General features: G+C 49.6%; 54 protein-coding genes (2 of these 54 cut by a window edge). 28 read left to right on the top strand and 26 right to left on the bottom strand.

The genetic code is table 11. From position 1 onward, the window contains the following. Positions 1-893, top strand: partial view of a GNAT family N-acetyltransferase gene (locus F566_RS0130480; RefSeq protein WP_020410855.1) — the 3' portion only. It extends 295 nt beyond the left edge of the window; the window shows 893 of its 1188 coding nt (coding positions 296-1188); its start codon lies beyond the left edge, outside the window; the stop codon is at positions 891-893. Between the two features lie 126 nt (positions 894-1019). Here the strand turns inward: F566_RS0130480 and F566_RS0130470 are convergent, their stop codons facing one another. Continuing rightward, positions 1020-1526 (bottom strand): DUF6639 family protein, encoded by a 507-nt coding sequence (locus F566_RS0130470; protein WP_020410853.1) that lies wholly within the window; start codon positions 1524-1526, stop codon positions 1020-1022. Between the two features lie 214 nt (positions 1527-1740). Between F566_RS0130470 and F566_RS0130460 the strand changes: the two genes are divergently transcribed. Next, on the top strand, positions 1741-3213 hold the full coding sequence (locus tag F566_RS0130460; protein WP_020410851.1) for a glutamate-cysteine ligase family protein: 1473 nt from the start codon (positions 1741-1743) through the stop codon (positions 3211-3213). Between the two features lie 65 nt (positions 3214-3278). Beyond that, the gene (locus tag F566_RS0130455; RefSeq protein ID WP_020410850.1) at positions 3279-4301 is read left to right on the top strand and encodes a M14 family metallopeptidase; all 1023 of its coding nucleotides are present in this window, start codon (positions 3279-3281) and stop codon (positions 4299-4301) included. On the opposite strand, the gene F566_RS0130450 is transcribed toward F566_RS0130455, so the two are convergent. Continuing rightward, a complete protein-coding gene (locus tag F566_RS0130450; protein WP_020410849.1) occupies positions 4276-5178 on the bottom strand; it encodes a LysR family transcriptional regulator in 903 nt (300 codons plus the stop codon). The two genes, F566_RS0130455 and F566_RS0130450, sit on opposite strands and share 26 nt — an antisense overlap. Before the next feature lie 109 nt (positions 5179-5287). Here F566_RS0130450 and F566_RS0130445 point away from each other — a divergent pair, with 109 nt between their 5' ends. Next, positions 5288-5926, top strand: coding sequence for an NAD(P)-dependent oxidoreductase (locus F566_RS0130445; protein ID WP_020410848.1), 639 nt, complete (start codon positions 5288-5290; stop codon positions 5924-5926). Between the two features lie 467 nt (positions 5927-6393). Continuing rightward, positions 6394-7212 carry a substrate-binding periplasmic protein gene (locus F566_RS0130440; RefSeq protein WP_245555335.1) on the top strand — a complete coding sequence of 273 codons (819 nt, stop codon included), beginning with the start codon at positions 6394-6396 and terminating at the stop codon, positions 7210-7212. Positions 7213-7276: 64 nt separating this feature from the next. Here F566_RS0130440 and F566_RS0130435 read toward each other — a convergent pair whose 3' ends face one another. The 3 genes from F566_RS0130435 to F566_RS0130425 all read right to left on the bottom strand — a co-directional run bounded on the left by F566_RS0130435 (position 7277) and on the right by F566_RS0130425 (position 12362). After that, positions 7277-9883 carry an ExeM/NucH family extracellular endonuclease gene (locus tag F566_RS0130435; protein WP_020410846.1) on the bottom strand — a complete coding sequence of 869 codons (2607 nt, stop codon included), beginning with the start codon at positions 9881-9883 and terminating at the stop codon, positions 7277-7279. A 308-nt stretch (positions 9884-10191) separates the two neighbouring features. Next, positions 10192-11229, bottom strand: a complete 1038-nt coding sequence (locus tag F566_RS0130430) for an ABC transporter substrate-binding protein (protein WP_020410845.1) — start codon at positions 11227-11229, stop codon at positions 10192-10194. A 218-nt stretch (positions 11230-11447) separates the two neighbouring features. After that, complete coding sequence (locus tag F566_RS0130425; RefSeq protein WP_033417113.1) at positions 11448-12362, bottom strand: histone deacetylase family protein; 915 nt, start codon at positions 12360-12362, stop codon at positions 11448-11450. Between the two features lie 142 nt (positions 12363-12504). Here F566_RS0130425 and trxC point away from each other — a divergent pair, with 142 nt between their 5' ends. Next, positions 12505-12975, top strand: a complete 471-nt coding sequence (gene trxC, locus F566_RS0130420) for a thioredoxin TrxC (RefSeq protein ID WP_020410843.1) — start codon at positions 12505-12507, stop codon at positions 12973-12975. Positions 12976-13008: 33 nt separating this feature from the next. Here trxC and F566_RS35940 read toward each other — a convergent pair whose 3' ends face one another. Continuing rightward, positions 13009-13512 carry a DUF3429 domain-containing protein gene (locus F566_RS35940; RefSeq protein ID WP_026180433.1) on the bottom strand — a complete coding sequence of 168 codons (504 nt, stop codon included), beginning with the start codon at positions 13510-13512 and terminating at the stop codon, positions 13009-13011. A gap of 179 nt (positions 13513-13691) precedes the next feature. On the opposite strand from F566_RS35940, the gene F566_RS0130410 reads away from it, so the two are divergent. From F566_RS0130410 to F566_RS0130375, 8 genes are all read left to right on the top strand, one after another. After that, positions 13692-16010, top strand: a complete 2319-nt coding sequence (locus F566_RS0130410; protein WP_020410841.1) for a thioredoxin domain-containing protein — start codon at positions 13692-13694, stop codon at positions 16008-16010. A 78-nt stretch (positions 16011-16088) separates the two neighbouring features. Continuing rightward, positions 16089-17069 (top strand): zinc transporter ZntB, encoded by a 981-nt coding sequence (locus F566_RS0130405; protein ID WP_020410840.1) that lies wholly within the window; start codon positions 16089-16091, stop codon positions 17067-17069. 232 nt (positions 17070-17301) lie between these two features. Beyond that, a complete protein-coding gene (locus F566_RS0130400; RefSeq protein ID WP_020410839.1) occupies positions 17302-17808 on the top strand; it encodes a TRAP transporter small permease subunit in 507 nt (168 codons plus the stop codon). Continuing rightward, positions 17808-19139 carry a TRAP transporter large permease gene (locus F566_RS0130395; RefSeq protein WP_020410838.1) on the top strand — a complete coding sequence of 444 codons (1332 nt, stop codon included), beginning with the start codon at positions 17808-17810 and terminating at the stop codon, positions 19137-19139. Before F566_RS0130400 ends, F566_RS0130395 begins: the two co-directional genes overlap by 1 nt. Before the next feature lie 283 nt (positions 19140-19422). Continuing rightward, positions 19423-20481: a TRAP transporter substrate-binding protein gene (locus tag F566_RS0130390; protein ID WP_020410837.1), complete on the top strand. Its 1059-nt coding sequence runs from the start codon at positions 19423-19425 to the stop codon at positions 20479-20481. A 546-nt stretch (positions 20482-21027) separates the two neighbouring features. Further along, positions 21028-21321: a hypothetical protein gene (locus F566_RS0130385; protein ID WP_020410836.1), complete on the top strand. Its 294-nt coding sequence runs from the start codon at positions 21028-21030 to the stop codon at positions 21319-21321. Between the two features lie 33 nt (positions 21322-21354). Next, positions 21355-21720: a RidA family protein gene (locus F566_RS0130380; RefSeq protein ID WP_020410835.1), complete on the top strand. Its 366-nt coding sequence runs from the start codon at positions 21355-21357 to the stop codon at positions 21718-21720. Between the two features lie 117 nt (positions 21721-21837). After that, positions 21838-22908, top strand: coding sequence for a 2-dehydropantoate 2-reductase (locus F566_RS0130375; protein WP_020410834.1), 1071 nt, complete (start codon positions 21838-21840; stop codon positions 22906-22908). A gap of 53 nt (positions 22909-22961) precedes the next feature. On the opposite strand, the gene norR is transcribed toward F566_RS0130375, so the two are convergent. Further along, positions 22962-24503 (bottom strand): nitric oxide reductase transcriptional regulator NorR, encoded by a 1542-nt coding sequence (gene norR, locus F566_RS0130370; protein WP_020410833.1) that lies wholly within the window; start codon positions 24501-24503, stop codon positions 22962-22964. A 165-nt stretch (positions 24504-24668) separates the two neighbouring features. Between norR and ytfE the strand changes: the two genes are divergently transcribed. Further along, complete coding sequence (ytfE, locus tag F566_RS0130360; RefSeq protein WP_020410831.1) at positions 24669-25349, top strand: iron-sulfur cluster repair protein YtfE; 681 nt, start codon at positions 24669-24671, stop codon at positions 25347-25349. Continuing rightward, positions 25336-27615, top strand: coding sequence for a nitric-oxide reductase large subunit (locus F566_RS0130355; RefSeq protein WP_020410830.1), 2280 nt, complete (start codon positions 25336-25338; stop codon positions 27613-27615). Before ytfE ends, F566_RS0130355 begins: the two co-directional genes overlap by 14 nt. 245 nt (positions 27616-27860) lie before the next feature. On the opposite strand, the gene F566_RS37215 is transcribed toward F566_RS0130355, so the two are convergent. Then, complete coding sequence (locus F566_RS37215; protein ID WP_020410829.1) at positions 27861-28133, bottom strand: hypothetical protein; 273 nt, start codon at positions 28131-28133, stop codon at positions 27861-27863. A 48-nt stretch (positions 28134-28181) separates the two neighbouring features. On the opposite strand from F566_RS37215, the gene F566_RS0130345 reads away from it, so the two are divergent. Continuing rightward, positions 28182-29405 (top strand): alpha/beta fold hydrolase, encoded by a 1224-nt coding sequence (locus F566_RS0130345; protein WP_020410828.1) that lies wholly within the window; start codon positions 28182-28184, stop codon positions 29403-29405. A gap of 33 nt (positions 29406-29438) precedes the next feature. Here F566_RS0130345 and F566_RS0130340 read toward each other — a convergent pair whose 3' ends face one another. The 8 genes from F566_RS0130340 to F566_RS0130305 all read right to left on the bottom strand — a co-directional run bounded on the left by F566_RS0130340 (position 29439) and on the right by F566_RS0130305 (position 39383). Continuing rightward, positions 29439-29834, bottom strand: a complete 396-nt coding sequence (locus F566_RS0130340; protein WP_020410827.1) for a hypothetical protein — start codon at positions 29832-29834, stop codon at positions 29439-29441. Next, positions 29835-33011 (bottom strand): DUF4781 domain-containing protein, encoded by a 3177-nt coding sequence (locus F566_RS0130335; protein ID WP_020410826.1) that lies wholly within the window; start codon positions 33009-33011, stop codon positions 29835-29837. A 136-nt stretch (positions 33012-33147) separates the two neighbouring features. Continuing rightward, the gene (locus tag F566_RS0130330; RefSeq protein WP_020410825.1) at positions 33148-33513 is read right to left on the bottom strand and encodes a glyoxalase superfamily protein; all 366 of its coding nucleotides are present in this window, start codon (positions 33511-33513) and stop codon (positions 33148-33150) included. Between the two features lie 65 nt (positions 33514-33578). Then, positions 33579-36632 (bottom strand): efflux RND transporter permease subunit, encoded by a 3054-nt coding sequence (locus F566_RS0130325; protein ID WP_020410824.1) that lies wholly within the window; start codon positions 36630-36632, stop codon positions 33579-33581. Then, a complete protein-coding gene (locus F566_RS0130320; RefSeq protein WP_020410823.1) occupies positions 36629-37711 on the bottom strand; it encodes an efflux RND transporter periplasmic adaptor subunit in 1083 nt (360 codons plus the stop codon). Before F566_RS0130320 ends, F566_RS0130325 begins: the two co-directional genes overlap by 4 nt. A gap of 132 nt (positions 37712-37843) precedes the next feature. After that, the gene (locus F566_RS0130315; protein WP_020410822.1) at positions 37844-38422 is read right to left on the bottom strand and encodes a class I SAM-dependent DNA methyltransferase; all 579 of its coding nucleotides are present in this window, start codon (positions 38420-38422) and stop codon (positions 37844-37846) included. A gap of 230 nt (positions 38423-38652) precedes the next feature. Further along, positions 38653-39039 (bottom strand): YciI family protein, encoded by a 387-nt coding sequence (locus F566_RS0130310; RefSeq protein WP_026180431.1) that lies wholly within the window; start codon positions 39037-39039, stop codon positions 38653-38655. A gap of 77 nt (positions 39040-39116) precedes the next feature. Then, positions 39117-39383, bottom strand: a complete 267-nt coding sequence (locus F566_RS0130305; RefSeq protein WP_020410820.1) for a DksA/TraR family C4-type zinc finger protein — start codon at positions 39381-39383, stop codon at positions 39117-39119. A 345-nt stretch (positions 39384-39728) separates the two neighbouring features. Between F566_RS0130305 and F566_RS0130300 the strand changes: the two genes are divergently transcribed. The 3 genes from F566_RS0130300 to F566_RS0130290 are packed head-to-tail and all read left to right on the top strand — an operon-like array spanning position 39729 to position 40821. Beyond that, positions 39729-40064, top strand: coding sequence for an HYD1 signature containing ADP-ribosyltransferase family protein (locus F566_RS0130300; protein WP_020410819.1), 336 nt, complete (start codon positions 39729-39731; stop codon positions 40062-40064). Positions 40065-40072: 8 nt separating this feature from the next. Next, positions 40073-40351 (top strand): DUF6881 domain-containing protein, encoded by a 279-nt coding sequence (locus F566_RS0130295; protein ID WP_020410818.1) that lies wholly within the window; start codon positions 40073-40075, stop codon positions 40349-40351. Beyond that, a complete protein-coding gene (locus tag F566_RS0130290; RefSeq protein ID WP_211210729.1) occupies positions 40330-40821 on the top strand; it encodes a macro domain-containing protein in 492 nt (163 codons plus the stop codon). Before F566_RS0130295 ends, F566_RS0130290 begins: the two co-directional genes overlap by 22 nt. A 103-nt stretch (positions 40822-40924) precedes the next feature. Here the strand turns inward: F566_RS0130290 and F566_RS0130285 are convergent, their stop codons facing one another. Genes F566_RS0130285 through F566_RS0130270 form a run of 4 tightly spaced genes read right to left on the bottom strand, consistent with a single transcriptional unit; the run spans position 40925 to position 42850 of the window. Then, positions 40925-41239 (bottom strand): DUF2834 domain-containing protein, encoded by a 315-nt coding sequence (locus F566_RS0130285; protein WP_020410816.1) that lies wholly within the window; start codon positions 41237-41239, stop codon positions 40925-40927. Between the two features lie 47 nt (positions 41240-41286). Further along, a complete protein-coding gene (locus F566_RS0130280) occupies positions 41287-41865 on the bottom strand; it encodes a VIT1/CCC1 transporter family protein (protein WP_020410815.1) in 579 nt (192 codons plus the stop codon). A gap of 5 nt (positions 41866-41870) precedes the next feature. After that, positions 41871-42155 carry a DUF211 domain-containing protein gene (locus F566_RS0130275; protein ID WP_026180429.1) on the bottom strand — a complete coding sequence of 95 codons (285 nt, stop codon included), beginning with the start codon at positions 42153-42155 and terminating at the stop codon, positions 41871-41873. An 8-nt stretch (positions 42156-42163) separates the two neighbouring features. Then, complete coding sequence (locus F566_RS0130270) at positions 42164-42850, bottom strand: DUF4336 domain-containing protein (RefSeq protein WP_020410813.1); 687 nt, start codon at positions 42848-42850, stop codon at positions 42164-42166. A 209-nt stretch (positions 42851-43059) separates the two neighbouring features. Between F566_RS0130270 and F566_RS0130265 the strand changes: the two genes are divergently transcribed. Further along, positions 43060-44586 (top strand): S41 family peptidase, encoded by a 1527-nt coding sequence (locus F566_RS0130265; RefSeq protein ID WP_020410812.1) that lies wholly within the window; start codon positions 43060-43062, stop codon positions 44584-44586. Between the two features lie 109 nt (positions 44587-44695). On the opposite strand, the gene nagA is transcribed toward F566_RS0130265, so the two are convergent. Genes nagA through nagB form a run of 3 tightly spaced genes read right to left on the bottom strand, consistent with a single transcriptional unit; the run spans position 44696 to position 47489 of the window. Next, complete coding sequence (nagA, locus tag F566_RS0130260) at positions 44696-45829, bottom strand: N-acetylglucosamine-6-phosphate deacetylase (protein WP_020410811.1); 1134 nt, start codon at positions 45827-45829, stop codon at positions 44696-44698. Next, positions 45829-46707 carry a glucosamine kinase nucleotide-binding domain-containing protein gene (locus F566_RS0130255; protein ID WP_020410810.1) on the bottom strand — a complete coding sequence of 293 codons (879 nt, stop codon included), beginning with the start codon at positions 46705-46707 and terminating at the stop codon, positions 45829-45831. Before F566_RS0130255 ends, nagA begins: the two co-directional genes overlap by 1 nt. Further along, entirely contained in the window at positions 46704-47489 is a 786-nt protein-coding gene (gene nagB / locus F566_RS0130250) for a glucosamine-6-phosphate deaminase (protein ID WP_020410809.1), read from the bottom strand. The genes F566_RS0130255 and nagB overlap by 4 nt, the downstream gene beginning before the upstream one ends. A gap of 319 nt (positions 47490-47808) precedes the next feature. Here nagB and F566_RS0130245 point away from each other — a divergent pair, with 319 nt between their 5' ends. The 6 genes from F566_RS0130245 to F566_RS0130215 all read left to right on the top strand — a co-directional run bounded on the left by F566_RS0130245 (position 47809) and on the right by F566_RS0130215 (position 54467). Further along, positions 47809-49083, top strand: a complete 1275-nt coding sequence (locus tag F566_RS0130245; protein ID WP_026180427.1) for an ABC transporter substrate-binding protein — start codon at positions 47809-47811, stop codon at positions 49081-49083. Positions 49084-49326: 243 nt separating this feature from the next. Then, on the top strand, positions 49327-50286 hold the full coding sequence (locus F566_RS0130240; protein WP_020410807.1) for a carbohydrate ABC transporter permease: 960 nt from the start codon (positions 49327-49329) through the stop codon (positions 50284-50286). 13 nt (positions 50287-50299) lie between these two features. Further along, a complete protein-coding gene (locus F566_RS0130235; protein ID WP_020410806.1) occupies positions 50300-51184 on the top strand; it encodes a carbohydrate ABC transporter permease in 885 nt (294 codons plus the stop codon). Positions 51185-51317: 133 nt separating this feature from the next. Beyond that, on the top strand, positions 51318-52463 hold the full coding sequence (locus F566_RS0130225; RefSeq protein WP_020410804.1) for an ABC transporter ATP-binding protein: 1146 nt from the start codon (positions 51318-51320) through the stop codon (positions 52461-52463). Between the two features lie 92 nt (positions 52464-52555). Further along, positions 52556-53368 carry a GntR family transcriptional regulator gene (locus F566_RS0130220; protein WP_020410803.1) on the top strand — a complete coding sequence of 271 codons (813 nt, stop codon included), beginning with the start codon at positions 52556-52558 and terminating at the stop codon, positions 53366-53368. An 88-nt stretch (positions 53369-53456) separates the two neighbouring features. Further along, a complete protein-coding gene (locus F566_RS0130215; protein ID WP_020410802.1) occupies positions 53457-54467 on the top strand; it encodes a CobW family GTP-binding protein in 1011 nt (336 codons plus the stop codon). Between the two features lie 34 nt (positions 54468-54501). On the opposite strand, the gene F566_RS0130210 is transcribed toward F566_RS0130215, so the two are convergent. From F566_RS0130210 to F566_RS0130200, 3 genes are all read right to left on the bottom strand, one after another. After that, positions 54502-55365: a DUF2971 domain-containing protein gene (locus F566_RS0130210; RefSeq protein ID WP_020410801.1), complete on the bottom strand. Its 864-nt coding sequence runs from the start codon at positions 55363-55365 to the stop codon at positions 54502-54504. 144 nt (positions 55366-55509) lie between these two features. Next, entirely contained in the window at positions 55510-55974 is a 465-nt protein-coding gene (locus F566_RS0130205) for a VOC family protein (RefSeq protein WP_245555333.1), read from the bottom strand. A gap of 129 nt (positions 55975-56103) precedes the next feature. Then, positions 56104-57012 (bottom strand): AraC family transcriptional regulator, encoded by a 909-nt coding sequence (locus F566_RS0130200; RefSeq protein ID WP_020410799.1) that lies wholly within the window; start codon positions 57010-57012, stop codon positions 56104-56106. A 261-nt stretch (positions 57013-57273) separates the two neighbouring features. Between F566_RS0130200 and F566_RS0130195 the strand changes: the two genes are divergently transcribed. Beyond that, positions 57274-57671, top strand: partial view of an aldo/keto reductase gene (locus tag F566_RS0130195; protein WP_020410798.1) — the beginning only. Its footprint extends 595 nt past the window's final position; only the first 398 of its 993 coding nucleotides appear in the window; the start codon lies at positions 57274-57276; its stop codon lies off the right edge, out of view.

The raw sequence follows: 57671 nt of genomic DNA, 5'->3' as shown, positions 1-57671 counted from the left end.
ATGGACTGGAATACTACCCAAAACTACTGTCTGCCATCCCTTTCACTCCTTCAGTCGGGCCCCGCCTTCTGTTAGCTGACAACCTGCCCCCAGAGGATGCCTACAAAAACATTGTGGCCGCAATCCAGAAGGAGCTGGTGGATAAAGGACTTTCCGGCTGGCATCTGCTGTTCCCCGACACTCAAAGCAAAGGTCTTGAAAATGCTCATCCCCAATTACTGCGTCGGCAGGGCACACAATTTCACTGGCATAATCGGGATTACAAAAGCTTCGAGGATTTTCTAGGCCAGCTGACTTCCCGTAAGCGTAAGAATATCCGCAAGGAAAGGCGTAGAGTCAGCGAGGCAGGCGTCAGTCTGCATTGGTATGAAGGTAAAGACATCAGTGACCAGATACTGAAAGACTTCTACCCGTTTTACCAGATGACTTATTACAAGCGTGGACAGAATCCCTATCTGACTCCCCAGTTCTTTAAGCTACTGCGGGAGCAAATGCCTGAGAACATGCTGATTCTGATGGCGGAATATTCAGGCAGACCAGTCGCAGGGTCGCTGTTTTTCAAAGATGACAACACGCTATATGGTCGTTACTGGGGTTGTGTCGAAGACTTTGACCAGCTTCACTTTGAGTGCTGCTATTATCAGGGGATTGACTACGCAATTGAGCATCACCTCAGGATGTTTGATGCCGGTGCTCAGGGTGAACACAAGATACTGCGCGGTTTTGAACCAGTTCCCACCTACTCACTTCACTGGATTCAACATCCACAATTCAGACATGCCATTGCAGACTTTCTGCGCCAGGAAAAAGAGGGCGTGGAGGCATACATGGCCGACGCCAGTACCATTCTTCCCTACCGGCAAACGGATTCCGGAGAGGACAATGATCATTAGGGCGCATAAACATAAAACCACTTGTTGTTAAGCAATATCTCAACAAAGGCTTCCGGTTCCAGCATTTGCACAAAGTGCAGGTATGACTTTACTGCGAATTTAGCTGGCGACATGGCCACGTATGCTTCACTGATCGGATTCCCAGGCATTCACCCCGGATTCACCAATGATCTGCTGGCGGCGTTGTGAAGGTAAGACAGCCATTTGGGTGACATGGGCAAGATATTCCTGGGCCGCATTGGCCAGGCGGGAATGAGGACTGTTCTGGTGAAATACCGCGTGGGCAATTTCATGGGCCACCGCTCCGCGATAGTGAACAGGATCAAATTCCTGGCCATACATGGCCGGCACTGATTCCAGATGCAGGATAGCCTCCAGAGACATCAAGCTGACGATTCCCGTTTCCCGGTTATAACTGCCAAACGCGGTATAGCCATAATGTTCCAAAGACTGTTCCGTTAACTCAATCGCTATCACTTTTTTGGGCACCAGCCCATACGCGGCCAGAAATGTCAGGGCTTCAGACGCCGCACCACAGATCACCTCTTGGTGATGAATTTCATTGGCGCGAATTTCTACGGGGCTGTATGGGCAAACCCATGTGGCCCCCTTCACATGCAGGGAAAGGAGCATGATTATTGGAATCAGTCCCGCTAGGGGTCTGGGGAAATTCAGCAAGACACCACCAGTGAAGGTTTACTTCAATTCAAAAGTGAATACGTGTCATGAGATACTTCAGATGCTTATGACGAAATACTTCTCAAATCCTGCATGTTGTGCCTTAATGAAATAGCAAAGAAATATTTGTACCCGGACAACCTTTCCGCAGGCAATTACGGAGACTGGCATGGGACAGTCTATTGAAAAAACCCAGTTTACCGAGCAGGATTTTGCCAGGTTTCGGGATAGACTTGATAACGAGTTGTCTCAGTTACGAAAGCTATTGGACACTCCGGGGTTTGGGGTGGGGCAACCCAGCTTTGGAGCGGAGCTGGAACTCTATGCCATTGACCAACAGGCACATCCGGTGTGTTGCAATAAAGACATACTGGAAGAGTTTCAACACCCTCAGCTAACGCTGGAACTGAATAAATTCAATCTGGAATACAACCTGGCTCCGGTCGCCGCCGCAGGTACCCCATTTTCGACCCTTCAGACCGAAATGGAAACCATTCTGCAACGACTCACCAAAGTGGCCGAAAATCATCAGGCAACGATTCTGCCAATCGGCATTCTACCCACCCTCAAAACCGGGGATATCGGCCTGCATGCAATGACCGATGAGCCCCGCTATCATGTGCTTGCCAAAGCTCTGCGAGACAAGCGCGGCAGCGACTTTCATATTCGTATCGCCGGCATTGAAAAACTTAATCTGCACTGGAGCGATGTCACCCTGGAAGGCGCCAACACCTCTTTCCAGTTCCATTACCGTGTAGATCCGGTAGATTTTCGTGATGCCTTCAATGCTGCCCAATTGGTTACTCCTCTGGGTCTTGCACTGGCGGCCAACTCTCCGGTATTTCTGGGAAAACGCTTGTGGCACGAAACGCGGGTGGCACTGTTCAAGCAGTCCATTGATTGCCGGATGGAAGACCCTCTATCCATGCGCTTGCCCGCCAGAGTGCTGTTCGGACATGGCTGGGTGCGGGAAGATGTTCATGAGTTGTTTTCCGAATCGATCTATTTGTTTGAGCCATTATTTCCCCTTTGCGACGAAGAGCCACCGGAAACTGTCCCTCCCCAGCTTGCCGGCCTGCGCCTGCATCAGGGGAGCATCTGGAGCTGGAACAGACCCATCTACGATCCCAGCGCCGGCGGACACCTCCGCATTGAGCTGAGGTCCCTCCCTGCCGGACCAACACCGATAGACATGCTTTCCACATCCGCGATGCTGATCGGCCTGATAGAAGCTATCAAGCCATTCATCAACAGTATATTACCGGGCATCCCTTTCCGTTATGCTGAACACAACTTCTATCGTGCTGCAAAAGACGGCCTGAATGCCAAACTGTTCTGGCCGAATATCGACGCCAACAGACTGGAAGAACGACCGGTAGTGGAAATTCTGGAAGAACTGCTACCTCTTGCCGCAACCGGACTGAAAAAGCTGAAGGTCTCTGCCAAAGAAATCGACCATTATCTCAAGGTGGCAGAAAACACTCTCAGCCATCGCCAGAACGGAGCCATCTGGCAATTGGATGGCATCAGGGCACTCGAGGGAAAACTGGGTCTTGATAACGCGCTGATCAGGCTGGTGCAGATCTACCAGGACAACTATCTGCAGGGAACACCTATCAGTCACTGGCCAAAGGTGAAGTAAGAGGAGTAAATTAGATTCAGGACACAGCCACTGAACATTGAATAAACTGGAATCACTCCACAGGTATGGACCTTCAAATCATAGAGCAAGTCGATCCCAGCGTGCTGCAAGGTTCTGTCGAACAGTTCCTCGAATATCTGGGGCATCCTTCTATTATTCGCCTGCAAGGGGCGGATAGCTCACGACGCCGCATGCTATGTACGTTGTTGCATGGTAATGAGCCTTCCGGACTGCAGGCAGTGTTTCACTACCTCCAACAGAACCTGCAACCTGCCGTCGATATCGATATCGTCATAGCCTCGGTCACCACGGCTTTGACAAAACCCCGGTTTTCCCACCGTATGCTGCCCGGCATGCGGGACCTGAACCGTTGTTTTCGACCGCCATTTAACGACAATGAAGGGCGGCTAGCCAATAGTATTCTGGAATTCATCCGTGAGACTCGGCCTGAATGCCTGATTGATCTGCACAACACCTCTGGCAGTGGACCAGCCTTTGCCGTGTCCGTTTTAAGAGATGCGGATCATCTGGCTCTGACCTCTTTGTGGACCAACGATCTGATTGTGACCGATCTGCGTCTGGGTGCCCTTATGGAGCTAAGTGAGCAGAATGTGCCAACCGTGACTATTGAGTGTGGCGGAGCCACAGATCGCCCTTCACTGATGATCGCCAGAGAAGGACTGCAACGATATTTTCAAAACGAACAGGTACTGGCCAAACCTGACGAGAACTATGCGGTTACCTGCTATCGAAATCCAGTCAGGCTGGAGGTACGTCCAGGCTTCCAGGTTGCCTATACGGACGATGGTTATTGTGATGCAGATATTACCCTTAGCACCGACGCTGACCGCCTCAACTATGGCTCACTACCCCCGGATGAACCTATCGCACGACTCGGTCCGGAGGGCATGTACGCCCTACAGGCCAAGAATCACCTGGGAGAGGATGTACTGGAACAATACTTCTGTAACCGGGACCAAAAGCTCTACGCAAGGCATACCCTCAAATTGTTTATGGTCACCACCAACAAGAGTATTGCTGAACGGGATTGTCTTCTTTATTTCATTGAGGGAGGTCTGGAACAGTAGCACCTTCTTTCCAGCGTTCGGCAATAAAATCAATCAGGGCTCTGACCGCAGGCTGTTGATAACTACGGGACAAATAGACCGCCCAAATAGCTGCTCCCATCGTGGAATAGTCAGACAGGATTTGGACCAGTTTCCGCCGCTTCAAATACGGACCGGCAATATCCAGTGGCAGCAGAGCCACTCCCATTCCTTCCAGGGAGGCTTTCAATAGTACATTGGCATCATTCGCATCCAGGTTACCCGATACCGATACTTCCTGAATACTCCCCTCAATAACAAAGCTCCAGATCCGGGCATCCAGATGAGTCAGACAGTTATGTTCACTCAAATTATTTGGATGGGAGGGCGTGCCCTGTCTGGCCAGATACTCGGGGGAAGCACATACCACCGAATCTACCTGTAACAGACGTCGAGCTATCAGGTTCTCCTCCGGTTGATGTATATAGCGCAATGCCACGTCGACACGTTCATCCACCAGTTGCGCCATGCGGTCAGACAACAGTAGCTGAATTCTGACTTTCGGATGCAGACAAGCAAACGTTTTGATGACATCAAACAACAAATTCTGTCCGAGCCCGATGGGAGCCGCCACCCGGATATTTCCAACCAACTCGGTATGCAGAACCTGAGCCTGGCTTTCCAGAGCAGCCGTGGCGTTTAGAATCTGCTCACATAATGGCAACGCTTCCTGACCTGGCTGTGTCAGACTCACACGGCGGGTGGTACGATGCAGCAATCTCAATTTCAGCCAGTCTTCCACTTCGCTGACATGGCGGGAGACTTTAATTCTACTGTGGCCAAGATTGTCTGCCGCCGCAGTAAAGCTACCTGTTTTGGCAACTTCAACAAAGCTACGGATAGCGTCGATTTTATCCATATTATTTCACTTTATGATACAAACAGATTCATTTTTGACAATTTATCTCATCTAAGCGAGCCAATAAACTATCTCCAACATTGAATCAATCAAAATGTGGAGATTAGTGATGAGGATCGCAGTATTAGGTGCAACAGGCTGGATTGGTGGGACCATTGTTCAGGAAGCCATCGAGCGCGGCCATGAAGTCATCGCCCTGGTCAGGGACACTGCCAGATTGCCTGTTCATGCAAGAATCAGAGGTAAAGAAGTTAATCTGACCAACACCCCGATACTGGGAACAGAACGCCTTGATACCGATGTGGTTGTTGCCAGTATCGGTGGGCGAGCATCTGGCCAGCATGAGATCACACCAGACACCGCAAAAAAATTATTACAGGAACTTCCCGGAATTGGGGTAAAACGCCTGTTTTGGGTAGGCGGCGCAGGCAGCCTGCTGGTCGCCTCGGACACCACTCTACTGAATACGCCAGCGTTTCCCGACGCTTATAAAGAAGAGGCGCATGCTCAATCTAAAGCTCTTGAGATATTCCGAAACAGTCAAAGCCAGGTCAGTTGGACTTTTGTCAGCCCGGCCGCCGAAATATTCCCTGGCCAAAAAACCGGAAAATACCGCACTGGCAAGGACACTTTGCTGATGGATAATGAAGGTCACAGTCGGATTTCAGTCCAGGACTATGCTGCAGCAATGCTGGACAAAATCGAAGCAGATGCCCATGCCATGGAGCGAATTGGCGTAGCTTACTAATCAGGAGAGTATCGGGCAGCTATTCCAAGCTTGCCAACCCAGGCACTCTGCAAACCATTCCGGGGATAATGGAATATCCCCAGGAGCAACCAGACAGAAAACATATTGGCCATTAAACCAATGGCAACCTTCCCCCCATAGGAATATCGTCTATTATTGAAGTAAGACAACTGGTCGCAATTCTTGCAATGAGACGGCAGATAGAGTGTCGTCCCCTCTGCGCAGCCGCCGATACATGGAAGTGGATTGTTAAAAAGATTGCCGTTTAACCAGATAAGCGCCTACGGCTTATTTTTCTGACGGACTTGCTTGTACTCCACTGGCAGTTAGTGGCAGGTTAATAGACAAATGATGAAGTCAGGGAATCGTCTTAAAGAGTGTATACAGGCACCCAGAGCCGACTAATAATACTGCTCCGGCAGCGTGATTAGCTTTTTCAAGGCTCCCCAACCATGGAGGACAACACCATGTTGCGACTTCCAGCCTTCTCAGCCAAAGCCGTGCTTTTCTGCCTTTTCCTTACCTGTTCCACGATCGTTGCCGCATGCTCCAAGACAATCATTGTGAACCAGACCAACTGGCGTCCCTACATGTACATTAATGACAAGGGTGACATGGCCGGACTTGATCATGAACTGGTGAAAGCCATTCTGGAAACAGCTGGATGCGACTATGAGTTTGTTCAGATGCCCTCCAAGCGTGCGTTGCTGGAACTGGAAAACGGGCGCCTCGATATGGTCGCAGGCGCTTCCATTACACCAGAGCGGGAGAAATACGGACGTTTCACGGCCAGTTATCGCGATGAAACCATGGTGCTGTTTATCCGGCAGGACCAGGCAGGCTACTTCCCTGCCAAAACCCTGGACCAGTTGCTGAACAACTATCAACTGATCCTGGGTGCGGTGATTGGGGCCTACTACGGCGCGGAGTATAAAGCCCAGGATCAGAAACAACTCTCCCGGAAAAACCAACTGGTGTTACTGAAAGACAATCAGGCCCTGTTACCCTTATTGCTCAATTACCGGGTCGATCTGGTGGTTGGGGATAAAGTCAGCCTGAGTTTTATTGCCAACGAACTGGACATTGCGGATCAGGTTGCCATTCACGAGCATGTACTGAACAGAGATCTGGTACATTTTCTTCTCAGCAAGAAGTCCACGACTGCAGAGGATGTGGACAAGATCAATCAGGCCATCAAGGTATTTCGGGAATCGTCAGCCTATAGCCTGATTATGTCGCACTACGGCCTGAATAGTGACGATACAACAGAAGCCTCGACTGAATAACCACAGCGTCTTTTGTGCACAAAAAAGGGGCCCCTAAGGCCCCATATGTAGCACGAGGTGGGTACTACAAGAGTCTCAGGAAAGCCATCAAATCCCACACGTTGATCCGGCAGTCTCCGTTCAGATCATACTGACGATTCTCGTCCGTTACCTTTTGGAAGAGCTGTTTGAACAGCGCCAGCAGATCGTATATATCGATCTTCCCATCCCGATTGAAGTCACCTGGTGCAGCTGTCATCGGCAGGTTAAAGGACACAATGAACGGGTCGTGATCAGAGCTGCGGAACGGGCCAATATCAGTGAACGCGTAGCCGTCTTCATCACGGTAGTGGGTTAATGCCTGATCATATTGCAGTTGATAGGCTTCCGGGGCATTAATGTTCCAGTGGGTTGCATCAATGACATCTTCCAGCAGTGCCGTGTTGACCAGTATGTGATCCAGGCTGCCAATCTGGCCACTGTCATAGTACCAGTAGGAGAAACCTTCTGGGTCAAACGCTTCGGCAACATTGACGTAACCGAAAGTCTCAGTCACTTCCACCGAGGTTCCTTTGTCCGCGTCCGTGTTAACAGCGGTTTTAATCGTATATCCCCGCTCAGCTGGATCATAGTCGGTCAGAACCGCAATGGGATCTTCTGCACTGTAGGAATTCAGATCTCCCAGAATCATGACTCTTTCCGGTAAATCAGCTTCTGCCAGCGCATTTCCGAGCGTGACCGCCGCCGACACACGTAAGGCATTACAACTTCCCTGGGCAGAATCTATCTGAGAAGGAGAGTTCAGATCTTCAAAACACTTTGACCCTTTGGATTTGAGATGGTTAACCACCACAGCCACTTCCTGTCCGGTCTCAATATGCCTGAAGGACTGTAACAGCGCCGTACGCATTTTCTGCGTCTCACCATTTCCCAAATCCTGTATCGGCATCGGTATCTTGGCGGCATTACCTGTAGGTGTGACCACGCTTGAGCGATAGATCAGTCCAACCGCAATGGCATCGGAACCTACCGGAGAAGCATCAGCTGTCGCAATAAAGCTATAGGCATCGTCTTCGGACATATTGATGTTCAGAGCATCCACCAGAGACTGAATAGCACTGACATTGTCAAATCCATCATTTTCAATTTCCATCAGGCCTACAATGTCAGAATCCAGCCGAATCAAGGCCTCTACAATTCTGGCCTTCTGCAGATCAAACTCTTCCTGATTCTCGGCACCACGATTTTCCGGGTAGTCAAAGGTCACACCACCATCGGCGGTCGGCTGACCATTGAAGTAATTAAGCACATTAAAGCTGGCAATGCTCAAATTACCCGGCATCAGATCTGGTGCAGACTCACGGTCGTTAAGGACCACGATATCGTTTTGCGGATTTATTCGGTACAGCCCGTATGAAAAGTTCAGCGGGCCTGAAGCACTGACCAGATCATTGATACGAATAGGATTGGCATAGCTGAAACCAGGGTAATAACTGATCCGCTCCGGATAAGAAGACCCACTGTTATCTTCCACATAGATGACGTTACGGTTGTTTTCTTCTATGACTCGCTCATATCCTTCTGTGCCCGGTGCAAAGAGCTCTGTCGGCTGAACTTTCAGGGCATGGCTCAGACCGATTTCACCATAACGCCAGAGATTGTTGATATTCGTCACCCGCAGGTCATTGACCGACACCACCATCCCTTCATAAGGCTCCAATGTCTGTCCCTCAGACAGGGGAAAGGCAATCTGAACCTGGGTCACAGCTTCACCGGTACCGCAATCGACAACATCCTGAACCGAGGCAATTTCCGTAAGGCCGTATGATTCTGTCACGGTACCCAATACCCGAACCTTATGACCGGATTCCGCCGTGTCATTGCTTAGCACGAAAATCCCTTCAGAGGATGCAGCATTACCATCTTCATCCTTTAGTTCCTCCTGAATAAAGAAACCACCGTCTCTCTGCCCTGTCACAACCCCTTCGACAATCACCTCATCACCGACAATAGGACTGGTATTCTCAGTTCCCTGCACGACGCTGATCAATGTCGCGGTATCACCACAGATACCGGCCGACGCATCTCCATCATCACCGCCCCCGTCATCCGGATCACTGGAATAGGAACCGAGATTGTCAAAGCTGTCATTGGCAAAACCTACCCACTGGCTGGCCGGATCAAAGGTATCATAGGGATCAGTATCACCATCCGCCACAGCTGCCTGGCGGCGCAACGTGTTATTCTGGGTACTGGTATCACCCGCTCCCCATTCACTGCCGGGATCGACACCGATCTGACCAATCACATCCACTACCACACCGCCGTTCAGCAATGTGATCGCATCATCTCCATTGAAAAATCCCACGCTGCTGGTGAAGTCTGCAACATCAAGGATATCGGCCACCGCATTACTGTTGGCCACCACAAACACTTCACCATCCGGGACAACACCCGTGAGGTTTAATGTCGCACCGGGGGTACTGCTGCCATTGAAATAAAACTGAATCTCATAAGCACTCAGATCAACTTCCGCGCCAGTGTTATTGTAAAGTTCAAGCGCCTTATTATTGCTGCTGCCTTCAACATATTCAGAGAAATAGAGATCCGTCGCGGCACTGACCACCAGGGGCTGTAAAGCCAAAATTCCTGCAATGGCGGCACTCAACTTGTGTTTGCTGAGATTTATCATTTTCCAGTCCTTGTTTTTTGGTTGATCCCTGATCAGGCAAGTCTTGTTCCACCTGGTAGGGAGGGAGGTATAAAACTTGTCTTCTAAGGAGACTCTGAAAAAACACCAGCACTACCAGGGCGGCGTCACCTATGTTTTCAGATGCTCTCTAAAAAGGAGACATATCATAACGAGCATCCTCCGTGTCAGCCGAGACACCCGCCGCAAGTTTGAAAGGACAGAATTAAAATTGTATGAAAATATGATGACAGTTAGATTGGGCTTAGCAGGACCTGTTTCAGACTCGAACCACAGGGCTGGGCCTCTTTTTATTCAGGGGGCTGATTCAAATGCACTCTGGTGATATCCAGTTGCTGTAAGAGCTCAGGCATAACATAGTCCCTAAAGTCCAGGGCGTCTTTTTTATACTTCTGACCATGCGGATCCTGCTGTTTCAACCAGTAATACTCATTCTGCAGTGTCAGCAGAAATTGCTGGGTTAGAGACACGTGAAACTGATAACTTGGCCAGATAGCATCCAGAACTTTTCCATTCATACCCGTATGCTCTTCCACAATCTCTTTTACAAACTCCCCGTCCTGCAAAATAAATTGCTCCGCACGCACCAGAGAACGTAACAGGCGAACAGCCAGCTGAGGATTATTATCTATCAGATTAACCTGGCCGATAAGATTAAAGGTTACGGTATAGGGCTTCAGTTCATTCATCACAAAAGCGTTATTTCCGGATTTCTTCAGTGCCAGATAAGACCACGGCTGCCAGATAGCAATGACATCCACTTCACCTTTATAAAGCGCATCGGGCATTTGCTCCGGTTGAAGTTCCACAAAGGTATTATTTTGAGGGTCAGCACCACCGAGCAACAGAAAAATATCTGCGAAGTAGTGACTCGCCGAGCCTTTCACATACCCAATGCGTTTTGAGACCATATCTGAGGGATTCTCAATTCCCGCTCCCCTGCGTACAACAATCTGGGTATCGTCTGCCGAAGTCACAAAGGTGGATAGCACGTAAAAAGACTTCTCCAACGCCGCCTGTTGGGTAATCACCATATCAGAACACGTGGCAAAATCCGCACGGCCTTCCAGCAGTTCCTTCATGCAACGATGCCCTCCAAGGCACTCCCTGACTTCAACATTAAGACCTTCAGCCTTGAAAAATCCTTCACGTTCAGCAACGTAAAAAGGGGCAGACAATGGGGTTTTAGATACAGCAATCACAACACTCATTTCAGCACGAACAGAGACAGATAGAAGCATCAGCAAGGCAATGGTGCCAAGACTGAGCCATAGACGAGATATCTCCCGCATACCTCCGCCGGTTTTCCCGCTACCGAAACACTGCATATGCCTCTCTCCCCTTAAGAGACATATTAAAATATCGAAAAGAACTGAACGCTTTGCATGACTCCATTGATCTGTCCAGGAAATGTCTACTCTTCATTCACATTTATGGCTGGAAAGTTCCATGTATGACAGGGATTTATACGACCTCCCCGTAAAATAGTTTCCCAATCCCCAATATTCACTAAGTAAAGTCACCGGTGCGTCAATTGTAAAGCCCGCTAGAAATCATATTCTGCGAATAAACGGGCAGCCACCTGATGCACAATCCCATGGCGGGCAGCCAGTGCCTTGCGGTCACGCGAATAGCCACCTCCGATGACACAGGCCAGGGGAATACCCTGATCCAAAGCCAGACGTATAATGTATTCGTCGCGCTGTGCCATATCCCCATCAGTCAGGTTGAGATAGCCCAACACATCATCCTGGTGAACATCGGCACCGGCATCGTAGAGAATAAAGTCTGGCTGAGAAATGCTGAGAATATAGGGCAGATGGGTCTCAAGGGCTTTGAAGTAAGCCTCGCCACCGTCCCCCCGAGTCAATTCAATATCAAAATCGCTTTGCGCCTTGCGATGAGGGAAGTTCTCACGACAATGAAATGAACATGAAAAGATACTGTCGTCCTGTGCAAGAATACTGGCGGTTCCGTCACCCTGGTGAACATCACAATCGATAATCAGAACGCGCTCAGCAAGGCCCTCGGCTACCAGAATTCTGGACACTACTGCCAAGTCATTGAAGATGCAGAATCCACTGCCAAAGTCCTCATGGGCATGATGAGTCCCTCCAGCCAAATGAGCCGCCAGACCATACTTCAAAGCCAGACGTGAAGTCATCAGGGTACCGCCTACGGCAGTAAAGGTTCGCCTCATGACCCCTTCTGACCAGGGGATACCGATCCGCCTCATGGCTTTGTCAGATAACCTGTTGTTTTTGAACTCCCGGACATAATCAGGACAATGCGCCATGATAATCTCATATTCCGTTGCAGGCTCAGGGACAAACTGATTCTTCGATGTCAGTAGCGCACGGTCCTTCAGGAAATCTGCCAGCAATCCAAACTTTTCCATGGGAAACCGGTGATCTTGAGAAAACTCAGGGCTGTAGCAAGAATGGTATACCAGCGGAATCATGGCCTTGAAAGCCCCTTCGCCTTCCCCCATTTAAAAAAATAATCGGCATTGCTTAAGACACGCCATGCAATACCGCCATTCTGGGAAGTCATGGGGACCTTAGCTTCCAAATTGATAAGGTTCTACTGCAGGTCATACGGGTATGAGTGAAAATTCTGTTCATAAATCTCACACAGAGGCAAAGCCACTGTACATCGTGTGCGGCCACTGCGACGGCAAAAACAGGGTTCCCGCCCACAAACTTTCTGCGGGTGGGCGTTGCGGTCGCTGTAAACAGTTACTTTTCAATCACCAGGTGATCGAGCTTACCGCCAATAACTTTCACCAGCATCTACAAAATGATATTCCAGTCCTGGTGGATTTCTGGGCCCCCTGGTGCGGGCCATGCAAGGCATTTGCCCCGGTCTTTGTTCAGGCTGCTCAGATTCTTGAGCCCCAGATTCGCTGTGTCAAGGTCAACACTGAGCAATGGCCCCAGTTAGCTCAGCAATACCAGATTCGCAGTATTCCGACATTAATACTGTTTCAGGGAGGGAAACCGCTGGCTTTCCAATCAGGTGCTCTACCTCTCCCACAATTGCAGCAATGGCTGAATTCTGTACTACATCACTGAGGTTAGGAAGTTTCACTTAGGGCACAGAGGCACTCAGTTGAACATTGCCACCAGAATCTGGCTGGCAATGACAACAACAGTCAGATGCATACGCATTTTCAGATAGTCCCAGGGCCACAAATCCTCCAGGACAAACCGATCAATTCCGAACAGAACCGCAAACCCTGCACTGAATGCCACAGGCCGGCAAACTTCAGGTATCATCAGGGTAAACCAGGCCCACAACGACATCAGAATACTCGCGCGCATTAATCTGGCCGGGCAGGCAGGCCCATGCTCTTTCATCGCCATGGGCCAATAAACCCCCGCCATGAAAGAAAGCACCAAGGCACTATAGGAATCATAAAGCCAGCGAACCTGTCCGGTATTGAATATGCCGATGGCAATCACCAGAGAAAGCCCCACAAATGGTATCAGACCAAAATATCCATACCAGAGGGATAATTTCTGTACTTTCGAATATTCCGTCACCTTTAGGCCGCCATCAAAATCAAAGATCATGCTCTGCCGCGGTAAACGCCCGAACCTGTGTTCCATATGTTCTGATCCACTCAAGATATCGATTCTTCCCTGCAGGCTTTAAGATTTTCACCTTAGATGCCAACACTTACGAACCTGGAATTTGTTAGGATTAATTGCAATCGAAAATAATTGACGGGCGACAGAATAAATTTCGTGGCACCATGGAGAGGACACATGGCTTTCAAGAGACCGTTATGGAAAATCTCCGGGAGATCCAGCGTTCAAAACAAGAGCTGTACAATGTTCGCACCCGTCATCTGGATCAGGACGGCCAGCCTCGTTTTATCAATCATCTGATCCACGAACAGTCTCCATACCTTTTGCAACACGCCCATAATCCTGTTAACTGGCGTTCCTGGAACGAAGAAACTCTGCAACAGGCTGAAAGTTGCGGGCTTCCTGTATTTCTGTCCATAGGCTATAGCACCTGCCACTGGTGCCACGTCATGGAGGAAGAAAGTTTTGACGACCTGGAAGTGGCAGAACTCCTGAACCGACATTTTGTCCCGGTAAAGGTTGATCGGGAACAACGCCCGGATCTAGATGAAATCTATATGACCGCCATCCAGATTATCAGCGGACAGGGTGGTTGGCCCATGTCGGTGTTTCTCACTCCCCGAGGACATCCATTTTTTGGAGCCACTTACTTCACCAAACCTCAATTCATCCGATTGCTCAAACAGATCAGCCATCTATGGTCGACAGAGCAGGACAACCTCATCGAACAGGGAGACAGACTCCAGCAGGCCATCCAACAACATCTTTCTCCCCCGGTTTCCACAACTCTACCCGGCCATGACCTGATTGAAGCAGCCCGCAGCCGGTTATTGCAAATGACAGACAAAAGGCATGGAGGCTTTGGTACGGCCCCGAAGTTTCCACAGGAGCCCAATCTGCTCTTTCTACTTGACCAAATAGCCCGGGACGATCGCCCTTTAACACGCATACCAGAGTGGGAACTAGTCAGCAAGACCCTGGATAATATGCTTCAGGGTGGCATCTATGATCACGTCGGCGGAGGTTTTCACCGCTATGCGGTGGACAATGCCTGGCAGATACCTCATTTTGAGAAAATGCTATACAACCAGGCTCAGATGATCCGGGTTTATACGCAGGCCTTTCAGCTAAGCGGTAATCCCGAATACCAGCGTATAGCAACAGAGATCATCAACTTCGCATTAAACGAAATGCGCACCGAAGATGGTCTGTTCCATTCTGCCACTGACGCAGACAGTCAGGGAGAGTCCGGCCCGGAAGAAGGACAATACTTTGTCTGGACCTATGCTGAGATGAAAAAACTGTTGTCCGGAAAGGATTGGTCTATGGTCCGCAAGGTTTATGACATTTCCCGCTCAGGTAATTACTCAGGCAGGAATATTCTTCACCTTTCCGCCCCCCTGGATAAGCTAGCCGAATCGTTATCCCCAAAGGCAAAGTGTTCGGGCGAAGCCATGACGTATTCGCAACTGGTTGAACGTCTGGGGCAGATTAAAGCCATCCTGCTTGACTACCGAGCAAATCGACCGGCTCCCGCTAAAGACACCAAGGTCATTACAGAGTGGAACGGCATGATGGTGGCAGCATTGGCAGAAGCCTCACGTATCCTGAATACACCTTCCTGGCTAACGGCGGCAATCCATACCGCCGAAACACTCTGGCAGATCCACCGTCAACCGGAAGGACTGCTATGGCGGCTCAGTATGGACAGAATAAGTTCAGATCCTGCCTATCTCGAAGATTATGCTCACCTGATGGAAGGGCTTTTACAGATATACGACACCAATCATGAACATATCTGGCTGGAACGCACAGAGGCACTACTGACCACGGTGAAGGAACATTATTGGGACTCGGACGGAGGGGGCTTTTTCACAACCGGAAGAACCCACCCCGGACCGCTTCCGGTCCGGAGCAAGAGCCTTGGTGACCATGCTACCGTATGCGGTAACTCCCAGATTCTCAATGTACTGACCGCATTGTTTGAACGAACCGGGGATTTATTGATTCAGACGACCACCCGGGAACACCTGTCTGCCTTTGCCTTGCCAGTGAGACAACACCCCTTGATGGCGCCGTATTTCCTTAAAGGACTGGCGGCTGTGGAGAGTCCGAGTCCCTCTGCAATCCAATATTCCGGCGCCGGACAGATCTGGGCCAGGCTTTCCAGAGGTGAACAAACGGACAGCGGTCATTGGGAATACAGCCTGGAAATCCATATGAGTGAAGGTTGGCATATTCAAAGTCACCAATGTCAGGATAATCAGGGACAGAACACAAAAGTACAACTCCTGTCTGATCAGCACCATGAATGCCTGGATATCCGCTATCCGCCCCCTTCTCCCTGGTCAACCAACAGTGAAGAGGCGCTGGAGATCTACGCCGATCACTGTGAAATTAACCTAACGCTCAAATTACACCGGCAGGCACCAGTAAGACTGCAATTGGATCTTCAGGCCTGCAATGAAACCAGTTGCCATCAACCTCATAAGCTATTATTCAGCCAGTGGCTCTGAGCCGTTAAGCCACCCTTTCTCCCGATTCAGTAATAGGCATGAGTTGATAAGACCATATTGACGACAAGGAACAGGACTGTGAACGAAACGCCAATCATATACAGTTATCAAATAGATGGAACCGGTGGAGCTTCCCAACTGAAACCAGGGTCACATGAATCGCTGCGTGAGGTGATTGCCTCCAATGAATTGACTTGGTTCCATATCAATACACTGCACCCGGATGCTGAGAATTTTCTTTTGCAGACATTGCAACTGGATACTCTGGTCTCTGAAGCCCTGTTGGCCGATGAAACCCGCCCCAGGCTGGTAGATAACGACAATACTGCGCTGGTCATTCTCAGAGGGGTGAATCTCAATCAGGGAGCGGAACCCGAGGATATGGTCTCCCTGCGCATATGGATGACCAGGAGCAGTATTATTTCGGCTGGCCGTCGCCCTCTGAAGGCATTGAAAGATATTGTGGAATACCTCTCCCAGGGGAAAGGGCCTAAAGACGCCGGTGAATGGCTGACAGATGTCTGTGTGGAGCTTTACGATCACATGCAATCAGCAGTGACTGGCTTAACAGAAGAAACTGATCAACTGGAAGAACAGGTTCTGAAGAGCCAGGACGAAAACGTTCGTGAGGCAATTCTGAGCATTCGGAAACGAGCCATGATTCTACGGCGTTACATCACACCACAAAGAGATGTCGTGAGCTACCTGAGGGAAAGCCAGTTATCCTGGATGAATGATTTTTGCCGCCGCCGGCTGGTTGAAGTAGGCGACTGGCTGACCCGATATTGTGAAGACCTGGACAGTGTGCGGGAAAGAGCGCAGGCCATTAAAGATGAATTAAATGCCGCCATGAATGACCGCCTTAACCGCAACCTTTACCTGCTGTCTATCGTTGCCGCTGTCGCCTTGCCCCTGGGCATTCTGACTGGCCTCTTCGGGATCAATATTGGAGGTATGCCCGGTGTCGATTCCCCTGAAGCGTTTCTCTGGTTTTCCATTACGCTCGTTGGGTTGTGTTTATTGGAAATTATTTATCTGAAGAAAAAGAAGTGGATATAGCATCTGGCGAACTGACTTTCGCATCCGCTGGCACGCACTGATTTTCTTTACCTGAATGCCGTTTTTCAGTCACTTTCGAAAGACAGGAAAATCAATTTTTTCTTGCACTTTGGGATTAAGCATGTTTATGCTTTGTACACAAATGTACATAACAGACGATTTATGTACAAAGATGTACACCCATCGAATGTCGCCTGTATAAACAGGGTCGGACAGTTACGGAAGTGCCATCATGCCCAATGTAATAAAAACCTATGTACGGTACGTAGATGCCGTAAACCGAGTTGTGGGCAGAGCTGCGATGTACCTCATTTTTGCCATGATGGGTATCCTGCTCTATTCGTCCATCTCAAAAACTTTCTTTGTGCCATCACTCTGGACCCTGGAACTGGCTCAATTCACTATGGTGGCGTACTACCTCTTGGGAGGTGGCTATTCCATGCAGTTGGGCGACCATGTCCGCATGGATCTGCTTTATGGTCACTGGTCCGATAAGACCAAGGCCTGGGTCGACTGCTTCACCATCTTCTTCCTGATTTTTTACCTCATCATGCTGCTGTACGGTGGCTATTCCAGCACCGAGTACGCTTTGCAGTATGGTGAAAGGAGCTATTCCTCCTGGCGACCTTATATGGCGCCCATCAAGATCATTGCCTGTATCGGTATATTTCTGATGCTGCTTCAGGCAATCGCCATGCTCTTTAAAGATATCGCCAAAATTCGAGGAGAAGAGCTCTAATGAGTTATGAAATGATTGCTCTGATGATGTTCGCATCGATGATGCTGATGCTCATGACCGGGCAAAGGGTCTTCGCTGCTATCGGATCTGTCGCTGTTGTTGCCGCCCTGGCTTTATGGGGCACAGGGGGCTCAGAAATGGGCTTCTCCGCTGCCATGAAACTGATGAAATGGTATCCACTGCTCACTCTTCCCCTGTTTATCTATATGGGCTTCATGTTGTCGGAGTCCGGCATTGCCAATGATCTCTATGAAATGTTCCACGTCTGGTTCGGTTCCCTCCGGGGCGGCCTCGCCATCGGAACGATTGTCCTGATGGTGGTGGTTTCCGCCATGAACGGGCTGAGTGTGGCGGGGATGGCCATTGGCGCGACCATCGCACTTCCGGAATTGCTGAAGCGAAGTTACGATAAAATTATGGTCACCGGTGTCATCCAGGCGGGAAGTTCACTTGGAATTTTGGTTCCCCCCAGCGTGGTATTGGTCCTCTACGGCATGATCGCCCGCCAGCCTGTCGGTCAATTATGGCTGGCAGGTGTCTTTCCCGGTTTGCTCATGGCGAGTCTGTTCATTGTGTATATTGTCATTCGTTGCCACCTACAGCCGGAGCTTGGCCCCGTCTTACCGAAAGAAGAACGCAATATTCCTCTGAAGGAAAAAATCAAATTGCTGCATGCCGGCATTCTGCCACTAGTCATTTTCTTCCTGATGACAGGATTGTTCCTGATGGGGATTACAAGCCTGGTGGAAAGCTCCGCTGTTGGCGCTATTGCGGCCACCGGTGCTGCGATTGTCAAAAAGCGGCTGACCCGGCAGGTGCTGGAAGACACCATCCGCAAAACACTCGGCATCAGTTGCATGTTCATGTGGATTATTCTGGCAGCCCTTTGTTTCGGTGCTGTATTTGACGGGCTGGGCGCTGTTCGGGCAATCGAAGGTTTTTTCCTGGAACAGTTAGGTCTGGGGCCTTGGCAGGTATTGATTCTGATGCAACTGTCATTCCTGCTCATGGGGACATTTCTGGACGACACCGCCATGCTGGTGATCGTCGCTCCCCTGTATGTACCGCTAGTCGATGCGCTGGGCTTTAACCTGATCTGGTACGGTGTGCTTTATACCATTACCTGTCAGATTGCCTACATGACGCCACCTTTTGGTTACAACCTATTTCTGATGCGGGCAATGGCGCCCCCTGAAGTGGGCCTGAAAGACATTTACATTTCCATTATTCCCTTTGTGCTCATCATGGCTGTCGCCCTGGCTTTGGTAATGATTTTCCCGGAAATCGCCATGTGGCTGCCTGATCAACATTACGGGAATGGAGGATATTGAGACAAAGCACAACAAGGACAGGAATTCGATAGGACGCGGAATTGCCAGGGAAGACCAATAAAGAGCAGACCTGAATTCAGCTCAGCTCTTTAAATCGGCTCTAGGTTATCGATCAAACCTTCTGCCAAAAACAAGAAATGTTGAAATTGCCGTCTGTCAGGAAACTCCCTGACAGGACGCAAGCGGTACGTAGCTTAGATGTATGGATCACACCTCCTGAAGGAGGGCGAGACTTGCCCGGTGGCAGGGTTTCAACGAAACAAATGCAAAGGGGAACCAGAACATGACCAACAGACGTGATTTTCTTAAAAAAGCTGGGGCAGCCGGTATTGCCGGTGCCAGTGTCGCCTCCATTGGCGCTCCGGCAGTACATGCCAAAAGCAAAATCAAGTGGCGGCTGCAGACCTATGCGGGACCGGCTTTGGCTGAGCATGTAATTAAACCGTCAATTGACGCCTTCAACAAAGTCGCCAACGGCGAGATGGAAATCGAGCTCTATTTTGCGGATCAACTGGTTCCTACCGGAGAACTGTTCCGCGCCATGCAACGCGGAACAATTGATGCGGTTCAGTCGGATGATGACTCCATCGCAGCGCCAGTGGATGTCGCAGTTTTCGGAGGCTACTTCCCATTTGCCACCCGCTACAGCCTCGATGTTCCTGTGTTATTCAACGAATGGGGACTGAATGAAATCTGGGCTGAAGCTTATGGTGAAGTCGAAGGGGTCACCTGGTTAAGTGCTGGCGCCTGGGATCCTTGCCATTTTGCAACCAAAGAGCCCATCAAAAGATTGGCCGACCTGAAGGGCAAACGGGTATTTACCTTTCCGACGGCCGGTCGGTTCCTGTCTCGCTTCGGCGTCGTCCCGGTCACACTTCCCTGGGAAGATGTCGAAGTGGCGATGCAGACAGGTGAGCTGGACGGTATCGCCTGGTCAGGCATCACCGAAGACTACACCGTCGGCTGGGCTGATGTGACCAATTACTTCCTGACCAACAATATTTCCGGCGCCTGGTGCGGATCGTATTTTGCCAACAGTGAACGTTGGAATGAGCTTCCCGAACACCTGAAGTCTCTGTTTAAGCTCTGTATGGACAGCTCTCACTATTACCGCCAACACTGGTACTGGGGCGGTGAAGCCAAACTGAGAACCCAGGGAACCAAGATGAAGCTGACAACAATCCCCGATGCTGAATGGGATACTGTAGAAGCGGAAGCCCATAAATTCTGGGATGAAATTGCTGAAACCAGTCCCCGCTGTAAACGGGTTGTCGATATTTTCAAGGCTTACAATGCTTCGATGCAGAAAGCAGGCCGTCCATATCGTTACAACCAAACCTGATGCTCTCGACCTTGGCCCGGGTTCGCCCGGGCCCTTCTTATTCTTTTATCAACAACAGCCGCTGTATCACCAAGAATTTATCTATATCCTTATACAGAGAGACTTACATCTACACGGAAAAATTTATACCGACAGCAACATACCTATCACTTGATAGCCAAAAAATGTGACAGACAATTCATTTTATTTGTAAGATTTTCTTACAGGGATAACAAAATTTCGTCGATGATGATTGACTCAAGACTTTCACTACCTATCACGTTTCCTATCAAATTTCACTCCCGTTCCTCCCAACTTATTGTTCTAAAAACGAAGTGTCACTTCACTTTATCCATCACTTAGTCACAGACTCGAACACAATGAAACAATAATGAAACATTTTGAAACGTTGATAAATAATCAGGGTGGATAAGTTGATGGAAACGATCAAAAAAATATACCTAGAATCCTATACTTTTAGGTTGGGTTTGCTAATGCAATTCGATATGCTCCCGAAAATCAAAATTAATAAATTAACAGTATTAACCCAACAGTGCAGGACTAATAATGTCTCAGGCATGGACAGTCGACCGCATCTCCGGTATTGCGGAACATCAAACCGGATTAACCCTGGCATTTACCGAATCACATGGCCAGGTTCAGCAAATCACCCCCCGGCACGTCCCCAAAGGCATGGATTCCCTGAAAATGGTTCGATTAATCCGCGAAGGAATGGAAGCGATTGAATCCGGATTAGGTAATGCTGCTTCCCGCAGCAGCCGACCTGTAGGCGATGTTTCTTCCGCGACCAAACCGGTTGTGGTAAAACGCAAGCGACGATTCGCCCCAAAGGTCGAATAAACTGTATTACCGGCTGTATAGAAAGTTTTAATTATGAGCGATATTAAACGACACGTTGTCACCCCCCGTGCTTCAGATATGGTCGCCTACAATGGCGTGCTCCGACTCGTAGATATCCCCCCGACAGAAGACGGCGATATTACCAGCCAGACTCGAGGTCTTCTCGAAGATATGGAACAGATGCTGATCGACGGCGGCAGCAGTAAATCTCATCTTCTAATGGCGACGATCTACCTAACCGATATGGCCGATTACGATGCTTTTAATGCCGTGTGGGATGAGTGGTTACCTGAAGGTACGGCCCCGGTTCGTGCCTGCATCAAGGTTGCCGGCCTTGCTCTTCCCGGCTGGAAAGTGGAAATTGCCGCCGAAGCAGCACTGATCGATTCAGATCAGTAATTATTTCCTCTTCACGATCTTCATCCCTGCGAGATTGTCAGCCTTTTGACAATCTCGCGTTCAGGATTCGGCTACATTAAAGCGTTTAACCAGCCGATAGCAGTGTATTGACGCTTAATGGATACCCACTCCTCCCAAAAGCAGTCTCAAGAACGGACACCATCAGCATCGGAAGTGCCTGAAATCTCTATTTTTGGCGCCGGTAGTATTGGGTGTTATATCGGTGGTCGTTTGCTGGCGTCAGGTGCCAGAGTAAAACTGGTAGGTCGGGAGAGGATGGGCAGGACTCTGCAGGAGCATTCACTGACCATCTCTGATTATCTTGGCTATCGCCAACAGGTGAATCTGCCTGATGGGTGCTTTAATACCAGTGCATCCGCTATCAAACACTCAGATGTGGTATTGGTGACAGTAAAGTCTGCCGCCACGGAAGAAGCAGGCGAGCAGCTCGCCCCGCTCCTGAAACCAGGGACATTGGTCGTCAGCTTTCAAAACGGGATATCCAACGCTGATCGTCTTCGCGAGCGACTCCCTCTGTGTACGGTTCTAGCCGGTATGGTGCCATTTAACGTATTACAGGAGTCTCCAGGACACTTTCATCAAGGCACGGAAGGTCATCTAAGCATCCAACGGACGGATGAGTTGACGACAACCATTGCTGAAATGTTCAGCAAAGCCGGGTTACCGTTGGAACTGCATTCAGACATGACATCAGTCATGTGGTCCAAACTACTTCTCAACCTCAATAACCCGATCAATGCCTTATCCGGCATTCCCCTGAAAGAACAGTTATCCAAACGAGATTACCGCCGCTGTCTGGCGCTGGCGCAAAAAGAAACATTGAACTTACTGCAGCATGCAGGAATCAAAACAATTCGACTCACAGCTGTGCCTACCCCATGGCTTCCTTACGTCATGCAGCTTCCAGATTGGCTATTTACCAGATTGGCCTCCAGGATGCTTGCCATAGACCCTGTCGCCCGCTCATCAATGTGGGAGGACCTGCAGGCCGGTCGGCAGACAGAAATAGACTGGATTAATGGCGAAGTTACCAGACTCGCCAGTAATCTGGGACAACAAGCACCAGTGAACCAACGGCTCATTGAGCTCGTTCATCAGGCGGAAAACGGCAATCAGACCACTTGGAAGGCGGATTCTCTATACCAGGATCTTCTTAGGGCCAATTAGAACCTCTTTATATACCTGGAAAGTCAGATTCAGGCCACCTCTGGCATTGAACTCTATTTTAAACCTAACTTCCGCGCCAGTTTATGTAAGTTACTGGGGTCCAGTTCCAAGGCTCTGGCAGCAGCGGCCCAGTTATCGTGGCATTGCTCCAGAGCCTGCCGAATGGCTTCTCGCTGGCAGTTTTCCACCTGCATACGCAAAGATATGTTTGGGCCGGATTCAATCGGATTAACAGCCACCGGTCCCGATGCCTTGATTGGCTCCATCGGCATTGAAACCTGCTCAAGATCAAGCAACCCTGCATCCAAAGTCAAGATAGCATTACGATCAACGCCGCGGCTGATTGCTTTTAATGCCGCACGACTGATAACGTGCTCGAGTTCGCGGATATTTCCAGGCCAGTGATACTTCAGAACGGCCTGCTCCGCAACCGGGGAAAGGCGCAGGCTTCGCAGACCAAGACGTGCACGATTGAGCTCCAGGAAATGCCCAGCCAATACCAGTACATCATTCCCTCTCTCTCTGAGAGGGGGAATAGGAATCGGATACACTGAAAGACGATGGTAAAGGTCAGCTCTGAACTTGCCTTCTCTGACACGATCCTGAAGGTGACGATTGGTCGCCGCAACGATTCGGACATCCACCTTTCTGGGTTTATCCTCCCCTAGCCGCTGAATTTCACCGTTTTGCAGCGTTCGTAATAGCTTGGCCTGAACAGTCAGAGGCAACTCACCAACTTCATCCAGAAGCAGAGTTCCTCCATGGGCAGCCTCCACTCTTCCGGTCCTTCCCATTGTCGCACCGGAAAACGCCCCCTTTATATGGCCGAACAGCTCACTCTCTGCGAGCGACTCAGGCAATGCAGCACAGTTTACATGAACCAGCGGCGCCTTGGCTCGTGGTGATCGGAAGTGCACTCTGCGCGCAAATAGTTCCTTGCCCACCCCCGTTTCACCCGTTAGCAGAACGGGAAGATCAGAGTCTGCCACGACATCCAGCTCGGTAAGGATTTTGGCGATCACCGGGCTGCGCCCCAAAATTTCATCGTTATCCGGCAGAGACGCTTCACTGGCCCGGACATCCTGTCTCAGAATTGCGAGATTACGATGCTCCTGTTCCAGACGAGTAACCCGAATAGCCGCTTCCACCAAGAGTGTATAACGCGCCAGGCTTTCCTGAGCAGGGGCACTGAAAGTGCCGGGTTCGAGAGCATCAAGTGTCAAAGCCCCCCAGAGGCGTCCGTCCACATAAAGGCTCACACCCATACAATCATGCACAGGCAAAGGCTCACCGACACAACTTTCCAATAATCCGTCATAAGGATCAGGCAGCCCGGAGTCATGATCAAAACACACAGGCTTACGATCCGCCAGAATCGCAGCCAAACGTGGATGTTGGCCAATCACAAAGCGCCTACCCAGGGTTTCATGAACCAGCCCCACGATCGCTTCAGTCCTGAGGTCTTCTCCATCCAATCTCAGCAAGGCAACGGCTCCACAATGAAATTCTGTCCGTATTGCCTCTACCAAACGCTGTAACCGAATCCCCTGAGGCAGCTCTGTGATCAAATCAGCCAACAATGCAGAGTTCAACATGGTTATATTTACCATTATAAGGGTGTTTCTTACCCTTTCCCAAAAGGGTACTTTTTACCACACTAATATATTTATCCAAATTATTCAATCGGTTAACGAATGGCACGCACCTTGCGAATCATCAGTTGAATTTATCAATCTGACTGACATCACGAGGAACCAGGCATGACATTACTTGACCAATCTGTAGGCTCGCTGGCACGAAATATTCCTGGGGCTACCCGCTTATTCCGAGACTACGGCCTCGACTTTTGTTGTGGAGGCCAACACAAACTGAGAGATGCCCTAACCGAAAAGGGGGTTGATCATGACGACGTTCTGGAGCAACTGAACGCCTTACGGGATTCACCGGATGCTGATCAGGATTGGGCAAATGCCAACAGGAATGACCTGATTGATCATATTCTCCGCCGTTATCACGCCCGCCACAGGGAACAACTGCCAGAGCTGATTTATCTGGCACGCCGCGTGGAGCAAGTTCATGGACAGCGCCCGGAATGTCCGGTTGGTTTGGCGGATCACCTGAATAATATGCTCAATGAGCTGGAAAGCCATATGCAGAAGGAAGAGAACGTTCTATTCCCGCTTCTACAGCAAGGCATTGATGGCATGCAGGTTAATGGCCCGGTCTCTGTCATGCGTTTTGAACATGACCAGCATGGAGAAGCACTGACAACCCTGGCAGACCTGACCAACGACATACAGCTCCCCAAAGGGGCCTGTAATACCTGGCGTGCTTTGTATAGCGGGTTGAATCAACTCCGTGATGATCTGATGCAGCATATTCACCTGGAAAACAACATTTTATTCGTCGACGCACTGGGAGGTGGCCATGACAGACTATAAAAAGCTTTGGTGGATTCTGCTGTTTGTGGTTGGTGTGACATTCTGCCTGCTGGGCTATTTCGGTACCGAGGTATACCGACAGGCCCCCCCCATTCCTGATCGCTTTGAATCCAGTAATGGTGACTTACTGTTTACGAAAGAAGATGTTCTGGACGGACAAACGGCCTGGCAGTCTGTTGGCGGTATGCAATTGGGTTCGATCTGGGGGCATGGCGCCTATCAGGCGCCCGACTGGACTGCAGACTGGCTACACAGGGAGCTTAGCCAGTGGCTGTCATTGGCCGCCCAGGAAGAGTTCGGGGCTTCTTACGAGGCTCTGGATGAAGAAAGTCAGGTGTTACTCCAGCACCGCCTTAAATCCGAATATAGAACAAACACCTTCCATCAGGAAAATAACACCCTCACGCTAAGTGCACGACGAGTTAAAGCGATTCAGGCAACGGCAGACTATTATGCGCGTCTGTTTGGCAACGCCCCTGAGTTGCGGGGAATCCGCGAAAGCTATGCCATGAAAGAGAACACTCTTCCAAGCGCTGAACGTAGGGAGGAGTTGGCCACCTTCTTTTTCTGGACGGCCTGGGCAGCATCAACAGAACGCCCGGGATCTTCTGCCACCTACACCAATAACTGGCCCCACGAACCTCTGATCGACAACCGTCCGACAGCCGAGAACATCATCTGGTCAATCGTCAGTATAGTTCTGCTGATTGCAGGTATTGGCGCTCTCGTATGGGCATGGTCATTTCTACATAAAGAAGATGATCATAGTAACAATACCCCCGCTCAGGATCCGCTATCACTGATCCAACTTACTCCTTCTCAAAAAGCTCTGGGAAAATACCTGTTTCTGGTCGTGGCCCTATTCTGCTTTCAGGTACTTCTTGGGGGATTCACTGCTCACTACACTGTGGAAGGACAACATTTTTATGGATTGGATGTCTCCCAATGGTTCCCCTATTCCCTGGTACGTACCTGGCATATTCAAAGTGCCTTATTCTGGATAGCAACCGGCTTCCTTGCAGCCGGGCTATTCCTGGCCCCCGTCATCAATGGTGGTAAAGATCCGAAATTCCAGAAAATCGGCGTGGATATTCTGTTCTGGGCACTGGTTGTAGTCGTGGTTGGATCCTTTGCAGGCAATTGGCTGGCCATTGCTCAGATCATGCCGCCCGAACTGAACTTCTGGCTTGGCCATCAGGGTTATGAATACGTGGATCTGGGACGTCTCTGGCAGATCGGGAAGTTCCTCGGGGTGGCGTTCTGGCTGGTATTAATGCTTCGAGGTATCACTCACTCTCTGAAGCAGCCGGGGGATAAAAATCTGCTGGCATTGTTAACCGCCTCAGTAATTGCGATTGGACTCTTTTATGGCTCAGCCTTTTTCTACGGCGAACGCACTCATATTTCCATCATGGAATACTGGCGTTGGTGGGTCGTACATCTTTGGGTAGAAGGATTCTTTGAAGTATTTGCCACCACCGCTCTGGCGTTTATCTTCTGCTCTCTTGGCCTGGTATCCAAACGTATGGCAACAACGGCAAGTCTGGCGTCAGCCTCACTGTTCATGCTTGGCGGCATTCCCGGCACCTTCCACCATTTGTACTTTGCAGGAACTACCACGCCGGTCATGGCGGTCGGAGCCACCTTCAGCGCTTTGGAAGTAGTCCCACTGATTGTGCTGGGCTATGAAGCCTGGGAAAACTGGCGTCTGCGTCTGGGTGCCCCCTGGATGGAACACCTCAAGTGGCCATTGATGTGCTTCATCGCTGTCGCATTCTGGAACATGCTGGGGGCAGGCGTCTTTGGCTTTATGATCAATCCGCCAATCTCGCTCTACTATGTTCAGGGTTTGAATACGACCCCTGTACATGCCCACGCAGCATTGTTCGGTGTTTATGGATTTCTGGCTCTGGGCTTTACGCTATTGGTACTACGCTATATCCGTCCGCAGCTGGTCTTTAGTGAAAGGTTGATGAAAACCGGCTTCTGGTGGCTCAATGCCGGACTGGTCCTTATGATTGTGACCAGTTTACTGCCTGTTGGATTGATACAGTTCTATGCCAGTACCAGTGAGGGCTTATGGTATGCCAGAAGCGAGGCATTCATGCAATCCGACCTGTTGGAAACCCTGCGCTGGGTCAGAACCTTTGGTGATGTGGTATTTATCATTGGTGCATTTGCCTTTACCTGGCAAGTGGTCAAAGGAGTATTCAACGTTGACCGCTCTTCAGCCGCTGAGGGAGATCTGGCCTCTGAGTTAAGGTAGCAATCTGTTTCACTTGCCTTACATTGGCGATATATCTAGACCACGGGTCAGACGCTATCAGGTGTCTGGCCCGGTTAATCAGCACCTGATGGTGCCAATTAGGTCTCAAATTGTTTCTCCCCAACAGAATAATTCCTTATCATATTGATCTTCTAATGCTGTTGCCTTAAATGAGGCCAGCACCTGTAGCGTTTTATTCCGGATGACAGAGTTTCATGACGGCCAAGCATTTCATCAGCCTACTGTTAGTTTTCCTTCCAATCTGTGTAGAAGCTGCTTCCGAAGCCGCCGCTGTTCAGCCCGACCAAACTGTTCACAAAGGAAAAAGTATTTTCCTTAACCAGCCCGCCGAATTCTTCGGCGAACTGCTCCAGCCTGTGCCCTGCTGGTTTGACCAGGCGAATGTCTGGGAAAACAGTGCTTGCTATCAAATGCACGTCCCTGAGAACCATCAGAACCCAGACAGCCACGCCATATCCTTCCCGGTAGCTGTTTTCAAAAGCAATAAACGCAACCATAAAAGGACGCCGGTCTTGCACTTGGGTGCCGGGGGACCAGGATCTGCGATGTATCTGGATGATACGGACTCCATGATGTACTTCATCGACATCCATCGTGAACTGTCGCTGGATCAAGGAAGGGATTTATACGTCATGGATCCCAGAGGAGCAGGTCTGGCAGAGCCTTTACTCAATTGCGGCATATTCGCAGAAAATGAGTTCTTCAGATGGGGCGAGAATCTCAGTATCAAAGAGGACTATGAAGCCAGCACTGAAGACTATCAGAACTGTATCAATGAATTCAGGGACCAGGGCGTTGATTTCTCTCAATACAACAGCCTTGCTGTTGCCAATGATGTGGAATTTCTCCGTCGTGCCGTCGATGTCGATCAGTGGAATCTGATAGGCGTATCTTACGGCAGTGTCTATGCTCAGATTATTACTCGGGAATACCCCAGTTCTGTTAGAACGATGATTCTGGACAGTGCGGCCTTTCCTCAACTGAAAGGCGATTATCGATATCTTGAGAAAAGTATTGGCCCTTTAAATAAGCTGTTAAATTACTGCACCACTTCAGACGATTGCAAGCTGTCCATCGACAACACAGAAGACCGTTTCTGGAAGCTATACAATCAGCTCAACGAGAAACCTATCAGGACAAAACTGGACTTTTGGGGAGAGGAAACCGACTTCACTATCGTACTTAACGGAACCAGATTCGTTTCCAGCATTGTTCAGGGCCTCTATGGCAAACAGATTTTTCGGGAATTGCCGGTCATCATCACCGATATGGAGCAGCGAGACTTGTCATCACTGATGCCTTACCTTGTGGACTATTTTGTTTTCCAGGTGGATGAATTCTACGGCGATCTTAGTTTCAGTAGTCACTACTGCTATGAAACCAAGCCTTTTACTGATTTTGACCATATCAGGAGTGAATTGGATGCCCTTCCTGAAGGACAACTGAAAACGCTTTTAACCATGATTCCGGAAGACGACGACTTGTGTGACGAAATGCAGGTCTCAGGCGGGGATCCTATTGAAGCAGAGCCGGTTAAAACCTCGATTCCAACATTATTCCTACAGGGAGAATATGACACGGTCACGCCGTTAAAAGATGTTCTGGACCTGCAATCCAACTTCTCAAACAGCTACGTGGTTTCCTTTAAACAATCCCATGATGTTTTAAGCTCATCCTTGTGCGCGGGTGAAGTGGCGGCCAGATTTATTTCGGGAGATGTACGCCCAGCCTCTCTCACTGGATGTGATTCTGAAGCCAGACTCCATTAGATACAAACTACTCAACATGCAGAGTCAAATTGATCAAGCAGATACTGGTGGCTTAAGAGAATCAGCATATTCTTTCATATCCCGAGAAATATTCTTAAGCTTCCATCGATCCGGATCATCGTATTCAAACTTAATATTTATTTTAAAGTCCGGGCGAGTAACATGTACTAGGCATTGGTGCCATTCCTGACCTTTTTCTTTTTTCATTTCCTCACGCAGTTGCCGCAGCTTTCGCAGAGCATCAACATCAGGAACCCGAGCTTCATAATCTCCGTCTTCGAAATACGCGTAGCCGTTCATTCTTTGCTGGCCGTGAGAAAAGTTCCCAACGACAGAGATACCAACCCACTTATCATCTGCATATTCTTCACTTCTCAAAATGATAGAACCGATTTCCATTATCAATTCATTAGAAACACTCTTATCCACTTATTCCCCCCCAGTACCCCGACTTATTGCCAACAAATTATCAATTTCTGCCTTGCCGAGACGATTGAAGCTTTGATTACTCTCGTTAGCAAACAGGCCGATGTCCCTATGAACTTGTTTGCCCGTATTAGTATCAAATACTCGATAACTGACTTCTATTTCTGTCGGGCGACCATTTTGATAGTTATTAAGCTTAACATTAATTTTCACATTACAACCTGCTGCAATCCAGTCAGCCAGCTCATTTTCCAGGGTTTTATATGCCCCGGTATTTAAGTTGGCGTCCTGTGGGAACAGGTTTTTAAGTCCCTGATCAAGAACGAAACGGTGTCCGATAATATGACCCGCATGATCTCCCTCAATACCATTAGTGCGAGTCGTGACCCCTTGAGCTGACAACTCAGCTGAAGATCGTTTGGCATAGTTGTAATACTCTCTCAACGTTGCCGTGACTTCTACTATTTGTCCACTTTCATCCGGTTTCCAGTCTACCTTATTTTCTCCGTGGCCAACCCGTTGCATGGGAGGCATGCCGACAGTCTCGGAGAACTTCCCGGAAGCCTCGTCATAGTACATCTTTGAGGAGTCTGAAGGGTCCAATCGCCGTAGATGCGGTACTGATGCCCCCGCCACCCAAACATAACCCTCTGGAGCTTCCGGCCAACCTTTATCCCGTGCCTGTATGGCCCCTCTGGCTGGAGCGGCAATCCAGCCTTCACCAAGTTGCTCTAACTGGCCAAGACGATCAGCCTCGAATGCTGTGGCAGTTTCAAGCTCTTCCAATCGAACTTGAAGCTCCGCACGTTGATCAGGTGTTATATCAGGATTAGCTAATCCCTGGCTGATCGACTGGGCTTCGAGACCAATCTTATTCAGCTCTAACTGAGCTTCCCAGGCAGCAGAACCGACCGGGGCTTGCTGACCACCCTGCAGGTGGGTGCTGATACGATCCAACAAACCACCGGAGGCTTCCATCTGTCTGGCCGTCCGGCTGTGCAGATCCAGCATCTCAGCATCAGGCGTGGCGCCACCATGCTCAATGCGAATATTGGCTGCTCTGCCATTAGCCCCGGTATCATAGGCAACCCTCATCTGGCCCGAAGGCAGGTCAGTATTTTGGCTGACCGGATAGGGGGAACCAAATTCAAGATGATTGCTCAGGCGGGAAAAACTATAAGCATCCGCCATGGGGGCTCCACCTGCCCGGGTACTGGCTGCCGTCATTCCTCCCCAGAAGGCGATGTTAAGCAATCCCATGGCACGGTCAGCATTGCCCATGCGATCCCAATTGGTCGCCAGATCATAGGCCTGATTAGTGGCGGCTGCGGCATCAGCAGTATTGGCCGCGATTTCCAGACCCGCAGCCCCGCGGGCCGCCACATTCGCTGTTCCAGCACCACGTGCCAATGTGGCGAATTTAGCAGCCCCCATAGCGCCAAAGGATAAAGTCCCCGCCGCCACATCAATCCAGTTGGCACGAACTTCAGCGTTCGACAGGTCAGATATATCCACCCCGTGAGCCTGGGCATCATAAAGCCCTTCACCTGCCCGAGCAGTGGTATAGGCTCCCGCAATGCCCGCAACAACAAAGGCACCCGTTCCACCTGATCCGACGATAATCACCCCGCCGGCGATAATTCCTGCACCTAGCGCGACGCCATCACCAATCTTGCGAGCCCATTCACCAAAGGTGTCGGTTACCAGGGGAGTTGCCTCCGTTGTCAGAACAGGGCAAGTATTGGCTCCGCCCCATTCCATGTCCTTCACATAGGTCATTTGACCCGGCGGCAAACGACTGTTTTCCCGCCAGTCATCAAAACCGGTGTAATGCCGGGTCGGATCCGCATCTTCTACAAAATAGGTTTTCCCATCTTCTCCCTGTATTTTGAAGACGTTGAATGTTGCGGCTCCAAACTCATCATTGGTCACTGTAACCGGCATGATGGAAACTTCAGCGTTCTCACCTCCCAATTGCTGAACTTTGGTGGCGATGGCATCGATGCGGGGATTGGCGCCGTAATATTGGTGGTTTAGTCCGGCATCAAGTCGGCTTTGTTCTTCTGCGGGAGATTCATGCGCGGCAGGTAACCGATCAGGGCGAACCCCCAAAGCCTGACCAATGGTATTACGGAGCGCTTCTCCACCCAGAACCTGTGGCTCAACTCCGCGAGACTGGTATCGGACAACAACTTCATTCGCATAACTGGAAGAGACAACGCCGCTGTCCCAACCGTCCTGCAATGACTGAGCGTTCCATGAAGGGTTACTGGCGATTTCTGCCATGGCCCACCCTCGTAATTCAGGTGCCACAGCATCATTTGCTAAAAGATCACGACCTCCGGACGAAGACAATATGTCGTTATAGAGGGAAGACAAGGTATTAATATTGCCTTGCAGCTCAGCACCGGAAGCCCCGTCCCTGTTAACCATAACCTGAGCCAGAGCACCTGACATCGCCTGCCGGTAATTACTGTTTGCCAATTCGGAGGATTCGGATTTAAGAAATATGGCCGTCACCATTTTGCTGATGCCATCACCATCAGCACTCACTTCTCCAGAAGCAACACGGTTCAACAATTCCCCACGAGCATTCCCATCAAGTACACCCGCTGAACGCCCAAGCGCACCCTCAATGCCGTCGTAGGCATTAATGACAGCCCCAGAGTCAAGTTCCACTGCAATACTGAGCATTTCAGTCGCGGCAGCGCTCCCCTCTGGACTGGAGAGAACCTGGCCCCCTTCAGCAAGAATTCGATCACTTACGGCTGCAGGCTCTGCGTATACCCCTGCAACAATACTTCGGGTTTCAGGACTTTGAAGGTTTTCCGCTGCTTCCCTGATGTTTTCCGTATTGCCGGAGATACGCCATTTCGTGGTGGCGGACTCCACTAAATAACGCTTTTCCGAAGAGGTCAGTAATCCGAGGGAAGATTCACCATTCAATGCTTTGCTGACCCGTTCGCCGCCCGCATCGTCATAACCGATACCGGCAAACGTGTCTTCAGCATGGGCGTTGTCCTGAACCCACTGATCGATTTCTTGTCCACGGGCAGGTGTCACGTTGGACACGGAATCAACAGAGTGTGATGACTGATTTGATTGATAAGCCTGAGATGATGGTCCGTTTACGGTGTTATCCGAACCGGAGCTTCCCACTCCGGCTGATGAGTCCAACATAACTCTTCCTCTACCCCTGATATTGGCTACGGAAAAGTTATCAACTAAAGGAGACTCTCATAACTAGGTCAGACACTAGCTAGGGTGAACACCTAGGGCGAATGGACAGACAGAAAAACTACTCCTGTAATAAAGCTCAGGCAGCAACAGTTTCTGTAAACGTCAGTCGGTTGCCAAAGGGGTCTCTCACAGACAACTCTCTGCTTCCCCATGGCATTTCCTCAATTTCCGGGTTGAAGTAACGATAGTTTTTTTGTTTCAGTGCATGATGCAATCGATCAATGTCCCGGATCTCAATACGCATCGCTGCACCTGGGCAACAATCACCATGATGTTCAGACAAGTGCAGAACTATTCCATCCCTGGAAATCTGCATATATAACGGCATGCCATCTTCGAAACGATGCTCCCAGTCGAGACTGAATTCCAGGTAATCAAGGTAGAATTCCCTGGCTTTCACCTCATCAAATATCCTGAGAATCGGGGTAATACTCTTTAGCATCGTTGTATCCTGTTCTGACATATCATTCCAAACGGGCTGAACAGTGCTTTGGTGAGGGGCGCGGATTACACCCGCACCCGATAGAACGTGGCATACAGTACCGGTACCACACACAATGTCAGAACAGTAGAGAACAGCAATCCTCCCATAATGGCAATCGCCAGAGGTTCCCACATCTCGCCACCTCCCAGATACAGAGGTAGCAACCCGAGCACTGTCGTGGCAGTCGTCAGCAGTATGGGCCGTGTCCGCTGTTGAGCCGCATTGATAATGGCCTGGCCGTGGTCGACACCTTCTTCTATTTCCAGCTTGATGCGTTCCAGGAGAACAATGGCATTATTGATGACGATCCCCGCCAGTGAAACGATTCCCAGAAATGTCATGAAGCCCATGGCACTGTCCAGCGCCAGCAGACCGGCAGATACGCCAATCAGTCCCAACGGAATCGTACTCAGGATAATAATGGCCTTACGAATCGAATTGAACTGGCCCACCATCAGAATCAGGATTACAAAACCGGCAATCGGCAGTTTATCCACAATTGACTGATTCGCCTTACCGGAACTCTCCGATTCCCCTCCTAATTCGTAGCGGGTACTGGTGCCCCATACCTTCTGTTGCTCCTGAAGCCAAGGGGTCAATTCGGCAAACTTTTCAGCCGCTGTGATATCCCCATCCAGTTGAGCACCAACAGCAACCGTTTTCAGTCCATTGCGGCGATAGATTTTTGCGGTATCCCAAACCACTTCAATATCCGCCACCTGGGAAAGTGGTACCGATTTTCCAGTAGACTGTACATAGACGGATAGCGATTGGACACCGCTGACATTATTTCGATTAGCGCCTTCTGCCCTGACCATGACCGGGATAATATCTTCCCCTTCACGGTACTCGGTTAACTCCAACCCACTAATACCTGCTTGCAGGGAAACAGCAATATCCTGACTGGTAACGCCGGCTCTCAAGGCGCGAGGCTGGTCAATATGAATGACCAGTTTCTTGATCCGCTGCCCCCAATCATCTGTAATGTTCGTCAGGCCGCCGATGTCACGCATCTTGGCTTTCAGCTCATCCACATGACGGAACAGAACATCCACATCAGTTCCACTCAGGCGAACTTCTACAGGATTTGCCACTGAAGGGCCATTGGCCATGGGTTTGATGGTCGCTTCCAGATCTGGATGATGATCCAACGCATAGCGGCCAAGTTTATCAATCAATTCCGGAACCAATACCGCATCGCTGGCCGTAACGATCATCATCGCGTAGCTGCTGTTGTTGGGTTTTGGGTTGTAGGACAGGATGATCCTGGGCCCGGCATTACCGATATAGCTCGCCCATTTGGTCACACCTTCAGAGCGTTCACTATTGACCTCAAGCTCCGATTCGATATATCCCTCTATGTCACTGACAACTCGACGAGTCTCCTCAATGGCCGTTCCTTCAGGGAGTTTCAGCTCAACCTGAAAATAATTCCGGTCTGATGGCGGGAAGAATATTTTGGGGACATAACCAAAGCCCTTCATTGCCAGGAGAAATACCAGGACCGTGACGACGAGTGTTACTCCCCGATTCCGCAACATGGTTTTCAGCGTGCGGCGATAGGTACGATAGAAGCGGGAATTAAAGCTGTCTTCCTGCTGGGTCACCTTAAGGAAATAGACACACAGCATGGGAATCACGGTCAGGGATATAACCCAGGAGGCCAATAAAGTAATTGCCACAACCTTGAACAGAGAAGAGGTAAACTCCCCTACATTGGACTCTGCAAGATAGATAGGTAAAAAGGCCGCAATCGTGGTAAGTGAAGCGGTCAATAATGGGACCTTCAGCTCCATGGCCGAATCAACAGCGGCATCCACAGCCTTCTTCCCTCTTTCCATCTGCACCATGATGTTCTCTGCCATCACAATACCGTTATCCACCAGCATCCCCAGCGCGATAATCAGTGCCGCCAGTGATATCTGATCAAGACCGATATCGAGATAGGACATCACCAGAAAAGCGAGCAACATGGACAGGGGAATCAATGTGGAAACGACCAATCCCGTTCTCAACCCGAGTGTAAACAGCATTACGATAGATACAACGGCAATGGCCTGCAGCAGATTGGAGACAAAATCACTGACTTTCTGATCCACTTCCGCAGGAGAAAAGCTGACCAGATCAAACTCAATTCCGTACGGATATTGCTGTAGCAGCTCATTCATCATGGATGACACCTGTTCACCCAATTCGATGTTATTGCCACCCTCACGCATTGCAACAGCCACTGCCAGGGCAAACTCACCTGACGAATGCAACATGGATTCCGGCGGATCCACATAACCGCGAACCACCGTGGCAATGTCTTTCAGGTACAACAAACGGTCAGTTCCTGGAATATTGATAATGGTCTGCTCAATATCTTCCACAGACTCAAAGTTACCACTGGGTTCCAGGGAAATCCGCTCGTGCCCCAGATTGAATGAACCGCCGGAAATTATAATGTTGCGGGTCTCCAGGGCCTGCGATAGTTGACTGGGTGACAGACCGAGCTCCGACAGACGGGTGTTGTTATATTCAACAAAGATTCGCTCTTCCTGCTCTCCCCAGATTTCCACTTTGGCAACATCCGGCAATCTGAGCAGTTCCGTTTTCACATCGTCAGCGATGTCTTTGAGTTCCGCATAGTTGAACCCTTCAGCCGTAATGGTCATCACAATGCCGAAAACATCGCCAAACTCATCATTCACATAGGGACCGACGACACCGTCCGGCAAATCCGGGGAGATGGATTCAACCTTGCGCCTCAGGTTATCCCATATGGGACGCATGTCTTTGTAACTTTCCTTGATATTGACGGTCGCGATCGACACGCCAGTTCGAGATTCGCTCTTCACGAAGTCCAGTTCAGGAATCTCTTTTACCGCTTCTTCTATCTGCGAGGAAACCAATTCCTCAACACGTTCAGGACTGGCACCGGGAAAGTAAGTGATTACCTGCGCGGCCCGCATGATGAACCCCGGATCGTAGGCACGGGGCATACCAAGAAATGTCATGACTCCGGCAATAGCAACCACCAGCAGAAGAACAATCGTCAACCGATTGTTCTCTATCGCAAGGCGTGTGATATTCACTGGTTCCCCTCCGTGGTCAGGCGCACTTTCAGACCGTCATGCATTTTACTCATGCCAGCTGTGACCACTTCATCGCCAACTTCCAGCCCGGACATAATAACAATACCGTTATTCTGAATTTCGCCGGTGGTGACATTCTGACGACTGACAACCCCTGTCGTATCATTTTCATGCCTGACCGTCCATACATAGCGCCCATCACCGTCTTCCTGCACAACGTGAGGCGGTACGAATACCACACCATCCTGCATATTGGACTGCGGTGGACGTCCCCTGACCGTGACCGACATACCAGGTAGAATGTTGTATTTTGGGTTGGCCGGCATACTAAAGGTCACATTAAACAAACGGGTGGCTTCATCGGCCCGGGAAGAGATCTCTTTCAGCTTTAAGGGGAAGCTTTCTCCGGGAATGCCTGAAAACAGAGCCCGTACGTCCGGTTCAGTCCCTTCCTGGGCGGTAATCATCAGGCTTTCAGGAATATCCACTTTCACCAGTAAGGAAGAAATATCCTGCAGCGCGTAGATCGGCTGCATCGCGGAAACTTCCTCATAGTTTTCCACGTAACGGCGTGCAATCCGACCACTGAACGGCGCCTTCAACTGGGTATAATCCAGATTTCTTTGGGCAGTCTCCATCGCGGACTGGGCCGCAACATCCTGAGCCTGAAGTTTGCTGAAATCCGACTGGGAGATGACCCCTTTACCAATCAATGCCTTGCCACGCAAGAAATCATCATGGGCCTGCTGATAATCGGCCTGACGACTCTTGAACTGAATCTGGAAATCAGTATCGTCCAGTTTTGCCAGCACATCACCTTCCTTGACCACCTCACCTTCATTGACATTCAAACTATCCAGTTTGCCGGAAACACGGAATCCGAGCTCAGCTTTCTGGGCAGCGTCCACCGTACCAGGAAACTCACGCCAGTTAGCGCCTTCCATTGAGCCGATCACCATGGTCCTGACAGGACGCAATGGCTTTTCTTCCTCCATCTTCTGACTTGAATCGGAACACCCCTGCAATACAAAAAACGACAGAAGGAAAGCCGAAAGGCTGATCTTGCGTTGACTTGTCATCGTGACTCCCTAGCTCGTGGACTTGCTGATGTGGTTTCCATTGAATGGTTTTATAAAAAATTGATTGGTTTTATAAAAAAATAATAAGACACCCTCCAGCCAATTAACACAATCAGTTATGGCCGAAAGACGTCAGGACTTTTTACCGACGCCCATAATGACTTTCATCACCCCTTTTTCGCTCGCCATCTGAAACGGCAGGGATACGGCGATTTCAGAAAAGCCGGCGTTACTGTATGCTCGGGTAATATCCTCTTTACTGAATCCCATCCCTCCATTGTCACTCAGCCAGTCCCACTGGACCAGACAACCTCCGGATTTAAGCAGATCACTCATCAGGATCACAGTTTGTTCAAAATCAGAAACAAAAGCTAACGCCGATGATGCAACAATCAGATCAAATTTCTGCTGTAACATCTCATTGTCTCTGACAAGCTCCCGTGAGAGCTCCGCCTGTATCGTGGCGACATTCGCCAATCCCTTATTTTCGAGTATTGAGATCATTTTTTCAGAAGGATCAATCGCAACGATACTGTCAGCCACAGCAGACATTTTTTCTGTTAATAATCCCGTACCACAGCCAAAGTCCAGAACCCGAAGCCCCTGGATATTGCATACTGCCCTCAGTGACTCATATGCCTTCTCCGAATAAACAATAACGTCCTCGTTCGTGTCCCAGCCCTCGGCATAATCATCCCATCTATCGCTCATAAATATTCTCCAAAATTCCCCTTCCTATTTTTCCAATACTCAGGCTTTATAATCCCTTGCTCCCATAGAGACAGCAGTCTCCTTGCGGAGACATGATCTCTACAGAACGCAAAGGATACAACTTTTGATTTCATCTTGATGGTTGCGTCATTATTTAAAGCAACCAAAGTGGGCAATGATACCCGGTAGAATTTTGGTCCGATTATATTCAGGTAACCTGTTACATAAGGCTACTTTGGCGTTTCAGAAGTCTTTTGATAGGCGCTGGCCAGCGCATTCTCAATTGGTCGGATTTCGTAGAGAAGCCCGCATTCCAGACAGGGATTCCGGGAAGCAAGATTCGCCGCTTCCTCAAGACTTTCCGCCATGATAAACCAATAACCCCCAATGATTTCCCTGGTTTCCGTATAGGGGTCATCCGTCACGCCCTGCTTCTGTACCACTTTCCCGAGACTGGATAATCTCTGACCCGCCCGCATCCTGCCAGCGTTAATCTCTTGTTCAATCCAGGCATAAAACTGATCAATGGCCGCCTGTATCTCTTCAGGCGATTTGTCCTTATCCCAATGTCCTCGGGAAATAACCAGAAACTCATTCAGATTATCTTTGATGTCCATAACAACATTGCCTGTCAAAATATAGTTCCAGTATCCTTCCACTTCAGCTTCAGGAATACCTTTTACCAGAAGATCATCTACCGGAGCTGGCTATCCTTACTACCGCGACGGTTGATACCACCAGACCCCGTTTCACTCTCTTCGAGCGCAGACTGACAACGAATACAAAGCCTTATTCCGGGAAGCGCTTTTCGGCGAGCTTCAGGTATTTCAGCATCACACTCATCACAATGAGTTGCGCTTTCTCCTGACACCAACCGGCTTCTGGCCCTTGCCACCTCATCTTCAATACTGGCGTCGATTTGATCCTGCACCGCGCCATCACGAGACCAACCACCTGCCATCGTTTATTCCTCAACGCATTTATGATGGCTTTGAATATACTCCATACGACCTCTTTTGACATACCTGATCGGCTGTTACCGATTATCTGTAGGCGACAGAGGAGGCGGGTTGACTTAAAGCAGATCGAAGTCTTTCAACCTATTTGAAAGATTAATTAATCAAGTCAGGTTCCACGTTCATTGAAAGTAAGCCTCTCATAAACACCAGCTTAGAACTTCTGTAGTCCTTATAGACGATTGATGGAAGTTTGCCCTTCGCATACATTTTGTATCTATCACCCAGCAAATTGATACCTACAGTATCCACCTATAGACACTTTAATACATCAATTACAGGAGTCTTACATGGAAAGAATTCTCTACCACTATACGAGTGAACAGGGGTATAGAGGGATTCTGGAAAGTGAAGCTATCAATCCTTCACTGAAGGCCAACAACCCAAAGGATGCCCGATTTGGAGAGGGGCAGTATGTTAGTAACATCACCCCAAGATCAAAAAGACCTTCTCAACTTTCCATGATTTTCTTCGGGATTCCTTGGGCTGGCAAGAGGTTCGAATATCATATTAATATTGACGTCCGCGGCCTGGATGTTATTTATGGACGAAAGAATGTCTATCTGATCCCGAATAATCTTCCACTTGATATATCGCACCGCCTAACAGGCCATGGTAAGAACTAGGACGAAATATGAGCACATATATCTATTCGCAATGGATCAGTACTCCCGCTGGCTATCCAAAGGAATTTTATAGCGAGTTGGATCCAAACCGGTATGAAACCAGAAAAGTGGAAATATTTGCTGACGGAAAAATGACCTACGCTTCCACTCAAAAATCTATTGCTCCAACCCGGCTGGGTATAGCTCCCGTACCAACACTGGCAGAAATTAGGAGCCAAACAGAATTCGCTGTTCGTGAGATAACCAAACAGGATTTCGAGAAAGTTTGGATAGAAGCGATAAAATGAACATCAAGTATATACAAGGGGATGCAACCAACCCTCTGGGCGATAACCATAAAGTTATTGTCCATATTTGCAATGATCTGGGGAAGTGGGGCAAAGGGTTCGTTTTAGCTATCAGTAAGAAGTGGAAGCTACCTGAGACAAGTTATAAAAATGCTTTTAGCGCAGAGCCCACGCCTAATCTTGGAGATGTTCAATTTATTGAGGTTGAACCTGACACCACTGTTGCCAACATCATTGGGCAACACGGTGTTTACTCGAAACGAAGCAAGCAAAAGGAGCCTCCTATCAGATATGAAGCAGTGAGAAAGGGGCTAGAAAAAGTCGCCATATTTGCCAAAAGCAAAAACGCTTCTGTTCATATGCCTCGAATTGGCTGCGGATTAGCTGGGGGTACCTGGGAAGAGATAGAACCAATCATCTTAACAACTCTAATACATGCGGATATAGAAGTATTGGTTTATGACCTTTAGCGTATTTCACACACCAACAAATACGCTTTCAACAACTAGAAAGTTATCCTCCGAACAAACCCTGTAAAATTTTTTAGCGCTGACGCGCCCTCTTTACCTGTGCTTAACGCTTTTCCTGCTCCGAGCAGCACCTCACAACCAAGTAGAGAAGCGGACCAACAGACACAAATATAGCGGTCAATAGTGCATATGGAATGATGTGAATAACGGGTTTATTTCGGGCTTTAAGATCATAGAACATCCAGACACAGGCCAGACCAGCCATGATGTAGAGATCAATCACAACCTGCGCTGTATCCGGTTGAGACATCAACGACAGGCCAAAAGCAATTAATGACTGCTCCGCCTGTAGCATCACCACGGCGGTAAAGCCGACGAATAGAATTAAAACAATAAGAGGTAAGGCAGCTTTTTTCATAGTCATTATCTTTTTAGGAAAGTTTTTGGCCTTAATACGAACACTTACTACCCAATCAACAACACCAACATACTGATCGCAATTCCGATCATCAAAGTTCGCAGGCCGGTTCGGAACAATGATGTTCCACCGATTTTTCCAGCATAGACACCTAGCGCAAACAATACCGCGAAAGCGACAAGAATGGATGTGGCAACAGGATCTGGAAAAGGATTCAGATTCGCTAAAGCCAGCCAGACAGGTGCGGTGATAACAATGACCACTATCAGGGGTGACACACTATTCACCAGCGCCACCCAGACAGGGATAATCTTTACCGCCTGGGCGTGGACTGTCCCTGACAAATCCGCCACCATTGCCTGCTCAAGTTCCCGTAATGATTTCAGACGCTCTGCAGACTCACTGATATAGGCGCTGGACAGGCCGCTGACAGCCAAGGCAATGGCTGCACCAAGGCAGGCATGAAAGACAACGTTGAGATCAGTATGGTTGCTGACATAAAACCCCATATTGAGCCCTAGCATGGTAAAGGCACCATCAAAACCGTTGGTGATCAGATAGCGGCGGGCGATTCCCTGAGACTTGGTCAATCGGATGACATATTGCAGGTCACTCAAAAATCCCACTTAATTCATTCCCTGTCAGATACCGGGTTTTCTGCTTCCACTTCATCAATACTATGTACTGTTGCTCCAGTTCCTCGAATCACCTCTATTATTCGATCCACCGGCACATTTTCACCGGTAACCTCCACCATTAGGCTCTCTGTCTGACTATCGACTTCGACCACCTGTACTTTTACCTGACATCCACCTGCTGAGGTAGTCAGTTGCCGGGTGAAATCCAGGGCATTCGGCTGAAGTGGCTTCAAAACATCCAACACCACTCGTTTCACCAGAATCTGGTCGTTGCTCATATACTCACCTATTTCAACAGCCATTTGAAAGCTTTCTCAACGGATTCGTGAGCGTTCTCTTCTAAAATCCGTCCATGAGAAATAACGGCCCTTTCAAACGGCCACTCAAGTATCTTTGCAATACTTTGCCTGGCTTCCGCCCGATTCCAATAGACCAGTTTTAGCAGATGATGCCACCCGACTTTACCCTGTATGCCACCGGTTTTCAGCCAAAGCAGAGTGGGCCAGTGGCCGGAAGTACGAAAGTTCTCTACCAGATCACAACTGATCAGCGTCGCCGTTGGCTTGTGATAAAACACTGTCTCGTTCAGCAGACTACCCTGAATTGTCAGGACCTCCAGATCATCCTGCCAGTCCGGATGGGGCTCGTCGGACAATATAAAATCAAACGGCAGATCTTTACGTTTCCTATGTAGTTTTACCGGGCCGTGCAATTTGGCAGTGGGGTAAAGCTTAAGTACCTCCCCAGCATAAAGATGATGGAAAAGATTGGGACAGACGATGTGAGAAACAGGCCCCAGTTCATCCAAAGCCTCCTTCACCTGATGGCTGATGGAAACTGGCGAATGAAGAAGCAGGGTACCGTTGCTCAAACGAACAACCGTCATTTTGGTCCCTACATGAAATATCAGAAAGTTCTGAGGGGCAGAAACAGTCCAGAGATTTTCGGCAACAGGTTCAAGTGTCGTTAACATGGCAGTTCGGATTCAGGCGGTCCTTTCCTGTTATTAAAGCCCAGCTTAATACGAATAGCGAGCCCTGCCCGGTTCAACTCTGTCCCAAATTGTCGCAAAGGGTCACGGCGACACCCCATAACAGGACAATTGATCCCAATTTCGCTAAGGAGATCCCCCGAGCAGGCAATGATAATGCTGATAATCTTATCTGTATTAAGGAAAAACTCATGAAGCCCGCACTCAACAATGGGAAGTGTACGCTGTCAGATATCGCCAAATTGACCGGCACGGTTTCTTTGGCTTTATCAATAACAGCATGTAACGTTGATGAATCTGTAAAAAACCATGGCAAACCCAAAACGATTTATGCTTCCAAGCTCACCGGAGTATGGGAACAGAAAGGGTACGGACAAATTGTGGATTTTAATGAGAATACAGTATCGGTATACCAATACGACCGCATGAACTGTTTCAAACTGGATGAAATCACACTATCGCAGGCTGACGACATACTCGGAAAAGTTTCACTCAGCGGCGATAAGAAAAGCTTTAGGACCATTCCCCAAAATATCCCCAGCGATATCCATCCTTACATCAGGATTAAGCTGAATAAACTTCCCCAACGCTGCGAGGATGACACCCCCAATCCAGACACCAACTACCAAGCCAATTATGAAGTGTTCTGGCACACCTTTTATGATTACTATGCTTTCTTCGATGCTCGCGGAATCGATTGGACAAAGACAGATGCCCGAAGCCGTGAAAAGCTCAAAGACATAGACAGTAGTCAGGCTCTCTTCAGCTTATTCAAGGAAATGCTCTCTCCAATCAATGACGGCCATATCAATCTGGTCAACGACGATGAGCTTTTTTCTCCCGCGAAGGATCCACTCTGGCTGCAAAGGCTTCAGACCTATTTCGATGATCATCATCCCAAGAACACACTGCAAAAAGAGTTCGAAGCTCAGAATAAATATCAGGACTTTTATACCTTCTATAACGCCCGGCTCAATCGCTTTCTGAAAGATTTAGACCGTCAGAATGTCGATAACCTCATGACATACCTGGATGATCTGAACTGCCTGGCAAATGATAATATCTGTTACGGGGTTCTTGACCAGAGCCGGTCAACTCGGAAGGTGGGATATCTATTGGTTGATGACATGGCCGAGTATTCGGCAAACCCCGATGCTGATTACGATGCCAATCATCAAATACTTAAAGCGGCCATGGATGAAGCAATGGGAGCTCTGTATACCACCGATGCCCTGATTATCGATGTTCGCCGGAATCAGGGAGGCTATGATAGTAATTCCCTGGAGATCGCTGGCAGGTTCACTCAAAAAGGTCTTCATGCTTTCAGCAAGAAAGCCCGTCACAGAAGTGGCTACACCGACACCCAACACATCACGTTGAAACCCACTGGCGCTTTGCATTACTCAAAACCGGTTTACCTGCTGATAGGAGGCAGTACCTATAGCGGCGCTGAAACCTTTTCACTGACGATGCGTAACCTGCCACAGGTGACGTTAATCGGGGAATCAACAGGGGGTATTCTTTCAGATACTCTAGGCTTTGAGCTGCCCAATGGATGGGATTACTCGTTATCCAATGAAGTTTACACTTCGCCTAAAGGCGAGAATTTTGAAAGTATCGGTATACCACCAGCCCATAAGGTAGTTTATATGTGGCCGGACGATGTAAACGCGGGGAAAGACACCGGCATCGAAAAGGCTCTAAGCTTGGTGAAATAGTCTAGAAGTGTTGACGTTTCATAAAACACTCGTGAAACGTCAACATATCTTGGTCAATCGCGCGCTCAGCTCTAATGGCTGGTAGCAAAGGTAGGCAACACTGATGAAATCAGCTACCGCTCACCCAACTGCTTCTAACGTTAAAATCTTTATCCAGCAAAACCATATCGGCACTGTACCCTGGAGCAATACGGCCATATGTTTGATCAATCCCAAGAAAAGTTGCCGGATACAGCGATGCCATTCTCAAGGTCTCTTCCACTTCAGTATTCGCATGATTTACGCAATACCTGACGGCTGTCGCCATATCCAGATCTGAGCCGGCCAGTACGCCGTCTTCCGTGGCCAGCAATCCGTCCCGGCGAACCAGAGAACGACCTTGCAATTCAAACCGGTCTCCATCGATTCCCACTGTATGCATGGCATCAGTCACCAGCATCATCTTGCCCTTTGCCTTGGCCCGGAAAGCGATCCGCAGGCTGGCGGGATGCACATGATGGCCGTCCGCAATGATGCCGCACCAGCTGCCGGGGTCATCCAAAGCAGCACCAACCGCCCCCGGATCACGATGATTAAGTGGAGACATGGCATTATAGAGATGAGTAAAGCACGTAGCCCCCTCTTCCAGGGCCTGCAATACCTGATCATAGGAAGCTTCTGTGTGCCCAAGCGAGACCAGAACCCCACGACGACGAAGCTCTCTGATAAACCCAGGCGGAACTCTTTCAGGTGCCAGTGTCACCAGGGTAATACCTTCAGTCCCCAGAGAACACAGCAGGTCTATAGCATCCTGCTCGGGTTCGCGAATCACTTCCTTGCGGTGAACCCCCTTTCGGGAAGTATTCAGGTACGGACCTTCCAGATGTATCCCTCTGACGCCAGGCACTTTCTGCCTGAGAGCTTCTCGTACAGCCTCTATGGCAGCTACCATCGTGTCACGGGTATCAGTAATTAACGTCGGCAGAAAACCGGTAGTACCAAAATGACGATGAGCCTCGCCAATGGTGTTAATTGTGATGGGCGAAGGTTCATCATTCAATAATGCGCCTCCCCCGCCATTCACCTGTACATCGATAAAACCGGGGGCGAGCAGATTTCCATTCAGCGCGACCATATCAATGCCCGAAGGCAACTGATCTACCGGCACAACAGACTGCACGAGTCCGTTGTCTACAATTACCGCATGACCGGATAGGACTTCATCACCTGTGAAAATCCGGCCTTCAGTCAAGGCATAAGCCATCAGGCTGCCTCCTGTCTTTGTTTGATCAATCGAATGGCACCATCCATGGCATCGCCCACTGGCACCTCTGTTAGCGAGGTTACATCCTCAGGTAGCCAAGGCTCTATTACCTGGCTCAACCCTCCCATCACACATAACTTCGGAGCTCCCAGCTCCAGCAGCCTGCGTAACATCACTGCCGCTTCTTCCGCCAACCTGGTGAGAAGTTGGCAAGCTACTGGATCACCCTTATCCGCATGCTGAAAAACCCTGGGGGCAAAACTTGCGTAATCCCGGGGCTTGGCCTGATCCATCCATGCCACAAGATTCTGCTGCTGGTTGGAAAAGGTTTCCATGATATCCCTCGTCATGGGAGAGGCTTCAGCCATTCCTTCAAAAGCTAGCAGGGAATGGCGCAGCACCAACAGCCCCAGCGTCGCGCCACTGCCGGTATCTGAAACCGGGAACCCCCATCCACCAACGATATGAAACTCGCCATTGACATAGGCCACACCACAGGAGCCGGTCCCCATAATTAGTATCGCGCCATCTTCACCGCCAAAGGCACCCAGACAGGCCGTATGTGCGTCCGTCACCAACGCAATATCCGCAAATGGATGAGGATGACTCATCACCAGCTCGTACTCTTTGTGCTGAGCGACACCCGCCAATCCCAAACCGGCATAAGTCGATGAGAGAATAGATCTGTCGACCCCTGCTACGGCTAATGCTGAATAGGTCGCTGCGAGGATATTGGCATAAGCGTATTCCAGCCCTAACCGGGGATTGGCACTACCTGCCGTACCTTCCCCTAATACATTTCCGGAGGCATCACAGAGACGGGCACGACAGGAAGTACCGCCACCATCGACTCCCAGATAATAGACTTCTGAACTCAACAATCAGCTCCTTGCAGACGCAACGTCTCCTGCTGCACCCACTGATAATATTCAATCATTTCCAATTTCTGTGCCGCCGCTTTATCAACAATGACCAAGGCATTCGTATGCATCTGCAACACAGAAGCCGGCTGCATTGCCGTCATCGGACCTTCGACCAACGCCTTTACGGCATCGGCCTTGTTCTCTCCTGCAGCCAGAAGAATAATCTTCCGGGCTTCCATGATCGTGCCGATACCCATAGTGATGGCCAAGTGAGGCTGCTCTTCATCCGAGCTGAAAAAGCGGCTGTTGTCCCTGATAGTATCAGGTGCCAATGTCTTGACCCTGGTACGAGACCCCAGACTTGAGGTAGGTTCATTAAATCCGATATGTCCGTTGCGTCCTACTCCGAGGATCTGCAAATCAATGCCGCCGGCTGATGTTATTTTAGCTTCATATTCGCGGGATTCCTCCTCTGGATCCAACATCCCCTTCGGGATGTGGGTGTTCTCACGTTCAATATCAACATGATCGAAGAGATGTTCCTGCATAAAACTCCGATAACTTTGGGGATGTTGTTCATCAATACCGATATATTCATCGAGATTAAAGGTCCACACACCGGCAAAGCTGATCTTTCCCTCTCGGCATTGTTGAATCAACTGTTCATAGAGTGCGATTGGTGTACTGCCTGTCGCCAATCCGAGGACAGATTCCGGTTTAGACTGAAGCTGGTGAACACACTGCTGCGCCCCGTAAAAAGCGACATTGTCTGCGTTTTCAGCAATAATGACACGCATATTCCTCTCCTGTCCGGTGAATTACCCTCCTCCACTTCAACCCAAAACGGCCAAAAGTGGTCTTAAGCTGTACACACCGACAATACCATTTAAATACCTATAGAGATAATAGTGTAAAAACCTCTCGATTCCAACCCCAGACCACATCACTTTATCTCAAAAACCGATGAAAACGGGCAAAATACGACCAAAAAGCACTTGCTTGAAACAAACCATTGGGTTTATATTGGTATTACAAAAATAGAAATACCATTAACTGTCTGGTATTGAGCTAAGAGATGTCTTATGTCCTGGATCATCTTGATGGGAGAACAAAAAGATGTGTATAAGTACGATAAAAAACCATTTGAGCCGGCTCACCAAACTGGGGCTCGTCGCAACAATCTTCGCTTCACCAATGTCTGGTGCTGCAGATAAACTAGTGATCGAAAGCTGGCGGAACGACGATGCAAAGATCTGGAATGATGTCATTATCCCCGCTTTCAACAAGCAACACCCCGATATTAATGTCGTATTTTCCCCGACTCCTCCCGCCGACTATAACTCAGCCCTGCAGGCAAAACTTCAGGCTGGCACCGCAGGCGATCTGATTACCTGCCGTCCTTTCGACACCTCCCTGGCCCTCTACAAAAAGGGCAACCTGGAAAAGCTCAACGAACTTGAGGGAATGAACAACTTCCCGGCCGTTGCGAAAACAGCCTGGTCTACCGACGAGGGCGATGACGTTTTCTGTCTGCCAATGGCTTCTGTAATTCATGGCTTTATCTACAACAAAGAAATTTTCAAGGATTTGGGCCTATCCGTCCCCAAGACTGAGACTGAATTTTTCAAAGTCCTGGAAAATATCAAGGAAAATTCCCGCTATGTACCTCTGGTTATGGGCACAGCGGATCAATGGGAAGCAGCCACTATGGGCTTCCAGAATGTAGGCCCCAATTACTGGAAAGGCGAAGACGGTCGTGCAGCGTTGATCAGCGGTGACGCGAAACTGACTGATCCTGAATATGTCCAGGTCTGGGAACATATGGCCAAGTGGGGTCCTTTCATGGGACGCGGCTACCAGGCGCAAAAATATGCCGACTCACAAAACCTGTTCACTTTGGGGCGCGGAGCCATCTATCCGGCAGGTTCCTGGGATATAACGACCTTTAACGACCAGGCAGAGTTTGAATTCGGCGCTTTCCCTCCACCCACACCGGATGGACAGAAAACCTGTTATATCAGCGATCATACTGATATCGGCATCGGTCTCAACGCCGCATCCAGTCAAAAAGAATCCGCACGTACTTTCCTGAACTGGATGGCAGGACCCGAGTTCGCCGAGCTTTATGCCAACTCCCTCCCCGGTTTCTTCCCATTGGCCAATCACAAAGTCAGCATCAAGGACCCGGTTGCCAAGGAGTTCCTGAGCTGGAGAAACCAGTGCGAACAAACGATTCGTAATTCCTACCAGATCCTGTCACGTGGTACTCCCAACATGGAGAACCAACTGTGGAACGTGTCCGTTCAGGTGCTCAACGGCACTATGGACCCGGCTGATGCAGGTAAAGAAGTGGAATCCGGCCTGAAAGCCTGGTATCCGCCGCATCAATAATACTGCCCGGAAGCTGATTCAGGGTCGGGTTATTGGAATTCCCCGGCCCTGATAATCACTCTTCAACACCCATCTGTTATGGTTATGAGCCTGTCATTACGTCATTATCGTCATAGAATCGGCCAGGTTCAGCTTGCCCGTGAGCAGAACAGGACAGGTGCTAAGCAGTAAAACAGATTTTCAAACAGCTCATGTTAGAAAATTAAGCCGCAGGCGCTTATGAAACCAACCGCGAGCGACACTATGAGTCAGATTCAACCGCAGGCCGACAATGGCCCGCTAACCAAAGTTTCCAAGCCATTTCCCTGGCATATTGTTTTTTTCCTGGGACCGGCATTGTTGATTTATGTCGCGATCAGTGTGTATCCATTGCTGGATACTCTGCGACTGGGACTATTCAGTGAAGATGAGACCGGCGCCAAGTTTTTCGTCGGTCTGCAGAACTACAGTAACCTGTTGCTAAACGAGTTCTGGTCAGAGCCATTCTGGAATGCGTTGAAAAACAACCTGATCTTCTTTGCCATCCACATGGCACTGCAAAACCCTATCGGCCTCTTGCTTGCCATGCTGCTGAGTTCACCAAAGTTACGCCTGAGCGGCACTTATCGGACACTGATTTTCATGCCGACCATGCTATCTGTCGTGATCATCGGTTTCGTATGGCAATTGTTGCTCAGCCCGCTCTGGGGAATCAGCGAAGACTTCATGTACAACATTGGCCTGGGTAACTATTTTGATGCCTGGCTGGGCAAAGAAAGTACCGCGCTGATTACTCTTTCTCTGATTTCTGTCTGGCAGTTTGTGGGTATTCCAATGATGCTGATCTATGCCGCATTACTGAATATTCCAGAAGATCTTACAGATGCTGCCGTGGTTGACGGCGCCAAGAGCCGCCATGTGTTCTGGCATATCAAGCTCCCCTTGCTCCTGCCGACTATCAGCATGGTGTCAATCCTGACGTTTGTGGCCAACTTTAATGCCTTTGAACTGATTTATGCTGTGAAAGGCGCACTGGCGGGCCCGAACTTCTCCACAGACATTATGGGAACACTGTTCTATCGCACGTTCTTCGGTTTCCAGCTCCAGCAGGGCAGTCCCACGATGGGAGCCGCTGTCGCCACATTGATGTTCCTGATCATTCTGATAGGCGTCATGGTTTATCTGTTCTTTGTTCAACGGCGCATCCAGCGCTTCCAGCTGTAATCGGAGGGTCTCCATGTTAGCCAAAGAAGCCATCGCTACTCCGAGCCAGGACTGGAAATCTGCCATCCTGCGCCCCGGTATTCTGAAAAAGCTCAGTGTTCATGCGGTACTGATCACCTATACCGTGATTGCCTTGTTTCCGATCCTGGTGATTCTGATCAATGCCTTTAAATCCAGAAAAGCCATATTCAATGATCCATTGGCGCTTCCGGACGCATCTACCTTTACCCTGGTAGGGTTTACCGAGGTTCTGGAACGCTCAACCTTTGATGTGTTTTTCTTTAACAGCTTGGTCGTCACGCTGCTGTCCCTCTTCTTCGTGTTGCTTTTCGGGGCCATGGCCGCCTGGGCGCTCACAGAGTATAAGTTCCGGGGTAATTTGTTTATCGCCATTCTGTTTGCCATGGGGATCATGATTCCCATCCGACTGGGTACGGTCAGTATCCTGCAGTTGATGGTCGATCTTCATCTGGTGAACACTCTCGCCGCTCTGGTGCTGGTGTATATTGCCCAGGGCCTCCCCTTGGCAGTCTATATTTTGTCGGAATTTATCCGGACGATTCCCAAAGAGCTCAAAGAGGCAGCTCGTTGCGATAATGTCAGCGAGTACAAGATTTTCTTCCAGATCGTTTTACCGCTAATTCGTCCGGCGCTCGCAACAGTTGCCGTGTTTACCATGATCCCAATCTGGAACGATCTCTGGTTCCCATTAATTCTGGCACCGAGCGAATCCACCCAGACGATTACGCTGGGAGTTCAGCAGTTCATCGGGCAATTTGTCACAGACTGGAATGCTGTATTGTCTTCACTGACATTGGCCATTGTTCCGGTCCTGATCCTGTATCTGGTCTTTTCCCGGCAATTGATCAGAGGGTTGACTGCGGGGGCGGTGAAATGATCCCGGATATGAACACCCAAACCTGCCTGCAGAACGTCACTTGTGTAGCCGTCAAAACGGGTGACAAAACAAGATCTACTGGGTTTGCCGCCATTGCCGCGGCGAGCCACAACGTCGAACAATGAGGTGAACAATGGCCGACGTAAAACTGAATCATATAAAAAAGAGCTACGGCAAAGTCGACGTCCTTCACGGCATCGATCTGGATATCAAACATGGTGAGTTTGTTGTGCTGGTCGGCGCTTCCGGTTGCGGTAAATCAACACTGCTCCGACTGATCGCCGGACTTGAGGAAATTACCGCCGGAGAACTGGTTATCGACAATAAGATCGTCAACCACCTCGATCCGGCACGGCGCGGTATTGCCATGGTATTCCAGTCTTATGCCCTTTACCCGCACATGTCAGTGTTCAAGAACATGGCTTTCGGACTCAAAATCGCCGGTCAAAACAAGAGAGCCGTTCGGGAAAAAGTAGAGCAGGCTGCCAAGATCCTGCAGATAGATCACTTACTGGATCGTCTGCCAAGAGAGCTTTCAGGCGGACAGCGTCAACGTGTAGCCATCGGTCGCGCCATTGTCCGTGATCCTAACGTGTTTCTGTTCGACGAACCTCTATCGAACCTTGACGCCGCACTCCGCGTTCAAACCCGGGTGGAAATCGGCAAGCTCCACAAAGACCTGGGCGCTACCATTATTTATGTAACCCATGATCAGGTGGAAGCCATGACTCTGGGTGATAAAATTGTGGTAATGAATGCCGGACGCGTTGAGCAATGTGGCTCTCCCCTGGAACTCTATCGTTATCCCCAGACCAAATTTGTTGCCGGCTTTATCGGTTCCCCCAAAATGAACTTCATCGAAGGACATGTCGATAAGACCGCAACGGAATATCTCACCATCACTCTGGAAGATGGAACACAGGTGCAGGCTCATGTGGATACCTCTGGTATTCAGGAGGGCACAAAAGTCACTGTCGGAATACGCCCTGAACATCTTTTTGAGGGCCGAAATCTTCCCGGACAGTTATCTGGCGACGTAAAACTGGTGGAACATCTGGGCGAAGTCACTTATATCTACATGAGCCTGGCCGACGGCACAGAAGTGGTTGTACGCGGAGAAGGTGAATCCGAAGTGGAAGTCGGTGATAAACTACAGGCCAGTTTTGCGCCCGAGTCCGTTCATGTGTTTAATATGGATGGCAAGGCGCTGCCCAGAATTCGCAGGAGCGCGGAAATTCCCGCAGATAATCCTGCGATCGTGACAGCAAGTCAGGCATAATAGGTGAAACGACAACGTGGGGTTCTGCTGAAACGACCAGTGTGTCTTTACGCAGAGCCAGCCTTACATGGGGACAATAGTAAAAACAGGCCATGAATAAACCTGAACAACAGATTATCCATCCCTATATCAGCCAGATATTCGGAACACCCGATGACCTTTCCCGTCACACGGCGCCGCTTTATCTGCAACTGCAGAGAAAAATTCGCGAAGCCGTTGAGAAAGATGTACTCAGACCAGGAGATGTGGTTCCCGCCGAAAGAGAGATCGCTTCCGTCATGGGGGTTTCCCGGGTAACGGTCAGGCGCGCCATTGATGACCTGGTGGAGGAAGGTATCCTTACCCAGCGTCAGGGGGCCGGCACCTTTGTTGCCGACCGGGTTGAGCAACCACTGAATTACCTTAAAAGCTTCTCTGAAATCATGCGGGAGCGTTCCAAAAAGCCCGGTTCCCGCTGGCTGGACAGATCTGTCGGAATGCCTCACGAAGATGAACTGAGAGCGCTGCAGCTGACGCCAGAAGATGAAGTGGTACGTTTTTACCGCCTGCGACTGGCAGATGACAAGCCAATGGCTTTGGAAACCGCCACCATTCCAAGACGCTTTCTGGACAACCCTTTCGAGGTGACTCACTCACTTTATGATGCCCTCACCGTTAACGGAATACGTCCGGTTAAGGCACTGCAGCGGTTACGTGCCATATCGATTGATGAGAAACGCGCGCAGTTGCTGGAAATTCCCGTAGACAGTGCTGTGCTATATATCGAACGTCTAGGTTTGCTTGATGACGGAGTTCCGGTAGAGTTCACGCGCTCATATTTCCCCGGAGACGCCTACGACTTTGTGGCGGAAATCCGTAGCGTTACTCATGTATCGCAAATGCTGGACCAGGACACGTCCAACTGATCCTTAAGCGTTTCCGGAGTACCCGGGCTGCCCAGGCAATCCTGTAACCTGAGCAGCCCTTCGTCGATCCGGATTAAGGAATATTTCCATGTCAGACAAAGTAATTCCTGCCAATATCATCACTGGCTTTCTTGGTGTCGGAAAAACAACCACCGTCCGACATCTCCTGGCAACTAAGCCGGAAGGCGAAACCTGGGCGGTTCTTGTCAACGAGTTCGGCGACGTTGGTATCGACGGAGCCATGCTGGCCGACCAGGGGGCTCTGGTCCGGGAAGTTCCGGGGGGCTGCATGTGTTGTGTGAATGGATTACCCATGCAGATCGGCTTGAATATGCTGCTAAGTCAAAAACCGGATCGACTATTGATAGAACCCTCCGGCCTCGGCCACCCTGACGAGATCATTTCTATCTTACGCGGTGAGTTCTACCAGCCCCTGCTGGAATTACGGGCCAGCATCACCCTGGTGGATCCCCGCAAGCTGACTCAGTCCAAATACCTGGAAAATGACATCTTCAGAAAGCAGGCTCTAATCTCTGACGTCCTGGTCGCCGCAAAAACAGATTTGTGTACCCCAGAGGATCTTGAGAGATTCGAGAAATGGAAGCGTCAGGTCGATGCATCAACCGGCCGAGAGGCGATCAGTGCTCAAATAAGCCAGGGCAATCTGGACCCAAGCCTGCTAAATCATATGGCCGCTGAGCAGGCGCGTCAGGAGCATGCTCCACTGCAGCATCAGGGAGTGCTGTCGGTGATGGATCTTCCATCTGCCAGCGTAAAAGAAATTGTCCGTAAACAACGTTCTGAAAGTGGCTACCACGCCTGTGGCTGGATTTTCCCTGACAGCTATCAGTTTGACCCGGTTCAGGTTCTATCTCTGCTATATGGTCTCGGTGCAATCCGTGCAAAAGCGGTTTTACATACAAGTGAAAGCTGGCTGAGCATCAACGCAGAAGACGGTGTTATCACGACATCTTCTCTCGCTGAGGGCCAAACCTCAAGACTGGAAATTATTCATGACACGCACCTGGACTGGCAGGCAATTGAAACGCAACTGATCGCCGCAACACAGAGCAAGCGTTCCTCGAACGAGGATCTGTAGAAGCATCAATGGTGCTCATGTTGATCTTGTAGAATCAACGCAGCCGGTAGGGGATCTGGCAATAACTCAGGCCCCGTACCGGCAATATACCCTCTTTGGTTAAATAAAGGCTCAACGAATTCATGGATAATTCCATATTAGGTGTCGGTCCCAAAAAGATATGCTCAAGGGGTATCCTGCCATTCGCTGCATCTTTCAGGCTGAACTCCTGATATGGCACCAACATCGAAGTGCCCTGACGAAACTTGACTGACGAAGTCATAAAATCGGTCACTACAGGCGAGACGATCCGCCATTCGTCTTCTTCCTGAAAAGAAGGATGCTTCAGAATGGCCGCTATCCGGAGCAGATCCTCTTCGATACAGGTAAACAGGTCCAGGTAACTGGCCGAATTATCCGTACTGGTCGCCGCCAGCGTCTCTACTGAATCCAGCACATCGGAAATTAGATTCTGCTGTGCCGCGGGATCGTATAGGCACCGACCTACCTGATACTTCTGTTGGTTGGCGCAATCCAGAATATGGTCCGGGGAGAACCCGATACTGACCCCCTTGCCATGGGTGCTATACCCCCGCCACTGGCTCAGCAGATTACCGTTCGCCCGGAAAGAAGCACCGAACAGCATATGCCCATTAGTAATACGATGTGACACCCAGTCAAAAAAGCTGTTCAGCAACACGGGGTTATCGTGACCATCACTGATCCGGCGGGCTGTTTCCTGTTTGATCAAATCAGCAGTATGACGCAGCTCCGCCGCATCGTTCATATACCGTATGTCACCCGCCCAGATTGCCTTCGATTCCACGATCCCCATCAGTCCGGTGTAAGACGTATAGTGATAGAGAGTTTCAGTCGGGTTGTCCGAGTACAGTTTGGCACTGATGGATCCAATCATCATTGATCTCGCGGCTATGGTCTTACTGTAATGCTAACCGGATATTCCAAAGCTGCAACCGGAAGCGGATTCCCAAAGGAAAATGCTGCACCAGTCTTTTCTTGATTCCCTATATGTCCCTCCGCCCCCTGACACACCCCGTGCCCTTCACATGTGGCTTTTTGCCCGCTCCTCCAACTCTTCCTGAGTCAGATCTTCAATATGGGTTGCTATATGCCACTGGTGGCCAAACGGATCCTCCAGAGTGCCGGTGCGGTCACCGTAGAACATGTCCTGGACCGGACGCAGAACCTTTGCTCCCGCGTTGACAGCCCGTTCGACAAAGTGATCCACGTCCTCGACATATACCATCAGACTGACAGATGTCCCTCCAAGTGTCTTTGGTCCGATGCAATTCATTTCAGGATACTCATCTGCCAGCATCACACAGGATTCACCAATCATGATCTCAGCATGTCCAATGGTTCCAGCAGGTGTGGTAAACCGCATTCTCTCAATGGCACCAAAGGCTTTTTGATAGAAAGTTAAGGCTTCCGCCGCGCCTTTAACAACCAGATACGCAGTCACCTGGTGGTAACCATCCGGTATGGGTTTCACTGATTTAGTCATCATTCCTCCTTGCAGGCTCTGTCGTATTAGTTAATGAGTCATATATCCAAGCATTGTCATACCCAACTGCCAAGGCTTCAACGGGCTGGTGTGGTTCTACTGACAATTTGTGTCAGGAGCCTTTGACCTTGACTATCTAAGAATTGACCACCCGACTCCATCCCTGCTGGGAGTTTCGCCAAACATCCGCTTGTATTCACGACTGAACTGAGAGGCACTGACATAACCCACTCTGTAGGCGGCATCACTGACGCTCTGGGTTTCCTGCTGAATCATCCGACGAGCCTCATGTAGACGGAGGCTCTTGATGTATTGCAGAGGAGAATATCCCGTCACGGTTTTGAAGTGGTTATGAAACGAGGAGGAACTCATGTTCGCCAATAATGCCAGGTCATTGACCTCAAGAGCCTGGGCATAATTCTTCTGGATAAACTGAAGCACCCTGGCGACCTGATGATTATGGCGATCCTGTCGAGCAAAAGAGCGCAGGATGTGGCCCAGCTCGCCCTGTAATAAATGAAACAGAATTTCCCGGGTAACAATCGGGCCCAATATTCTGGAACGCGGGCCGCTTTCCAGGGTCTTCACCAGACGCAGGACAGCGTCGCTCATTTCTGAATCAAGACGGGAGGAGCATATCCCACGTAAAACGATATCACTAACCGGCTTCACGCCCTGGTCGAGCTCCATCAACAATTCCGTCACCATATTCATATCCAGTTCAAGACGCACAGCAAGATAGGGCTCATCCGGCGACGCCCGGACGACCTGGGCTTCCAGTGGCAAGGGAACCGTCAGAAGCAGAAAGTTGAGAGCATCATAGGAATAGGTCTCCCGACCAAAGTAGGCGCACTTACTCCCCTGAGCCACGACATAGAGACTGGGTTCATAGACCACCGGCCCCCTCTGGTTCGTATGAGCACTCCGAATCAACCAGAGACCCGGAACGGAAGTCTGCACTTTTCCGTCCTCCGGCATATGCTTCTCCAGCATTTTTGCCAGCATCGTTCTCGGTGGACGATCAAGGGTCAACATGTCCATAGTGACTATTCTCCATTTACGTAATTCTTCTCTACTAACTCAGAGGTGCACAGAAATCTCTGAGGTACAGGGCGACTCTCCAGCAGATCGTAGCATTATGCGCAACTGGAAGGGTTTAAGCCCAGTGCAGATCGATAACTTTGTAGGAATAGGCATGTTTCCCGGAGTTCTTGATTATTACCCTCCCGCTCACCTTCGACATACTGAAAAAGTTCGTCGACGAGGTCGACATGTACAACAGCAAACAGGCGAGGTATGACAATGAAAACACGCAAACTGGGTTTATCTGGACTGGAAGTTTCTGCCATCGGGCTTGGTTGTATGGGAATGTCCGATTTCTATGGACATAAGGATGACCAGTCTTCCACTGACACATTGCTGAAAGCGCTGGATATCGGAATCAATTTCTGGGATACCGCCGACATGTACGGCCCCCATACTAACGAGCAGCTCCTAGGTAAAGTGTTAAAAGAATCCGGACGACGTAATGATGTGGTACTGGCCACCAAGTTCGGCATAAAGCGCGATGACGAAGGTCAATTTCTCGGCGTCAGCGGTCACCCTGATTACGTACGTCAATCCTGTGAAGACAGCCTGAAACGTCTGGGGGTTGATCATATTGATCTTTACTATCAACACCGAATGGACTCCACAGTTCC

The sequence above is a fragment of the Hahella ganghwensis DSM 17046 genome (genome assembly GCF_000376785.1).
Classification (GTDB): Bacteria; Pseudomonadota; Gammaproteobacteria; order Pseudomonadales; family Oleiphilaceae; genus Hahella; species Hahella ganghwensis.
This window is presented reverse-complemented; position numbering and strand designations above follow the sequence as displayed.

Coding starts and splice junctions, on each gene's coding strand:
- F566_RS0130470 (WP_020410853.1), bottom strand. CDS start 1,526: ATGCTCCTTTCCCTGCATGTGAAGGGGGCCACATGGGTTTGCCCATAC.
- F566_RS0130460 (WP_020410851.1), top strand. CDS start 1,741: ATGGGACAGTCTATTGAAAAAACCCAGTTTACCGAGCAGGATTTTGCC.
- F566_RS0130455 (WP_020410850.1), top strand. CDS start 3,279: ATGGACCTTCAAATCATAGAGCAAGTCGATCCCAGCGTGCTGCAAGGT.
- F566_RS0130450 (WP_020410849.1), bottom strand. CDS start 5,178: ATGGATAAAATCGACGCTATCCGTAGCTTTGTTGAAGTTGCCAAAACA.
- F566_RS0130445 (WP_020410848.1), top strand. CDS start 5,288: ATGAGGATCGCAGTATTAGGTGCAACAGGCTGGATTGGTGGGACCATT.
- F566_RS0130440 (WP_245555335.1), top strand. CDS start 6,394: ATGTTGCGACTTCCAGCCTTCTCAGCCAAAGCCGTGCTTTTCTGCCTT.
- F566_RS0130435 (WP_020410846.1), bottom strand. CDS start 9,883: ATGATAAATCTCAGCAAACACAAGTTGAGTGCCGCCATTGCAGGAATT.
- F566_RS0130430 (WP_020410845.1), bottom strand. CDS start 11,229: ATGCAGTGTTTCGGTAGCGGGAAAACCGGCGGAGGTATGCGGGAGATA.
- F566_RS0130425 (WP_033417113.1), bottom strand. CDS start 12,362: ATGATTCCGCTGGTATACCATTCTTGCTACAGCCCTGAGTTTTCTCAA.
- trxC (WP_020410843.1), top strand. CDS start 12,505: ATGAGTGAAAATTCTGTTCATAAATCTCACACAGAGGCAAAGCCACTG.
- F566_RS35940 (WP_026180433.1), bottom strand. CDS start 13,512: ATGGAACACAGGTTCGGGCGTTTACCGCGGCAGAGCATGATCTTTGAT.
- F566_RS0130410 (WP_020410841.1), top strand. CDS start 13,692: ATGGAAAATCTCCGGGAGATCCAGCGTTCAAAACAAGAGCTGTACAAT.
- F566_RS0130400 (WP_020410839.1), top strand. CDS start 17,302: ATGCCCAATGTAATAAAAACCTATGTACGGTACGTAGATGCCGTAAAC.
- F566_RS0130395 (WP_020410838.1), top strand. CDS start 17,808: ATGAGTTATGAAATGATTGCTCTGATGATGTTCGCATCGATGATGCTG.
- F566_RS0130390 (WP_020410837.1), top strand. CDS start 19,423: ATGACCAACAGACGTGATTTTCTTAAAAAAGCTGGGGCAGCCGGTATT.
- F566_RS0130385 (WP_020410836.1), top strand. CDS start 21,028: ATGTCTCAGGCATGGACAGTCGACCGCATCTCCGGTATTGCGGAACAT.
- F566_RS0130380 (WP_020410835.1), top strand. CDS start 21,355: ATGAGCGATATTAAACGACACGTTGTCACCCCCCGTGCTTCAGATATG.
- F566_RS0130375 (WP_020410834.1), top strand. CDS start 21,838: ATGGATACCCACTCCTCCCAAAAGCAGTCTCAAGAACGGACACCATCA.
- norR (WP_020410833.1), bottom strand. CDS start 24,503: ATGTTGAACTCTGCATTGTTGGCTGATTTGATCACAGAGCTGCCTCAG.
- ytfE (WP_020410831.1), top strand. CDS start 24,669: ATGACATTACTTGACCAATCTGTAGGCTCGCTGGCACGAAATATTCCT.
- F566_RS0130355 (WP_020410830.1), top strand. CDS start 25,336: ATGACAGACTATAAAAAGCTTTGGTGGATTCTGCTGTTTGTGGTTGGT.
- F566_RS37215 (WP_020410829.1), bottom strand. CDS start 28,133: ATGGTTGCGTTTATTGCTTTTGAAAACAGCTACCGGGAAGGATATGGC.
- F566_RS0130345 (WP_020410828.1), top strand. CDS start 28,182: ATGTATCTGGATGATACGGACTCCATGATGTACTTCATCGACATCCAT.
- F566_RS0130335 (WP_020410826.1), bottom strand. CDS start 33,011: ATGTTGGACTCATCAGCCGGAGTGGGAAGCTCCGGTTCGGATAACACC.
- F566_RS0130330 (WP_020410825.1), bottom strand. CDS start 33,513: ATGCTAAAGAGTATTACCCCGATTCTCAGGATATTTGATGAGGTGAAA.
- F566_RS0130320 (WP_020410823.1), bottom strand. CDS start 37,711: ATGACAAGTCAACGCAAGATCAGCCTTTCGGCTTTCCTTCTGTCGTTT.
- F566_RS0130315 (WP_020410822.1), bottom strand. CDS start 38,422: ATGAGCGATAGATGGGATGATTATGCCGAGGGCTGGGACACGAACGAG.
- F566_RS0130310 (WP_026180431.1), bottom strand. CDS start 39,039: ATGGACATCAAAGATAATCTGAATGAGTTTCTGGTTATTTCCCGAGGA.
- F566_RS0130305 (WP_020410820.1), bottom strand. CDS start 39,383: ATGGCAGGTGGTTGGTCTCGTGATGGCGCGGTGCAGGATCAAATCGAC.
- F566_RS0130300 (WP_020410819.1), top strand. CDS start 39,729: ATGGAAAGAATTCTCTACCACTATACGAGTGAACAGGGGTATAGAGGG.
- F566_RS0130295 (WP_020410818.1), top strand. CDS start 40,073: ATGAGCACATATATCTATTCGCAATGGATCAGTACTCCCGCTGGCTAT.
- F566_RS0130285 (WP_020410816.1), bottom strand. CDS start 41,239: ATGAAAAAAGCTGCCTTACCTCTTATTGTTTTAATTCTATTCGTCGGC.
- F566_RS0130275 (WP_026180429.1), bottom strand. CDS start 42,155: ATGAGCAACGACCAGATTCTGGTGAAACGAGTGGTGTTGGATGTTTTG.
- F566_RS0130270 (WP_020410813.1), bottom strand. CDS start 42,850: ATGTTAACGACACTTGAACCTGTTGCCGAAAATCTCTGGACTGTTTCT.
- F566_RS0130265 (WP_020410812.1), top strand. CDS start 43,060: ATGAAGCCCGCACTCAACAATGGGAAGTGTACGCTGTCAGATATCGCC.
- nagA (WP_020410811.1), bottom strand. CDS start 45,829: ATGGCTTATGCCTTGACTGAAGGCCGGATTTTCACAGGTGATGAAGTC.
- nagB (WP_020410809.1), bottom strand. CDS start 47,489: ATGCGTGTCATTATTGCTGAAAACGCAGACAATGTCGCTTTTTACGGG.
- F566_RS0130245 (WP_026180427.1), top strand. CDS start 47,809: ATGTGTATAAGTACGATAAAAAACCATTTGAGCCGGCTCACCAAACTG.
- F566_RS0130240 (WP_020410807.1), top strand. CDS start 49,327: ATGAGTCAGATTCAACCGCAGGCCGACAATGGCCCGCTAACCAAAGTT.
- F566_RS0130235 (WP_020410806.1), top strand. CDS start 50,300: ATGTTAGCCAAAGAAGCCATCGCTACTCCGAGCCAGGACTGGAAATCT.
- F566_RS0130225 (WP_020410804.1), top strand. CDS start 51,318: ATGGCCGACGTAAAACTGAATCATATAAAAAAGAGCTACGGCAAAGTC.
- F566_RS0130220 (WP_020410803.1), top strand. CDS start 52,556: ATGAATAAACCTGAACAACAGATTATCCATCCCTATATCAGCCAGATA.
- F566_RS0130215 (WP_020410802.1), top strand. CDS start 53,457: ATGTCAGACAAAGTAATTCCTGCCAATATCATCACTGGCTTTCTTGGT.
- F566_RS0130210 (WP_020410801.1), bottom strand. CDS start 55,365: ATGATGATTGGATCCATCAGTGCCAAACTGTACTCGGACAACCCGACT.
- F566_RS0130205 (WP_245555333.1), bottom strand. CDS start 55,974: ATGATGACTAAATCAGTGAAACCCATACCGGATGGTTACCACCAGGTG.
- F566_RS0130200 (WP_020410799.1), bottom strand. CDS start 57,012: ATGGACATGTTGACCCTTGATCGTCCACCGAGAACGATGCTGGCAAAA.